General features: G+C 52.0%; 31 protein-coding genes. 23 read left to right on the top strand and 8 right to left on the bottom strand.

The features are described from left to right. From RDV48_29200 to RDV48_29180, 5 genes are all read left to right on the top strand, one after another. On the top strand, window positions 1–187 hold a 187-nt coding region (locus tag RDV48_29200; protein ID MDQ7826912.1), incomplete at its 5' end, for a hypothetical protein. A gap of 287 nt (window positions 188–474) precedes the next feature. Then, window positions 475–2,862 (top strand): HNH endonuclease signature motif containing protein, encoded by a 2,388-nt coding sequence (locus RDV48_29195; protein MDQ7826911.1) that lies wholly within the window; start codon window positions 475–477, stop codon window positions 2,860–2,862. A 96-nt stretch (window positions 2,863–2,958) separates the two neighbouring features. Then, window positions 2,959–3,117: a prepilin-type N-terminal cleavage/methylation domain-containing protein gene (locus tag RDV48_29190; protein ID MDQ7826910.1), complete on the top strand. Its 159-nt coding sequence runs from the start codon at window positions 2,959–2,961 to the stop codon at window positions 3,115–3,117. Between the two features lie 46 nt (window positions 3,118–3,163). After that, entirely contained in the window at window positions 3,164–4,429 is a 1,266-nt protein-coding gene (locus RDV48_29185) for a hypothetical protein (GenBank protein ID MDQ7826909.1), read from the top strand. A 509-nt stretch (window positions 4,430–4,938) separates the two neighbouring features. Beyond that, window positions 4,939–6,297 (top strand): radical SAM protein, encoded by a 1,359-nt coding sequence (locus RDV48_29180; GenBank protein ID MDQ7826908.1) that lies wholly within the window; start codon window positions 4,939–4,941, stop codon window positions 6,295–6,297. Between the two features lie 582 nt (window positions 6,298–6,879). Here the strand turns inward: RDV48_29180 and RDV48_29175 are convergent. Both RDV48_29175 and RDV48_29170 read right to left on the bottom strand, forming a co-directional pair. Beyond that, a complete protein-coding gene (locus tag RDV48_29175; protein MDQ7826907.1) occupies window positions 6,880–8,058 on the bottom strand; it encodes a hypothetical protein in 1,179 nt (392 codons plus the stop codon). A gap of 160 nt (window positions 8,059–8,218) precedes the next feature. Further along, window positions 8,219–8,383, bottom strand: a complete 165-nt coding sequence (locus RDV48_29170; protein ID MDQ7826906.1) for a hypothetical protein — start codon at window positions 8,381–8,383, stop codon at window positions 8,219–8,221. A gap of 115 nt (window positions 8,384–8,498) precedes the next feature. Between RDV48_29170 and RDV48_29165 the strand changes: the two genes are divergently transcribed. The 4 genes from RDV48_29165 to katG all read left to right on the top strand — a co-directional run bounded on the left by RDV48_29165 (window position 8,499) and on the right by katG (window position 14,271). Further along, window positions 8,499–9,995, top strand: a complete 1,497-nt coding sequence (locus RDV48_29165) for a zinc finger protein (protein ID MDQ7826905.1) — start codon at window positions 8,499–8,501, stop codon at window positions 9,993–9,995. A 97-nt stretch (window positions 9,996–10,092) separates the two neighbouring features. Then, a complete protein-coding gene (locus tag RDV48_29160) occupies window positions 10,093–10,857 on the top strand; it encodes a GIDE domain-containing protein (protein ID MDQ7826904.1) in 765 nt (254 codons plus the stop codon). Between the two features lie 71 nt (window positions 10,858–10,928). Beyond that, entirely contained in the window at window positions 10,929–11,315 is a 387-nt protein-coding gene (locus tag RDV48_29155; protein MDQ7826903.1) for a hypothetical protein, read from the top strand. A gap of 721 nt (window positions 11,316–12,036) precedes the next feature. Then, window positions 12,037–14,271, top strand: coding sequence for a catalase/peroxidase HPI (katG, locus tag RDV48_29150; protein ID MDQ7826902.1), 2,235 nt, complete (start codon window positions 12,037–12,039; stop codon window positions 14,269–14,271). Between the two features lie 145 nt (window positions 14,272–14,416). Here katG and RDV48_29145 read toward each other — a convergent pair whose 3' ends face one another. Further along, window positions 14,417–14,908, bottom strand: coding sequence for a hypothetical protein (locus tag RDV48_29145; protein MDQ7826901.1), 492 nt, complete (start codon window positions 14,906–14,908; stop codon window positions 14,417–14,419). A gap of 731 nt (window positions 14,909–15,639) precedes the next feature. On the opposite strand from RDV48_29145, the gene RDV48_29140 reads away from it, so the two are divergent. Both RDV48_29140 and RDV48_29135 read left to right on the top strand, forming a co-directional pair. Next, window positions 15,640–17,154, top strand: a complete 1,515-nt coding sequence (locus RDV48_29140) for an ankyrin repeat domain-containing protein (protein ID MDQ7826900.1) — start codon at window positions 15,640–15,642, stop codon at window positions 17,152–17,154. A 938-nt stretch (window positions 17,155–18,092) separates the two neighbouring features. Continuing rightward, a complete protein-coding gene (locus RDV48_29135) occupies window positions 18,093–19,364 on the top strand; it encodes an ankyrin repeat domain-containing protein (GenBank protein MDQ7826899.1) in 1,272 nt (423 codons plus the stop codon). Between the two features lie 278 nt (window positions 19,365–19,642). Here RDV48_29135 and RDV48_29130 read toward each other — a convergent pair whose 3' ends face one another. Beyond that, a complete protein-coding gene (locus tag RDV48_29130; GenBank protein MDQ7826898.1) occupies window positions 19,643–20,803 on the bottom strand; it encodes a hypothetical protein in 1,161 nt (386 codons plus the stop codon). Between the two features lie 133 nt (window positions 20,804–20,936). Between RDV48_29130 and RDV48_29125 the strand changes: the two genes are divergently transcribed. After that, entirely contained in the window at window positions 20,937–24,926 is a 3,990-nt protein-coding gene (locus RDV48_29125; GenBank protein MDQ7826897.1) for a serine/threonine-protein kinase, read from the top strand. 62 nt (window positions 24,927–24,988) lie between these two features. Here the strand turns inward: RDV48_29125 and RDV48_29120 are convergent, their stop codons facing one another. Both RDV48_29120 and RDV48_29115 read right to left on the bottom strand, forming a co-directional pair. Further along, window positions 24,989–25,360 carry a hypothetical protein gene (locus RDV48_29120; protein MDQ7826896.1) on the bottom strand — a complete coding sequence of 124 codons (372 nt, stop codon included), beginning with the start codon at window positions 25,358–25,360 and terminating at the stop codon, window positions 24,989–24,991. 227 nt (window positions 25,361–25,587) lie between these two features. After that, window positions 25,588–26,247: a hypothetical protein gene (locus tag RDV48_29115; protein ID MDQ7826895.1), complete on the bottom strand. Its 660-nt coding sequence runs from the start codon at window positions 26,245–26,247 to the stop codon at window positions 25,588–25,590. A 227-nt stretch (window positions 26,248–26,474) separates the two neighbouring features. Here RDV48_29115 and RDV48_29110 point away from each other — a divergent pair, with 227 nt between their 5' ends. From RDV48_29110 to RDV48_29080, 7 genes are all read left to right on the top strand, one after another. Beyond that, window positions 26,475–26,834 carry a hypothetical protein gene (locus RDV48_29110; protein ID MDQ7826894.1) on the top strand — a complete coding sequence of 120 codons (360 nt, stop codon included), beginning with the start codon at window positions 26,475–26,477 and terminating at the stop codon, window positions 26,832–26,834. 810 nt (window positions 26,835–27,644) lie between these two features. Continuing rightward, on the top strand, window positions 27,645–28,538 hold the full coding sequence (locus tag RDV48_29105) for a phospholipase D-like domain-containing protein (GenBank protein ID MDQ7826893.1): 894 nt from the start codon (window positions 27,645–27,647) through the stop codon (window positions 28,536–28,538). Beyond that, window positions 28,535–31,615: an SNF2-related protein gene (locus RDV48_29100; GenBank protein ID MDQ7826892.1), complete on the top strand. Its 3,081-nt coding sequence runs from the start codon at window positions 28,535–28,537 to the stop codon at window positions 31,613–31,615. Before RDV48_29105 ends, RDV48_29100 begins: the two co-directional genes overlap by 4 nt. 12 nt (window positions 31,616–31,627) lie before the next feature. After that, window positions 31,628–35,881: an N-6 DNA methylase gene (locus RDV48_29095; protein MDQ7826891.1), complete on the top strand. Its 4,254-nt coding sequence runs from the start codon at window positions 31,628–31,630 to the stop codon at window positions 35,879–35,881. 102 nt (window positions 35,882–35,983) lie between these two features. Next, window positions 35,984–41,815: an MIT C-terminal domain-containing protein gene (locus tag RDV48_29090; GenBank protein ID MDQ7826890.1), complete on the top strand. Its 5,832-nt coding sequence runs from the start codon at window positions 35,984–35,986 to the stop codon at window positions 41,813–41,815. Between the two features lie 32 nt (window positions 41,816–41,847). Next, a complete protein-coding gene (locus RDV48_29085) occupies window positions 41,848–42,039 on the top strand; it encodes a transposase (protein ID MDQ7826889.1) in 192 nt (63 codons plus the stop codon). Window positions 42,040–42,091: 52 nt separating this feature from the next. Beyond that, window positions 42,092–42,313, top strand: coding sequence for a hypothetical protein (locus RDV48_29080; GenBank protein MDQ7826888.1), 222 nt, complete (start codon window positions 42,092–42,094; stop codon window positions 42,311–42,313). A 37-nt stretch (window positions 42,314–42,350) separates the two neighbouring features. Here RDV48_29080 and RDV48_29075 read toward each other — a convergent pair whose 3' ends face one another. Further along, window positions 42,351–43,361, bottom strand: a complete 1,011-nt coding sequence (locus RDV48_29075; protein ID MDQ7826887.1) for an Rpn family recombination-promoting nuclease/putative transposase — start codon at window positions 43,359–43,361, stop codon at window positions 42,351–42,353. A 1,356-nt stretch (window positions 43,362–44,717) separates the two neighbouring features. Between RDV48_29075 and RDV48_29070 the strand changes: the two genes are divergently transcribed. From RDV48_29070 to RDV48_29055, 4 genes are all read left to right on the top strand, one after another. Then, a complete protein-coding gene (locus RDV48_29070; GenBank protein ID MDQ7826886.1) occupies window positions 44,718–45,017 on the top strand; it encodes a hypothetical protein in 300 nt (99 codons plus the stop codon). Between the two features lie 207 nt (window positions 45,018–45,224). Next, window positions 45,225–45,380: a type II toxin-antitoxin system HicB family antitoxin gene (locus RDV48_29065; protein MDQ7826885.1), complete on the top strand. Its 156-nt coding sequence runs from the start codon at window positions 45,225–45,227 to the stop codon at window positions 45,378–45,380. Next, window positions 45,355–45,639 (top strand): type II toxin-antitoxin system HicB family antitoxin, encoded by a 285-nt coding sequence (locus tag RDV48_29060; protein ID MDQ7826884.1) that lies wholly within the window; start codon window positions 45,355–45,357, stop codon window positions 45,637–45,639. Before RDV48_29065 ends, RDV48_29060 begins: the two co-directional genes overlap by 26 nt. Further along, window positions 45,636–45,863 carry a type II toxin-antitoxin system HicA family toxin gene (locus RDV48_29055; protein ID MDQ7826883.1) on the top strand — a complete coding sequence of 76 codons (228 nt, stop codon included), beginning with the start codon at window positions 45,636–45,638 and terminating at the stop codon, window positions 45,861–45,863. The genes RDV48_29060 and RDV48_29055 overlap by 4 nt, the downstream gene beginning before the upstream one ends. An 863-nt stretch (window positions 45,864–46,726) precedes the next feature. On the opposite strand, the gene RDV48_29050 is transcribed toward RDV48_29055, so the two are convergent. Then, window positions 46,727–47,887, bottom strand: a complete 1,161-nt coding sequence (locus RDV48_29050) for a transposase (GenBank protein MDQ7826882.1) — start codon at window positions 47,885–47,887, stop codon at window positions 46,727–46,729. Window positions 47,888–48,436: the final 549 nt, after the last annotated feature.

Here is a 48,436-nt window from a genome sequence, read left to right as displayed (position 1 = left end):
AGGCATGAAGGAAGGCATGAAGGAAGGCATGAAGGAAGGCATGAAGGAAGGCATGAAGGAAGGCATGCAGAAGGGCAGCAGTGAGCGGGCTCAAGAAATAGCCCTCAGAATGAAGAAGAACGGCTTCGACACAAAAACCGTCGCCGCATACACGGACCTCTGCGAAGAAGAAATAGAGAAGCTCTAAGACGCAGAGTTTTTTCTCCGGGGGGGAGGCGGAGACTTTGGATGCTGCTCATATTTTTTTATCCACAAAAACGTTCTGCCCGGCGGCAGGTCAGGCTTGAAGCGCCTGGAATCCGGCCCAGTCTTTCGCTGGCAGGTCTTTGATGGCCTTCAGAGTCATTTTTGACCTCCTCACCTCTTTCGGAGCCTCCGGAGGCCATCCTGCGATGCACTTCTATCCGCTCTGTGAAAGGGTTTTATGAGGACAGCCTGTTTGCATTTTCATCAAAAGTATGGTACCATGGAGATATGGATACACATGAGACCCAAACAATCTGTGATCTGTTTTTTCCCGATGAAGATGAGCTTCTTTACCTCGGTGATTCTTTTTCTTCCCAGGATTACGAGGATATGCTCCTCCTCCCGGAGCCTTATGAGCTTCCCGCGGAGGGGCCCTGCAGGCCTGAGCACCTCGTCAAAATCACCAGGGAAGGCCTCATCCCCGAAGCGGAAAGGCTCACCGGGGACATCACCTTCGGCTCAATCGACAGGGATGAGCGGGCAGCGCGCATTGATGTTCTGCTCTGCGAGGCAGTCCGCGGCCGCATGGCACTGGATCTTCTGCTCGGCGGCCTTCTCGTCACTCTTAAAGCGAAAGGGGTTGATCAGTTAGGATACCGCTCCATGGGAGTCTTCGCCACGGAGCATCTCTCGTTCTCGGGGCGCACCGCGTCGGAGCTGATGCACAACTATGAGCTCCTCAAGGCGCTCCCCCTCACCCGGGAGGCCTATCTGCAGGGCAGGATCGCAAAAAGCGCTCTGAGATTTCTCTCGAGGGTCATCACGCCTGAGAACGAGTCCTGGTGGCTCGCCGTTGCAGAGGAGCGCTCCCTCTGCGGCCTTGAGGGGGAAGTGAAGAAGGCCCTCGCTGAAGGGAAGGCCGATGAGGCCCCCTGCTCCAAGGAAAGCCCGTGTGCTGAAGGCAGGCCTGCGGATTTCACGGGCGGCGGGAAGTGCGATGAGCCCCATGGCGATGAGTCCGAGGGCACGATGATGTACTTCAGCGTGGCGCCCTCACTTGCCCTCACCTGGGACTTCGCCCTCTCCTTCTTCCGGGACAAAGAGCACTATGACGGACCGCTTTCGGGATTCATCGAGGCGCTCCTTGCGAACTTCCTGGCCTCAGGGAGAGTGGCTCCGGAGCTTCCGGCCATCGATGCCGACGGGAACCGCCCCATATTCTCCCGGGGGGGTCCCCTCCTGAAAAGGAGGATGAGAAACCGCCGCGTGAGCGCTCCCGGCGAGGTCAGCGGGCAGGCCGGCGAGGGAGAGGCCGGTGAGACTCCGTGGTCATCACCATGGAGCATCTTCTTCCCGTCGTGGCTTGAAGAGGCCCGGCCGGAAAAAGTTACCGGGGCCTCCGCGAGGGCAATTGCAGGCCGCCTGATCAGGGCCGCCTCGATCCGCCAGAGGCTCGACGTGGCCGCGGGGATGCTCCTGCGGGCGATGGATGCGCGGCAGCTCCACCGCCTTCTCGGCTTTGAGTTCATCGAGGACTATGCCGGGGAGCGCTGCGGCTTCTCGATGGCCCAGACCCGCCAGCTCATAAAGCTTGCCGAGGGCTTCCGCCGCCACTCCCTCACCGAGGATGCCTTCAGGAAAGGCGTCATCACCAGGGAGCAGGCCCGCTTTATTCTGCCTCTCGTGGACTCCAGGAATGAAGCTCAGTGGATTGCCTACGCCGCGAGCGTGCCCACGGCGGACCTTCGGGAAGAGGCAGGGCGCTGCGCGAGGATCCTGGAGTATGACTGCCTGGTCCCCCACAGTTATACTCTGCTTCCAGGCTTCCGCTACGTCACCGACGAGCGGTTCCACGGCCTGCAGAAGGAGGTGCAGGACAGTATACGTGATGGCTCGTGGTATCAAGGCCCCTCTCTCAATCCCTCATGGCCTCTCATATCAGACGACGAGGAGCTCATCGCTTCCCGCGACAGGCGCTTTGATGCGCCCTGGAGGTATTTCAGCGATGTCGATGAGATGCGCGCCGCCGAGGCCTCCATGGAAATTGAAAAAGATTCCAGGCTGTGTGCGCGTGAAAAAGCCAGGGAAGCCTGCACCATTCCCCACGGCGAGGGCCCCGAGGAGACCTTCCTGGTGGATATCCTCTCAAGCGGCAGTTTGTCAATGTCAGGGAGAGGCACTATGACAATCAAGTTCTTTCTCCCCCGGGAGCTTGAGAGGGTCTGGAACCTGGCAGCTCATGCCTTTCTCGGCCGCCTTGCCAAGGCGGAAGGCGCTGACAGCCTGGGCCAACCGGAAGAGAAATTCCTTGCGGCGCTCCTCGCAGACTATCTCAAGACCGAGGGCACCTTGAAAAAAGCGGCCCATCACCATAAGATCCTCAAGCGGGACCGGTTTCGCTGCCAGACCCCGGGCTGCCGCTGCAGGCGCAACCTGCATGTGCATCATATCATCAGGCGCTCCCAGGGCGGCACCGATGACCCATGGAACCTCATCGTGCTCTGCGAGGCCTGCCACCTCCACCTCCTCCATGGCCTCAGAACCCTCACCGTGAGGGGCAGGGCGCCCTTTGACCTCACTTTCACCTTCGGCTCCCTCTCAGAAGGCAAGCCCTTCCTGGTCTATGAAAAGGGAATGGTGATGCATGGGGGGGGACAGGTGCATGGGAAAATCTGATCCGACGGGCCGGTCGGCCCATCTTTCACCTCCCCCTTATTTATGCTATAATTCTCTTGTATGATGAGGGGCCGGGTGCCCCTCCCGGAGGTTGAAATGAAGCCGTTGAGATCGCTGACGCAAGGACATGCGGGAGGATTCTCTCTCGCAGAGGTGCTGATAGCCCTCCTCATCCTCTCGGCCCTCTCGGTGATCATCATAGGGGCCATTCCCCACGGGCTCCAGCCTCAAGGTGATGTACTGGCACCTCTATGACACCAGGCTCTGACAGAGGCCGCGCCAGGGAAAGAAGAGGTATCCCATGGACAGAATCACACCCGGCTCACCACGTTATGACACGCCGCAGGCGCCCGCGCAGAAGGGCGCCACGGCGGGAGGCTCACCAGCACCGGCAGACCGCGTGTCACTGTCACCGAAGAGCCGCCCCGCCAAGGGCGGCGCGAGAGGGAGCGGAAAGGCGTCGTCCCTCGAGCTCTTTTTCAGGGATGGGCCGGGCGCCGTCGGCTGCGCCCGCGAGGCCCCCTCGAAGGATCGTATGAAGGGAAAGTGGACCGTCACCCTGAAAAGGCCCTTCGGCGGCACGGGCACTCTGAGCCTTGACAACGGCGCGAGAGAGGGCGCTGTCGCTTTCCACGGCGCGCCGGGGGGCGCCGCCCCGGGCAGGATCATCCGCGCTGACGGCGGGTGGATCGGCGAGAGCGTCATTGAGTCCAACCTCCCCTATACGCTCATAAGCCGCTCAAAGATGATCATGTGGCTCGGCGATGACGGAGCCCGCGAGATGACCTTCGTGGAGCTCTGGAGGGACGGCGGCGGGGCCGTGTACGAGCTTGACGCCGAATCCTACTTCGCCGGCCGATGCTCGATGCCGCCCATGCTCAAGAGGCATTTCTTCGAGGAGGGCGAGACCCCGCCCGTCGCCTTTCATGCAAGCGCTCCCCGCAGAGAGCTCTCGAGCCTGGACTCCTTCTTCGGCGGGGGCACCGAGACCGCTCGTCCGCGGTGGACGGCTCCCTCGGCGGAGCACCCCGAAGGCGCGTGGAACGTCTCGATGAGAAGGCATTCGGGCCCGCCGAAAGAGATAACCCTCAAGCCCGGAAGCCCCGAAGGCGAGAGGCGGGACTGCAGGGGCTTCGACAGGGCGGCCCTGGACACCTGGGAGCGGGCGGGGAGCGGGTGGCAGTCGAGCGACACGGCAAAGGCGACGCCTGAAAACTTCGACACGGTGGAATCGGCGTCCCTCAAGACGGTGCTTGACGATGAAGGGTTCATCTCGATGATCCTTTACGAGAGCTATATGGACGGCGGTCACTGCGCGTTCGCCCTCGACGGCATGGAGCTCCTGAAAAATCCCTCCAAGGCACCGCCCGTCCTTGCGAAGCAATATTACGGCGCCGACCATCCCCTCGATGGGGCTGCCCTGAAGGACGAGGCCCTCAGGAAGAAATACGGGGGGGAGGGGCCCCAGGCCCCCGCGCCACCCCACGGGGGGATCTCCGAGGATGACGAGGGGCAGTGGATCCTCATCGACGGCCTCAGGATCCCGGTGAAGAACGGCGGGGAATGAAGGGTGCTCCAGGGGAGTGAGGAGCCCTGTAATGCTCACGGCCTTTCTTCTCCTGACGCTCACGGCGGCAGGAAGCGCTCAGACACCGCAGATCCACCATAAAGGGGCCTCACCTTCCAGGTCCCCCTGACCCTTTCAGCTCCCGTCAGGGCGGGTGTCGGCGCGACCTCCTTCGTGTTTCCTGAAAATGCCGCGCCGGGAAAAGAGAAGTTCGAGCTCCTGCTGGTCTTTCTCGATAAGGGGATGGCGGAATCACTGGAGAAGGAAGGCGGGGGCGCCATGGCGTACGTGAAATCCACTTACCTGGGCACCGCAAAAAAGGCTGAAAAGCAGCCTGAGGCAAAGATCCTGGGAAGGACGGTGCGAGGAGAATGGCAGAAAAGTAAGCCACATGCTGATGAGCGTCTGATACCGGGTTCCCCTGTTTCGCACAGCCTCCCCGCTTGCATGATCGCTGCCGTTCTGTTACTATAAGAGTCTGCCCCCCATTTTCATGCTGCAGGAATCATATGAAGATACTTCTTATCGCGCAGGACATTGACCACGGAACCTTTTTCAGCGAGATGGCGGTCCCGCTCGGTCTGTGCTATCTCGCCTCTTATGTGAGACACCACCTGAACGAAGAGCTCGCCTTTACCATTATAAACGGTGACGAGGCGTTCCGGCCCGGTGACTATGATCTCATCGGCATCTCATCCATGAGCTTTCATTTTCCCCGCGCCGCGGCAAAAGCGGAGCGGATCAGGAGAGAGGCCGGCGTTCCCGTGATACTCGGAGGCCCCCACATCTCGGCCCTTCCCCGTACGCTTCCCGGGTGTTTTGACGCCGGGGTGATCGGCGAAGGCGAGCAGACATTTCTCGAGCTGGTGAGCCTGGTTCTTCAGGAGGGGCGTTTCACTGCCGCGTCACTGGAAAAGATAAAGGGAATTGCGTACCACCATGAGGGCAGGGTCACGCTGACACCCCCCAGGCTTCTTATTGAGGACATGGGCACGATCCCCCGGCCTGATCGCCGCCTGTGGGACCTCAGCGGGAAAATGAAGCAGATCTTCAGTGGCAGGGGATGCCCCTGCCGATGCCGTTTCTGCGCGATGCCCGACAGCCACTACCGCAAGTTTCCTCTCGACTCTGTCATCTCGGAGCTTCTTTTCCTCAGGAGTGAGTATCAGACCGGGGCGGTGCTGTTCCAGGACGAGATCCTCTCCATGAAGAAGCAGTGGCTTTGCGACCTGCTCGGCAGGATGAAGGAGCACAATCTCCACAGGGAAATGGCCTATTTTGTCTCGAGCCGCGCCGATATCATCGATGAAGAGATGGCGGACATCTACCGCGAGATGAATGTGAAATGCGTTTTTATCGGCATAGAGTCAGGCTCCGAGAAGATCCTCCGGTATCTGAAAAGTGGAAACATGCCCATCAGAACTGTTCAGAGGGCGCTGGATCTGCTGGCCGCAAGAGATATCCAGGTTGAAGGCTCCTTTATCATCGGCTCGCCCGATGAAAGCCCCGGCGACATGAAGGAGACCTATGAGTTCATCTATGAGAATCACCGCAGCGGGAAGCTTGACATGGTGAGCGTCTTTGCCCTTGTCCCTTTCCCGGGCAGCGCCGTCTGGGATGAAGCGATGGAGAGGGGCATCGTGAGCGAGGATATGGACTGGTCACGCCTCACCTCGATGCCGATATTTCAGTTTGACCCTGAGAGGTATCTCTATCTGAACAGGAAGATGCCGAGAGAAGAGTTTACAGAGATTGTCTCCCTGTTCCGGCAGCTGATGGCGACGGTCTGCAGCAGGGGAATCGCGAGGTTCCGGAAAAACATACTCGACCCGATGGGCGTGAAGGATCTTGTCCCGGAACAGGGATGAGCCCGCGCTCCCATGGCTCTGAGTCGGGTGGCTCACTGTTGACCGCGGTGACATCGGAAACGAGGGCCTGCAGACGGAGAGCGCGCACCGTGAGGCCAGGGGATTTCTCCGGGCAAAACATCAACTGACGCACATTATGCCTGCCGGCAGAATGATGCGTCAGTGATGCTCTGTGAGTAGGAATTGTCTGTGGTGCGGTACACCTGGAGTGACAACTCCAAACGTTTGCCTGATTGGAGAATGGCCCCTGTCCTCTTGCACCCGGTGTCACTTTTCGCCGCGGGGGGGCAAAGAAATCCCGGGGCCTTCGGAAAAAGGGGGAGGAAGCGCTTCCCGGTCAGGAGACTTTGAGATCGGAGCCATTGCTCTCCGTAAAAGCCTGCGAAAGGCTAGAAGCTTGCTTTTCCGGCTCCCCACAAGTTTAAAAGAAAAAGCCATCAAGGCAAGAATTCCTTGCTGAATACCTCAAATTCAAGGTTTTTCTGAAAAAAATCATCATCTGGGCTGGATGTGCTCCTTTCCTTACACAGCAAAACAAGCCTGCCAGCGGTTGTGAATACCTCTCAAGAGGCAATATCATATTCACCGATAGTCTTCAAGGATTTGAACGGCTTTTTTCAATGAGCAGGCGGTAAGCTCCGGCCTTATGTCATATCCCAGGGCCTCGCTCAGGAGGATGATGGCACGCTCAGAGCTTCTTTCCTCTTCCGGGAGGCTGCCGAGCTTTTCGATTACGGTCTTGATGGGCCCGGTTCCTCTCTTTTTCACAAGGTCGGCGACAAAGGCGCAGCTTGCAAGATAATGGCAGGTGCTCCATCTCCCGTCGAGCATGTTCACTGTCTTGAGGCGGTCTTTCTCGTCCACGTTCCTGTACCTGGTGCGCAGGCCCTCCCTGGCCTGTTCGGGAAAAGAGCTCCTTGCATAGAGGTACGCCAGGTAATCTCCCACCCCCTCGGCAAGCCACTGCATTGAAAAACTGTTTTTCACCAGTTTCCCCGTGGAATGGTCCCCCAGTTCATGGGGAATCCAGTAATGGAGTGTATAGCTGTACTTCTCCAGGTCATTTTTGCCCTGCAAAGGGAGCGGGAAGGTGAAGACATTGCCTTTTATCAGACCGCGGTAGTTTTTAAAGGTAAGGGCTCCCTCGCTGCCTGGATTATATATCAGCACGTCAAAATTCTTATAGGCGGGAAAACCGAAACTCTCTCCGGCGAGGTTCTTCAGCTCCACAAGCTTTTTTCTCACCCCTTCCACCAGGGCCCCGTCGGTGTCCTCCCGGGAGAACAGCCTGAAATTCCCGCATTCGCTGGACTGAAAACCAAGGGCCTCTTCGCTCAGGTAGGTGAGATGGCCCCACTCCCTGCTGTTGGCATAGGGGTATAAGGCAATCTCCATGGTTGAAATATTTCCCTGCGCGTCGGAGACCTGGAAATAGAGCTCCCTGTTCCCGGAGGCATCGGGCCTTTTGATTGTCACGGTAAACTGCTCCCGCGGCGCGTCAAAAGCCCTGTCATCGGCGGCGATTGCACTTATCGAAGGCACATGCCCGTCGAGCACGCAGAGGTAGGCATCCTTTATGGCAGAGCGGGAGTCAGAAAAAAAGCCCTTGATGGTCCACCGGCCCTCGTTTTTATCCAGTGCAGTAAGCCTTATCACCGGCCCTCTGCGGTCAGGCTCCCCTTCGCCCGCCGCCGCCAGGGGTGGGAAGACCGCGGCGCCCAGGAGCACCAGCAGGGTGAGCATGAGGCTTGTTCTTTTCATCGCAGCACCTCTCTGCATCAAAAGTATACTTGAGATCTTCACGAAATGTCGAAATCTTCCTGGAATGTGAAAAAAGCGGTACTGGTGCTCCTGGCGGGGAGAGGAAAATGACGGAACCCATGGAAAGACTTGAGATAAAACCTGGAGCTTTCATGGCGATTTATCTCATTTCATAGGGCTCCTGGGAGATCGTGGCGTCTATTTCCCCTTCTTTCACCGCCTTCAGGCCGAATTCAGTGGCATCATACCCCACGATGAACAGCTCTCTCCCCTTGAAGGCGGAGAATGACCAGATGAGGTCCATCAGGGTGCTGGAAACGATCAAGGACGGCAGGATCATTTACAGGGCGCAGTGAAAAGGAAAATGGAAGTGGTCCGCCGGTTTCCCGGAAAAGATAGTTTTTGCGTAATGATGAGGAGAACTCCCAGGAAAAGATGCCATGGAGAAGAGAGCCGTCTGCCCGCAATGCGGGATGGTGAACCAATCAGGATATAAGCTCTGCGCTCGCTGCAGCAGCGGGTCTGCCGCTCAATGGAAGTGCCGCGAATGCGGCTTCAATGAAAATTCCCCGGCCGATCAGGCCTGCAGGAAGTGCAAGGTGCCGAGGTACACGGTGAGAGAAGGGGTCTGGGACTGCCTGTACTGCGGGAGAAGCCGCAACAGGGGCCATGATAAGCATTGCAGCGGCTGCGGTGTTCCCCGGGGAAAGGATGTGCAGTTCTATCTTGCCGAAGATGCCGAATATGTCACTGATGAAACGGAACTGGCCCGTGCCCATGGCGGACCCGACTGGAACTGCCCCCACTGCGGCGGCGACAACAGGGGAGGCAGCGAGTTCTGCTCCGGCTGCGGCGCCCCTGCGGAAGATGCGCCCAGGAGAAAGCAGATAATCTACCGTGACGATGTCGATAAGGAGGGGCGGCAACTCGATTATGTGCTCACCGCCGTTCCCGGCGGCTTTGAAGTGGAGGCCCTGGGAAGCACTTTCAGGGGAGCCACTGCCGGGGAGGCCTTTGAAAAGCTCTTTACCCGTCTGAGAAAAGAGAAGAAAAGCCCTGAGGCTCCGGGAACAGATGAGTGGGACACCCCGCAGGCGGCGGAGCTGACTGCTTCCCAGGCCGCCGGCAGGCGCTCCTTTTTCCAGCAGTCAGGCGCTCTTCTCAAGGAAAAAGAGAAACTGAAAAACCGGTCTGTGCTTGGGAAATCCGTTACCGCCCTCTCAATACTCTTCCTTGTCGTCTTTCTGGTAATCTCGGGCCACCTGATGTTCTCTCCGCGGATAAAGCCATTGACGGCGAGCGGAATGAGGTGGGAGCGCACCGCTGAAGTGAAGGTCTTTACCACGCTCTCCGAGTCAAAGTGGGCAGACCAGGTGCCTGCCGACGCCTTTCAAAAAAAGACGAGAACTGAGCTTTACGAGATAAAAAAAGTTCAGACCGGCGTCTCGACAAGGACGGAGACTTACACCGACAGGGTGCAGGTGGGCACTGAAAAGGTCAGGACAGGAACTCAGAACATGGGAAACGGATATTTCAAGGATGTCTACCGCTCTGTTCCCGTGTATAAGGACGTGCAGAAGACAAGGACGGTGCAGGTGCCTCACTATAAGGATGTGCCGGTATATAAGGAAAAGGTGACGTACCGCGTAAAAAGGTGGATTGTCACTGAGACCAGAAAGACTGAAGGGACCGATGATGCTCCTTTCTGGCCTGCCATTGCGGTGGGCCCGAAAGTGAAAGAAGGCGACAGGACGGAACGCTATATCGTGAGTTTCAGGGGGCCCAGAAACAAGGCTTACTGTTATCAAACATCACGTGAGGCCGAGTGGAAAAATTTCGAAAAAGGCAAGAGCTATATGGCAAGAATTCGACAGAACGGCACAATTGAGAGTTTTGAAAACGATGCGGCGCAGGGAGGTGTCAATAAGAACCCTTAGGCGCGGCACCGGGTGTTCTGTTGTCGGGAGCGGACAGAATGCCGGGATGACCGCAAGGCATTGAGCAGATGTCCCTTTGTCAAAGGAGATGAAAAGCATGTGGATATGGTGTGCAGGGTGCGGTCTTATCATACTGGCCGTCATTGTCATTGTTGTCCGCCACGCGGAGATCAACAAGCTCATCGCGATTGTGGAGACGGAAACCTCGCCCTGCAGCGGGCTGATGCATGCGCAGAACGGCTCTTTCGTGGAGATAAAGGGATTCATCGAGCCGATTCAGGTCCTCAGAAGTGACGTGGGCGGAAGGGAATGTGTCTGCTATAAAAGCACCATCACCCGTGAATATGAGGAGGAGCATCAGGAAACCGACGCAGCCGGAAGAGTCCATAGAAAAAGGCGGCGCGGAACGGAATCGATTGTGAGCCGCGAGGTGAGAACAAGGTTCTATGTAAGGGATGACTCCGGCAGGCTTCCCGTCGATCCCGAAGGCGCCCAGGTGGAGTTAATTGAGACGGTGAAAAAAGATGAGCCAGGCGTTCCCGCAGGAAAAGCGACTTTTGCAGAGGTGAATCTCGAAGGAAGCGGCAGGGGGCAGACGAAGGGCTTGAAATTCCGTGAGTGGGTTCTGCCCGTGGAAGTGCCGGTCTATATCTTCGGGCCTGTCCTGCAGACGGACAACGGCCCTGTCATCCAGAAGCCTGCCGTATTGAGCAGGGACTTCATAATCACGACCAAGTCCGAGGAAGCTCTCATGGGGGCTACCAAAGACTCGATCCAGGCACTGAATATAACTGGTGTGGTCCTGTCTCTTGCTGGTATTGCCCTGATTGTGTACAGTCTGTTCCTCACCGATGCATTGTAGAAGCGCTCAACTGCAATGAACAGAAAGCCTTTAAGCGGCAAAGAGCTCGGCCCCATCAAAAAATACCTGTAATGGAAGCCATCAAGGCCGACAGGAGCATTGCCGCGGTCAAGGGTAAGCGGATCGATGATACCTGTACCGGGAGGCTTACCGGCGGCAAAAATGCCGGATCCTCATGGAAGACGGTGGCAAATATTGCCAACAGCAAAAAAGGGGCAGTGAGCCATAGCTTCCCGTTCGACGCGAGTGCTCCAGGCTCTTCGTCAGCGTCCCAGAGCATTGAGAAGATGCATATCAACGAGGTGGAAAGCGACGGAAGCACTTACAGCAAAGGGGAGATGGAAGAGCTGATAAATGGCGAGCTTGCACTGACCCTCACGGCCTCAACGGGCGAGGATATCAACGAGTTCCTGAAGCCTGGAAGGACCCCGGCAGAGGCCCATGAGCACCGCGTTTGAATTATTGCCCTGTGCCGCTGCGGTGTCATACATCTCCTCCAGGCACATTCTGCGAGGCTTCTTTACCTTCAAAGGCAGTCCTCTTCACGGGAGCCATGAGAGGGAAACTGGTGCTATAATTAAATAAACAAGACATGTCAGGAGGGCTTTTATGGGAACCAAATTTTCCCAGGATATTGTGCCCCTTAGTGATTTGAAGGTGAATCCCGGAAGATTTCCTGTGATCTTCCCGGGATGACAGACCTCTTTCCGCTCTCCCAGCTCGATATGACCCCTCTGGAGACCTCCCTGTCGTTCAGCGCGGTGAATAACGCCGTGGTGCCGGCGAACCCTCCTGCACCTGGGTCCTCTCGGGGGAGACCAGCGTGGGATTCGCCTGGTGATCATACTCCGGCCTCTGGCTGTCGAGGATGGCGTGCCACCTTCATCATTCTTCCGAAGACTGCCGGGGGTGAGGGCGATGGGGAATTCAGGGTGTCATGCCGCAGACACCATTGGCAGATCCACCACGTTGATTGATAATATCACGTGAAAACCGGGTATTCCAATGAATTTCAAGTGAATCCATTTCAAAAACTCCGGAATCTTATGATTGAGCCTGTTGCAACACCACCGCCAGAAAGTACAGGATTTTTCAATGGGATGCCGAATTACTATGGATGGAACAAGATCTGGGAAGAGTGTGCACGGACTGAAAACCCCAACAAGGAGGATCGAGCTCATGAAAACGCGCAACCTGTTCATTGTGATGATGGCGGCCTTACTGGCCCTGTCATGCGTGGCCGTGGCGGCCGCGGAACCCGCGCCGGAAAAAGAAGGGGGGGCAAAATCGAACCGGTTCTGGTGGCCGGAGCAGCTGGACCTGAGCCCCCTTCGCGCCCATGATATCCGGTCCAACCCATACGGCGAAGCATTCAGTTATGCCAAAGAGTTCAAAAGCCTCGACCTTGACGCGGTGAAGAAAGATATCAATGCACTGCTGACGACCTCCCAGGACTGGTGGCCCGCCGACTACGGCAATTACGGGCCTTTCTTTATCCGCATGGCCTGGCACAGCGCAGGCACCTACCGCACGATAGACGGGCGCGGCGGTGCGGGGGGCGGTCAGCAGCGCTTTGACCCGCTCAACAGCTGGCCGGACAACGTGAACCTGGATAAAGCGCGGCGCCTGCTGTGGCCGGTCAAGCAGAAGTACGGCAGGAAGCTCTCATGGGCGGACCTGATGATCCTTACGGGCAATGTCGCCATGGAAAACATGGGTTTCAAGACCCTCGGTTTTGCGGGGGGCCGCGAGGATGACTGGGAGCCCGATGTGGTCTATTGGGGGTCTGAAAAGAAATGGCTCGAGGGGAATCGCCGCGACAAAGAGGGGAAATTGAAAGGGCCTCTCGCCGCGGTCCAGATGGGACTGATCTACGTGAATCCGGAGGGGCCGGACGGCAACCCGGACCCGCTTGCGGCGGCGAAGGATATCCGTGAGTCTTTTGGACGCATGGCGATGAACGACGAGGAGACCGTCGCGCTGATCGCGGGCGGCCACACCTTCGGTAAAGCGCACGGCGCTCATCCGGTGGCCGGCAATGTCGGGCCCGAGCCCGGCGCCGCGCCCATAGAGGAGCAGGGATTCGGATGGAAAAACAAAGAAGGCAAGGGGAATGCCGAAGATACCATCTCGAGCGGTCTGGAAGGGGCATGGACCTCGGATCCGGCCAGATTCACGATGATGTACCTGGACAACCTGTTCAAATTCGAATGGAAGAAAACGAAAAGCCCGGCGGGCGCGATACAGTGGATCCCGACCGACGAGTCCGCCGCGATCATGGTGCCCGATGCGCACGTCAAGGGGAAGTTCCATGCCCCGGTCATGTTCACGACGGATCTGGCCCTTAAAGAGGACCCGGAATACCGCAAGATCGCCAAGCGCTTCCAGGAAAAACCCGAAGAGTTCAAGGACGCCTTCGCCAGGGCATGGTTCAAGCTGACGCACCGCGATATGGGGCCGCGTTCGCGCTATGTCGGGAAGGATGTGCCGAATCTGGAACTGATCTGGCAGGATCCCCTGCCCGCGGCCGGCCGTGACGTGATCGGACAGGAAGACATCGCGAAGCTGAAACAGAAGATCCTTGCTTCGGGGCTTACGGTTCCCGAGCTTGTCCGGGCGGCCTGGGCCTCTGCCGCGAGTTTCCGCGCAAGCGATATGCGCGGCGGGGCGAACGGGGCGCGTGTGCGCCTGGAGCCGCAGAAAAACTGGGAAGCCAACGACCCGCAGGAACTGAAGAAAGTGCTCGCAGCGCTCGAAAAGATCCAGAAAGACTTCAATGACTCGCGCTCTGATAACACTAAAGTATCCCTGGCCGATCTGATCGTTCTGGGCGGCTCTGCAGCCGTCGAGAAGGCGGCCAAGGATGCGGGCTATGACATTAAAGTGCCTTTCATGCCGGGGCGCACCGACGCATCCCAGGAACACACGGACGTCGCGTCGTTCGCCGTGCTTGAGCCGGCCGCGGACGGATTCCGCAACTACTACAGCAAAAAGAGCTATGGGTCTCCCACCGATATGCTCGTCGATAAAGCCTCTCAGCTCGATCTGAGCGTTCCGGAGATGACGGTCCTGGTGGGAGGGTTGCGCGTGCTGGACGCCAATACCGGCCAATCGAAGAAGGGCGTCTTCACCACGCGGCCCGGGACCTTGAGCAATGACTTTTTTGTGAATCTGCTCAGCATGTCCACGCAGTGGAAAAAATCCGCCGAAGGCATCTATGAAGGCCATGACCGGAAGACCGGCCGGCCGAAATGGGCGGCGACCTCCGTGGATCTCATCTTCGGATCGAACTCCGAACTGCGGGCCGTCGCGGAAGTCTATGCCTCCGACGATTCCAAGGAAAAGTTCGTGCGCGATTTTGTCAACGCCTGGGTCAAGGTGATGAATCTCGACCGCTTTGATCTCCGTAAATAGATCCGCCGGGGCATCGCGCCGATGAGGGCCGTTCGGCTTTTTCGCCGAGCGGCCTTCTTCTTGTGCGCGAGTCCTCTGCTCCTGCAGAGAAACCCAGGATCAGCACCATCTTTGCCTTAAGATGTATTCCCCACTTTCAGGATTCTTATCGGAGCCAGGAGGGGATTATACCCCATTCATAGATGACATTGGCTCCCTTCGGGGATTTTTCGTAATCTGTCTCGTCGCTCTGGGTGGTTCCGCCGTCATCTTTATTGTCAAATCCGGCGCACCAGAGGCGGGGATGACCTCCCTCGAGACGATAGCCCGGGGGAGCCCCCGTAGCGGGATATGCCGGGACTTCAAGATGATACTCCTCGAAAGCTTTCCTGAGGGTGTCGGGACAGGCCCCATGGCGCCTGCGGTACGCCTGTGCCAGTGCAAAGGTCTGGAGAGCGATGCCCGCGGTGCTGCTCAGGTAAATGTTGGAGAAGGCCCGGGAATAGTTTGGCTCGTTGCATTCGGCAATCATGTATGCCGCGTAATTGGAGGTCACCTCGGGCCAGGCGATTCCCAGGATTGCATTTGACAGTATATAGGGCCATTTGAATTTATTCGTTGAGGCCTGGAAGTGGCTCGCCTTGTATGCATTTATCATCTGGAAATCCATTTTTTCAAAGAGGGGGAACGATGTGAGAGATGCAGATGCGCAGGAAGGGCTTTCCCCTCAGGGATTCTTCAGCCATTTGAAGAGGCCCTTCGGTGGAATCCGGAGCAGCCTGCGGAATTCATGGCAAGAGCAACAGGCTCACGACAGACCATTCATCGGAGTTCGGTTAAGCCCGACCATAGTTTAGCCTTAAAGTCCGATTACAATTAGGATCCTGGGACTCATGAACAAGGAACTTTTCAAGGTCATCCCACCTTCTGACACAATGTCTGCCGGAGGTAATCAGCCTCAAAATCTCCGTGGCAGCGTTCTGGAACACCCGAGCCCATCTCTGTTCAGGCGTTCTGTCAGTCGTGACCCCAAGATACATTCTCAGCCTGAGAAGCAGAGCTCTGCTCTCGATAAAGGTCAGGATAGCAGCATGGACAAGTGCCTCAACGACATATCGCTGACGGGAAGGGATGTAAGAGACTTGGTATATTGGCCATCTATCATGTCTTCACCTTGTAAAAAGCTCATGAAACAGAAGAGAATTTCCTTATCCGATCACCAATGAAGACTTTTTCAAAGGTGAAAGAGAGTATGGTCCTACTGCTATCCACTCTATGTCCATAGTCCAAACCTCACTTTTGCCAATCGGGACAGATTCCCGCAGGAGCGTCTAAAAAATCTGTGAAGAGGGAATAATGACGGCAGAATGCTTCCAGGAGGGACATGCCATGAAGAAGCGTCACATGCTCGTAATGGTACTGTATGCTATGGTGATAGTCATTGGCCTTCTGACTTACTCTGTACACCAGGCTCTCATGGGAGGGCCACGCTCCACCATGGCCACAAAGGTGGGTACGGAGATCTTCGTTGCAACAGCTCCCCTCTACGGAAACGGAATGGCAGGCGATGAGGTCAGGATGTCCCTTCTTATCGAAAGAAATGACCTTGCGGGTATGGAAGCCCTTCTCAACAAAAAACCAGGGCTGGTCAATCAGGCCGGCATGTCAGCATCCCCTCTTCACAGGGCAGTCTGGGAAAACAGGCTGGAAATGAGCGAGATGCTTATCGCGCACGGGGCCCCTGTCAATGCCAGGGATCATGAGGGCAGAACGGCCTTGCACTTCGCCTCTACAAAGAGAAATCAGGAAATAGCCCTGATGCTGATCAAGAGAGGCGCAGGACTCGAAGAGAAGGACAACGAGGGGAAAACACCGCTCTGTGACAGCTTCAGCTATGTCCGTCCCGGTGAGGTCCCCGCCGCGGCGGTTCTATTGATCAAGAATGGCGCCGATGTCAACGCACCGGACAAGAATGGCAACAGGCCCCTCCACAATGCGGCCTTTGGGTGCTCAAAAGAGGCAGTGTCATACCTCCTGGAGCATGGAGCAGAAGTTAACAGCGTGAACAACTATGGCAGAACGCCCCTTCACAAGGCGGCCATGGGCTATGAGCGCAAGACGAAAAAGAAAGTGATGGAGCTTCTTGTCGCAAGAGGCGCCAAGGTCAATGCCCGCGATAAGGCAGGGGCCACGCCGATTGCTTATTGCTTTGATTATGGTGAGAGGGACAGTGCGCTCTTTCTTTTCAACAATGGAGCTGAAGTCACTATTTTAGATGCCGTGAAGATGAATGATGAAGCCCTGGTCCGCCGCTGCATATTGAAAGATCCACAATCGGTGAATACTTGTGAAAAATGGCCCTCACTGCAGGAGCCGGGAGACCATCCCGGTGCCTTGGGCGAAAGCAGGAATATGACGCCGCTTCATTATGCCGTGACATACCGCTGCAGGAATGAAATTGTCGGGCTCCTGATTAAAAAAGGCGCGAATGTGAATTCAAGAAACGCCGAAGGGAAGACCCCCCTCATTCTTTCCGCCGAGTGCCATAATAACCTGGTGAGGCTCCTCCTGGACAGCGGGGCAGATGCGAGAATAGCCGATTCACATGGCACCACGCCCCTCCACATGGCAGCATGCCGCGGCTCGAGGGAGACTGCGGAGCTCCTCCTTAAGAAGGGAGCAGAGATAAATGCGGTGACCTCGGGTGGCGACACTCCTCTTCATTGCGCAGTGCAGGCCGGGCGAAAGAAAACAGCCTTATTCCTGCTTTCGGAAGGAGCCGATATAAACGCCCGTGACAGTCAAGGGGAAACACCCCTCCACATCGCTGAAAAGTCGAAAAACACAGAAATGATAGAAGCCCTCAAAGGGTCGCCTCTTATTAAGAAAAGCAGGAGAGGATGACAATTCACGGGCGGATATGTCTCAGGAGTGGTCTTTTATCTCATCAGCTTTGACCTTAAGCACATGTATTCAAGAACATTGCTCACTGCGGCATTGCGAATTCTCCAGGTGCGCACACGAGAAAGCCTGGTCCCGGCGCCCCCCGGCCTCCGGAAAAATTATACAAGAAATTTCGGGAAAAGTCTGGAAATTTTCCGGCGAAGGGTGGCGAAAAGGGGGCAAAGAGAGAAGAATTCCGGGAAGCGGTGTGTCGATGCGAGGAAAAAGGCGGAATAGCGAGCAGAAAACCCCGATCCTGTACGCGCAGAACCAGAGCCCTTACTGCCCCTTATATCTTCAGTTGCGTCCGAGAACCACGTCGAGGAAATAGTAATCGGCATAGGGGTCTTTGGTGCGCAGATGTACTGATGCCAAATCTGCGTGCAAATGCCCAATCTTTGATTGGTGCATTTGTAGTGCTCACATGAGTAGGATTTGTGCATCAGTGATGCCCCCCTGGGTACGCTCAGCTTGCTCATCTTCTGAATACGCGCTCATCCCGGGCGGCGGGCGCTCATTGCAGGGGATATGCCACAGGTTCAGATGGGTGAGGATTTTAATGAGAGGGACTGGCGTGGTGCTCTGGGCTCTGAAAAGCCTGGAAGTACGCTGAACCAGTCCTCTCTTAAGAATTATTCCTGCTTAATTCATGGGCATTGCCTTTAAAGTGTGGTAATTCAAGTGTCTGGATGAATAATTCCCTCTACTGAAAGGGATATTCATGGCACGGTAGGTGTTTGATTTGCCTAAGCTGAAATAATAGTGAAGCAGCCAGAGCAGGATTTCAAAAGGTATTTCCAGTAATAATGAATATCCAGGCTCATTAATGCCCGGATTATTGCAGCCACAATACATGGGACAGGCTCTCGTGAGTGGGACATTTTAGCAAAGGTTTTCAAATGGACAGGTTCAGCAGGTATAACAGGGGAGAAATTGACCGCCGCGCGCTTGGCTGCCTGGGAACCGCACTTGTATGCTCCTTTGCCTTCGACATAGTCTCCCGATTACCCGGCGTATCGAATTCCGGCACTCAGCAAGAGGGCTCCTGTTTTCTTTTTGTGCTGATTATCGTGGCATTTATTATCTATTTCGCCTATCGCCAGAATATCAGTGAATGGCTCAGCTCTCTGAAGGAGAAGATTTCCATGTCACCGCTGCACCGGGCTGCCTGGAATGGCGACAGGGAACGGCTGAAGGAGATGCTTCGCGATGAGAGGCAGAGGAGCAGAAAGACAATGAACGGCTGCACCGCGCTCCACTATGGAGTTCTCAGCGCTCATCCCGAAATTCTCCCCATGCTTGCAGATTTCATTGATGTCAATGCCCAGGACAAGGAGGGAAGGACGGCGTTGCATATGGCGTGTTCTATGGGCTCCATTGAGACGGTACGGCAGCTCCTCAAGCTAAAAGCAAGACATGATATAAAGGACGGAGAAGGGGCAGAAGCACTTTACCTGGCCGTGCAAGGGTCAAATAAGGAGATAGTGAGGCTCCTCATAGAGCAGGGTGGCGATGTCTGTGGCACTCGCGATGGCGATATGACCCCTCTTCATTGCGCAGTATGCTCCAAGGACCCGCGGGAGGCGAAGGAGCTCGAGACTGGTGATCACCTTGTCTTTCCGCCGAACTACAAGAGCGGCTCCAATCTCGACATCGCAGGGATGCTCATCGAGCATGGCGCCCCTGTCGATGCCACGACGGTCTTTCATGAGACACCCCTGTACTTGGCCGTCGATGAAGGAAACCTTCCCATGGTAAAGCTTCTTGTGGAGCACGGCGCCTCCCTGGAAATAGGAGACAAGAATGGCGAAACCCCGCTCTTTATCGCCATTGCAGATGACATATTCCCTGTCGTCAAATATCTCATCGAATCTGGTGCATCGCTGGAGACGGCCACTGATGAAGGAAAGACCCTCATGCACATTGCTGCAGAGACGGCACCAAAGTATGTGGAGCTTCTCATAAAGAAAAAAGCTGAGATCAACGTGAAAGACAAGTCAGGGAAGACTGCCCTTCACTACGCCGCGCAACATGACCTGAACACGGTAAAGACGCTCATCGCCCATGGCGCAGATCCTCGTGACGCTGATTACGACGGCAGGACACCCCTCGATCTTGCAGCTCAGAGCAAGGATAGGACAATCGCGGCGTACCTGAGGTCGTTGAAATGAACGCCTGCGATGGGCGCAGGTTCCCGCCGCACCTCAGTCATTTGCCTGAAATCGATTGCCAAAGTTACCGATGAATTGCCCGGTCTGCGCAGGAAGGATCTGAGGAAAAGCATCTATGGATGCATGGAATATCACCGCTCTCAGGAGATTGCCTCCTGACCGGTTGTAAAGCCAGGTAAAAACAATGACTCCCGGCAGGAATTCGACAAACCGCAGGGCGATTTGCACGGCATCAAATGGGTAGAACCCGGTAAAATACAGTATTTATTTATAGGAACTTAGATTTCGGCGCCCGAGGTTTTAAAATAGTGCTTCGAGCGTTTCCCCCATGTATCGGTGTAGGTCTCATTGGGATCAATGGTGAGCCTGATCCCTGAATAGGCGCTTCTTACGGGCCAGAGCCAGTGCCTCCCGCCGTCCCGTGAGACCACAATGCCCCCGGGGCCCTGGTCCCCGTCGGGGACGAAGAGGGGCTGCTCGTTGGACACGCCGGTGCCGCTCCCCGAGAGGCCGGCCCACAGCAGGTCAGGATTGTTGAAATCGGCAGCCATCCAGTACACCAGGGGGATTTTCCCGGCGTTCATTCCCCCTGGGAGAGGAAGGCGCTTCCATGAAGCCCCTCTGTCATTGGTCTCATATATCCAGCCGCGCCGGGTCCCGATCCTGACCCTGTCGCTCGAAAACGGATCGGTGAGCAGAAAGGTGATCTCCTCGTCCTTTCCCGTGAGCCCCTGGGAGCGCTTCTCCCAGCGGCCCTCATTGAGGAGGTACACGCCTCCCTCATGGATGGCTGCCCACAGCCTGTCTCTCCTGTCAAAGGCAAGCTGGCACACGGCGGGCCTTTCCGGCGAGCGGCGCGCTTTCATCGCCTCTCCATAAGGCTCCCAGGTCTCGCCGCTGTCCCTTGAGCGGTATACGGGAGAGACGGTCTCATGGGGGCTGCTCATCCCCAGGTAAAGGGCATCCTTCGCCGGGGCGATTGAGACCACTGCCGGCCATACCTTTACCTTGGAGCACGTGGCGGGGTGGTTGATCTCAAAGGAGGGGAGCCCTTTCACTTTCCTGCTCCAGGACGCTCCTCCGTCGTCGGATCGCCAGAAGCCCGTCATCGAGCTTCCCGCGAAGAGAGTCCTGTGGTTTTCAAGGGAAAAGGCGAAAGAGAGAAAGGTGCCCAGGGACATGTCGCTCTGGTAGAGTGGCTTCCAGCTGTCGCCCTCGTCATCGCTCCGGTGGATGCTGCCATGGCCGATGCAGTAAAGGCGGCCTGCCTTCCCGGGGTCCACGATGACCTGGAAGCGGTCTCCCCAGTAGGGGCCAATCTGGCGCCACCTGAGGGGCTCTTCCCCTGTTCCCGCCCGCGGCTGAATCGCTGCCGCCGCAAGGACCGCGAGAACCACAATAAGAATCAATCGGGGAAGGGCAGGGGAAGGCATCTTCATGGGAAACCTCCTGAAAAGAGCCATTGAATAGGGTCCTCTCATTGTTCGGAAAAAAACTGCCAGTCTCCTCTCCATGGCCGGCCTCTTCCCTTGCATGCTATAATGGAGTAAGTAATGTAATGAGAGGTATAAGGTGCTCCAGGAAGGCGAGGTAATAAACGGCCGCTATAAGGTGGCGGGGCTCATTGCGAAAGGCGGCCTCTCCTATGTCTACGAGGTTGAGGACCTCGTCCTTCCCAGGCGCCTGGCTCTCAAGGAGTTCAGCCCCCGGAACCTTGATGAATCGGAGATAGCCGCCGTGAGAGAGCAGTTCGCGAGAGAGGTGAAGATACTCTCGGCTCTCAGGCATCCCCGCCTCCCTGAAATCACCGACTCCTTCACCTTCAACGGCCGGGACTACATGGCGATGGAGCTTATAGAGGGGAAGACCCTCGAGGCGCTTCTGGGGGAGCGGAGCGATCCCTTTCCCGAGGAAGAGGTGAGGGGGTGGGCCCTTGAGATCCTGGATATCCTGGAATATCTCCACGGCCAGAGCCCGCCCGTCATATACCGTGACATAAAGCCGCAGAACATAATCATTGTGCCCGTGCGGGGCGTGAGGTTCGTGGATTTCGGAATCGCAAGGCTTTTCAACCCCGTGAAGGAGCAGGACACCATCTTCATGGGCACGCCGGGCTATGCGTCGCCGGAGCAGTTCCGCCAGCGCCAGAGCGACGTCCGCTCCGACCTCTACAGCCTTGGCGCCACCCTCCATTACCTCCTCACCCGCAGGGACCCCGGCCTGAATCCCTTTGACTTTGAGCCCGTCTCCCTTGTCAACGCCGGAGTGTCACCCCTCTTTGAAAAGGTTATCCAGAAGGCCCTTGAGATAAAAGCGGAGAACCGTTTCCAGAGCGCCGCCGAGATGAGGAAAGTGCTCACGGGCGAGCTCTCTCCCGATGAGGCCTTTGCCTCGTCCTTCGTCATCATAGAGCCCAGGGAGCTCATCTTCACCGACCTCGCTCCCGGCGCCGCTCATGAAAAGAGCCTCATGATAAAGAGCAGCAGCGGGAGCGACGTGAAAGGGATCGTGACGTCCTCGCATCCCGGCCTCGAAGTGGCGCCGGCGGAGCTCACCGCCCCCCGCACGTCCTTGAAGGTCAAGACCCTGCCGGGCTGCTTCCCCCGTGGTGAATCCGTCGTGACCTCCGTAACCGTCTCGACGGAAGCCTCAAAGATCACCGTGCCCGTCACCGTGCAGTACAGGCCCACGATCCTCAGGGGCCTGTCACCTGCCATCGCAAGCACCCTCTTCCTCATCATCCCCGTCATATCGGGCCTTGTCTGGATGGGCGGTTTTCTCAGGCTCCCGGGCGCTCCACAATGGTCTCTTATGGCGGCTCTTTTTCTCCCCGCACTGGCGCTGGCGCTCCTCATTCACCGGGAGCGCCTCAGAAAAGCGACTCTTCTCTTTTACAGCGGGCTCTTCGGCGGGCTTGTCCTCATGGGGAGCCGCCTGAATGCGGGGGCGGCTGCGGCGCCCTTCTTCGCCGGCACTGCCGCCGTCTTTGCCGCGTTCCTGTCTTTCACCGTCATCACTGACGCCCTGCTCTTCATTCTCTCGGCGGGGCTCTCGCGCTCCCAGAGGTCAGACATGCGCCTTGTCATCATGGCAAGCTTCTTTGCCTTTCCCACCCTTGTCTTTGTGGGCCCCCTCCTTAAACCTGCCGAAGGCTCCTTTATTTTCAGCAACAGGATAGCCTTCGTTGCTCTTTCGGCGGGCTTTTCGCTCTTCTTCTCACTTCTTTTCCTCCTGGGCTCCCTCCAGGAAGAGGCCGGCAGGCCGAAGGGCCCATGGTCGCCCCGCTTGCTGCATGGCGCAGGAACGGCAGGCCTTGCACTCCTCTTTACCATACTGTGGTTTAGCCTCTCTCTCCAGTATGATACCCTGAGAGGTCAGCTCACCGAGAGCTCTCTGCAGGCCACGGGTCCCCTCGCCAGCGTCATCTATTTTCCCCTCACGCTCCTTAAAGTGTTCGGCCCCCTTGCGGTGGGGTATAGTGGAGGAGCCATGGCGCTCATCGTAGCCCTTTTCTTCTTCTTCTTCCCCCGTTTCAAGATCTTTGTGAGGGCAGGCCTTGCGCTCTTTGCCTGCGCCGCCTTCATGAATCTCTCCCTCTCCTTTGAGGCGCTGAACGTTGCCTCGGCTGCAAAGCAAAGGGAAATGATCAGGAAGAATCCCATGAAAACCCTCATGGGATGGAGATCATCGGGGGTGCCCGTAGACGCCACCATGGAGAAGTTTTACGAGAGCCTTGATGCCGCCAGGAAAAAGGCCGAGATCAAGGACTACCACGGGATGGGAGCCAAGTACCTCATGGCCTCAAGGCTCCTTGGAGAGAAAACCTCCCTGGATGCCGAAAAACTCGCCTTCATGGCGGGCCAGGCACAGTTGCTTGAGCTGAGCGGAGACTTTGAGGCCATGAAGTTCCCCTCCTTCAGCGTCAGATTTTCACCTGACCCTTCTCTGTTCTCACCGTCGGTCATCAAGGCTTTCAAGTCCTCTCCCCGGGGGGGCGGCGCCGGGGACCCGGCAGGCTTCCTGATGGTCCCTGACGAGTTCCTTTTCCTGGCCCATGGCGGCCTGTGCATTCCCCTTTCATGCGATTACGAGGTCCTGGCGGCGTCCCTCTTTTACAGGGGATACTGCTGCGAGTGCCGGGGTGATCTTCCTGCCGCCCGCGGGTATTTCAGGGAGATGGGAGAGCTTCTCGGCGCCGTCAGTGATAAGCCCGCGGGGAAGGCGCTGCTCGGCGAGCTCAATGCCCGGGCCCCTCTTTTTGAGAAGCGGGACAAGGCGCGCTATTACCGGGATCTTCTCTCGTTCTACAGCGGGGGAGCCGGCTCAAAGCTCGCAATCCCCCTGGCCCTCTACCAGATCAAACACATGGCCTCATCTCTGGCTGACAGGGCATCCCTTGTTGACAGGCTTTACTCGATGAATGCCACGGAACAGGCCGACGCGCTTGTCGATCCCATCGTGAAGAAGGCTTCCCGGGAGATAAAGAAGGCGTACGCCGAGAAGGGAAGCAATGCCAATGTGGCAGAGCTTGCTTCTTCTCCAAGCGTGATCGAAGCCGGCCTCCTCCTTGGCATAAAGCATTATGCCCATGAGAGTTATGGCGACGCTTTCCGCTGCCTTGAGGCGGCCGGCATCGACCCCGTGACGGCAGGCAACGAGGTCTATATGAGGAAAATGAGGGACTGCGCGGCGGTGCTGCGGTACTGGGACAAGGTGGCGCAGCTCTCCGGGAAGCTCAGGGAAAAGAGCCCCGGCGCCCTCAAGGCCGATGAATGGCTCACGTGGGCCTGGAGCCTTGATATCACCGGGCGCTTCAGGGATGCAAAACCCCTTTACAAGGCTTACCTGGGTCGCCAGGCAAAAGAGGGGAGCGCCGGCGAGGCCCGGGCCGTCCTGGTCCGGAACCGCCTGGCGGGAGGGCCCCTTCCCACCTATCTCTTCATCGAGCAGCACAGTGAGATTCCCTCAAGGATGAGGGTCATCATCATGGGCGAGGGAATCCCCCCTGAGAGCCTCCCCAAGATATCGATCTATTACGGCCCGGGCCCTGAGCCCCCTGTCACGTGCTCGGACAATATCACTCTCGTGAACAGGTACGAGCGGAGGATCCTTCCCAAGTTCCAGTGGCTCTATTACCAGGTTCATTTCAAGGACCTCGAGAAGGAAAGGAAGGAGAGGAGATTCCGCTTCTCTCTCTCTTATGAGTATGAGTGGTCCGACGGCTATCCCATCGATCTGGAGCGTCTCGAGGGAACGATCATGAATGCGAAGTACGTCAAGGCCTGCCCCCCTGTGAATGCCCTCATACCGCAGGCATACAACAGGGGAGCTTACCTCCTCAAGTACGACAGTGACCAGTCCCTCGTGGTGATCCCCCGGTTCTTCTTTGACTGCCGGGGCGGCGAAGTCCCCCAGGGTCAGGTGGAGGTGGTGAATTACTACTACAACAGCGTCTTTCTGGAGGACATAAGGGCCCTCAGGTGGGAGGACCTTTTCAGCCTCTTCGCGAAGGAGCCGGGAAAACCTGAAAACCCCTATTTACAAGGGGACCCCCGTAAATAGGGCCCCCCGGGCTTCGCAGCGGCTCTCGCTCTGCCTGTGAATCCTGGCTCATGCCTGTGCCGCTATGCCTGCCGCCTTGCGCCGCTCTTTACGTCACTGAAGGATATCTTCCCCAGCCTCGCGAGCTGGTTCTCTATGGCCCCCCTTGTGCGCCGGTGCTCCCTGGCAATCTCGATAATGGAATAACCCTCGTCGAAGCGTCTTATGAGCGCTTCGGTCTCCCCGTCGTCCCAGGGCTTTCCCGCACGCTCCGGCAGGGCCTTCCTCTTTTCGCGCCATCTCGCCGTAAGAGCCAGCGCCTCCATGGCCCTGGCCAGGGCCCTTATGGTGTCGCCCCGCTGGTAAGGGCTCACGTCGGGAAAAACCTCCCCCGTCAAAGGATCGGTGCCGTCGGCAAGGGAGCCGATGATTTCAAGCGCTCTGTGGTCATCCATCGCAAGGTCCTCCTCGGTTGAATATGCTGTAGCACCTGCCACCCTTTCATGGTACCTCTTTCATGTAACGTTCTCATGGCAAGGATGTAACAAATTATGCGATCTCTGTTAACTTTTCCGGCAGGTGCTCGCCACCTTTGAGGATGGCTGAGGTGCCATGGGACCGGCAGGAGGTGAGTTTTGTAGATTTAAAGCCCGAGGCGGGCATTCAAGCGGCGGGGGCGCTTTCAGGGGCGCCTGCCGATGGAGCGGTAGCCCCGGCCTGAAGGTGAGAAGTAGGTCCTGAAGCCCTCTTCTTGAGGGAGCAAGGCTTCACAGAAGCACCAGTCTACGAGCACGAGGCGGTGAGCTCTGCAGAAATCCTCGAGAACCTGCCTGTCTTTTTCAAGCCCCGGTCCCCGCCCGAGGATCTCCAGGCAGAGCGTATGGAGCACATTGCCGGCATGGCGGCCGTAGACGAGAAGGCCCCCTCCGGTCCTCCAGGTGAATCCCCCCTCGACGATTCCCTCAAAGGCTTCATATCCCAGGAAGTGATAGTCGGTAGCGTCCTGAAAGTGCGTCCGGAGCGTATCGACCTTGATGGACTTCAGGCTCAGCGGGTCGGCGATTCTGTCGCGGACGAAAATCCTGCGGAAAGCTCCGCCGGGAGAGCGTTCCTTCTCATAAATATCGTAAATGCCCGCCAGCATTGCCTCGATATCATCGCAGTACTCGTAGGCAATCAATTCGACCTGCCGCCAGTCGTCCTCATGGAGGGCGAGGATCTCGCCGGAGTAAAGGATTCTCTCCGTGAGGGGGGGCATCCAGTCGCATATCGTGGGGAGCGAGAAGAGGAGATCACCGGGCGCGGCGAAGGTGGCGCCCTCCTTGTCATTTCTTCTGTCCATGGGGGTCTCCTCTCAATCTCATGGGGTGGCCCGGGAATATTCACCCTGAGCGGTGGGTTTGCCTGCCTGCCCAGGCACGAGAGAGGTCCATGCCCCCTGCCCGTTCGTTCCATTCCAGTTTCAAGGCTATGGGACATAAAAATTCAGAAAAATGTTACGATTTCGTAACATTTTGTTCATCACCGGATCGTACTATTAACATATCCCCCCTTGACAGGAGACCCCCCATGAGCAATGAAGGCAGCACCTCTGAATTTGACGGCCTTCTCAAGCTTGTGCGGAGAAAAGGAGCCGTGGTAAGGCTTCCAGGCGCCTCTGCCGTTCAGGCACCGGGATCAGCGCTGTTACCGCATGCTCATAATGACCAGGCAGTTTTCAGCTCCGGCGCCCGCTCACTGATCGGCAGGATGCAGACGCGTCTCATGACGGCCCTGACGGCATCCCCGGAGAGAGGGGCAGCCCGGACCATGGGGCTCATGGAATGGCTTCTCCTTCTCAGCATAAAAGCTCTGCAGTCAGTCTATGATTTCTTCTACACCGAGGAGGAGAATGCCGGGCCCGCCGGGGAAGGGGAGCTTCTTCCGTGATTTATAGGAACTTAGATTTCGGCGCCCCCCGGCCTCCGGAAAAATTATACAAGAAATTTCGGGAAAAGTCTGGAAATTTTCCGGCGAAGGGTGGCGAAAAGGGGGCAAAGAGAGAAGAATTCCGGGAAGCGGTGTGTCGATGCGAGGAAAAAGGCGGAATAGCGAGCAGAAAACCCCGATCCTGTACGCGCAGAACCAGAGCCCTTACTGCCCCTTATATCTTCAGTTGCGTCCGAGAACCACGTCGAGGAAATAGTAATCGGCATAGGGGTCTTTGGTGCGCAGATGTACTGATGCCAAATCTGCGATTTGTGCATCAGTGATGCCCCCCTGGGTACGCTCAGCTTGCTCATCTTCTGAATACGCGCTCATCCCGGGCGGCGGGCGCTCATTGCAGGGGATATGCCACAGGTTCAGATGGGTGAGGATTTTCTTGATCCTACTCACAGAGCATTACTGACGGCATCATCATACCTGGGGGTATGATGTGCGTCAGTAAACCGGAAAGTCGTCAATGAAGGAGATTATTTTCATCGAGCCTCCGCATGCCCTGCTGACAAGCGGGTCTGTTTCCCATATTTTTCTTATGAGGGCCGACCAGCGCCTGTAGAAATTCCAAATCTTTGATTTGTGAATTTCTTATGCCCGACTGGGTATGCGGCAGGCTTTTGAGGAAAGTGAAGGCTCCGCTACGGTGAACTCCTGGCCGGGAAGCGCTTCCTCCCTTTTTTTCCGCAGGCCCCTGGATTTCTTCGACCAATGCCCGTAATACAGTATTGAGCGAGAAAAGTTCAGGTTATTGAAGGATTTTTGAACATAATCAATAAATTAAAGACCGATAGGTATCTTCATCATAAACAGAATTATTCACCTACAATCCAAGTTCTGAATCCAATCAAATTTATGATCATAGAACGAATAGATATGATCCATTGTTCTGATGCGGATTTTCATGAATCTTTCATCAACGATCTAGCTCATTCTGAAAATCAGGTAATCATCCTATCTCCTTTTCTTTCGCAGCGCAGAGCAAGTAGATATTATTCGATATTCTCTTCTCTTTCCGCAAGGCAGGTCGAGATTCTTATCTTTGTAAAGCCAAAGGCGGAGCAACCTTTTGAAATTAGAAACCACTACGAAGGAGTTGAAAATTGTCTTACGAATGCCGGTGCTATCGTTCACGAGCGAGCAGGTATGCATGAAAAAATTGCATTTATTGATGAAAAGATCGTCTGGCATGGGAGTCTAAACATATTATCCCATAACGAAACAAAAGAATCCATGCTACGTGTCGAATGTCAAGATCTCGTGAAAGAATTGCTTTCCGATCTAAAGATCGAGGTATTTCATAAGGCATCATCAGATTTAAATGAAAATGACACGAATATCAAAACCCTGGCAGATCAAGAATGTCCTGAATGTGGCGCTGAAATGAAATTATATAGAAATATCGCCATGTGGCTATGCAAAAATAGCCCCTCATGTTCGGGATCATCATCTTACAAAGAGTCGACAGGTGGTTTGTCGGATGACCCAGATGATATATCACTGGATTTGTCTTGCCCTCTCTGCAATTCGGGAATGCAAATCCATAAAGGATTGAATCTAAGGATCATATGTTCTTCAGCGGAATGTGGTTTTTCATTGGACAGGAGACTGTCAGATGGGCTGATCAGGATGTTCAAAAGAAGGTGCAGTAAATGAACGCACCCTTTGATGTTGGGTGTAAAGTCCGATGTCGCAACATTGAGTGGGAAGTTCTGTCGGTTTCTAATAACAATGACGGGACATTCACGATCCGTCTCTATCCTGATTCTGGAGGCAGACCGCAGGGGTTTATTTATCCATATACAAATATGGAGCCAATACAGTCCGGTGTTAGCGCTGAACGGATAGGGCACATCGATCATTATCATCTATTCACTTATGCAACGCTATTGTCTCTGGTTTATGAATATGACAAATTGTTGAGTATAAGCAACTCAACTATGATTCCAGAGCCATACCAGCTCATAGCAGTAAAAAAGGTTATGGAATCGCTTCGACAGCGGTTCCTTATCGCCGATGACGTTGGTCTGGGCAAGACTATTGAAGCGGGCCTTATTATGCAGGAGTTGACTGCCCGAGGAAGGGGTGCCCGCATTCTTATTATATGTCCAGCATCCCTCCAGGATCAGTGGAAAAAGGAAATGAAGCGTCACTTCCACAGGAATTTCTTCATATATAATAGTCGCAAAATGGAAGGTATACAGGAGCTGGTTGATGAGAATCTGAATCCCTGGCTCGCAAAGGACTCGATAATAACATCAATTGACTGGATTAAGCCTCAATATGAAGGAAGCGGGTTGTCACAAAAAAATTCCAATAAGGTATTTGATAAACTAACAAGCACTGAAAAGCTCTGGGATTTGATGATTATTGACGAAGCCCATTATGTATCAACAGATTCAAATAGAGCGGATCTAGCCAAGGAGCTTCAGGACCGTTGTGAGAATCTCCTGCTGCTCACTGCGACGCCACATTCAGGTAACCCAGAGCACTTTTTCAATATCTTAAACCTCATCGACCCCTTTATGTTTGCCGAAGCAAGTGATCTTGATCGACAGGACGCGCGACAGAGGATTGATAAGGTGATGATCCGCAGAGGGAAAGAGACAATTTTCGAAATAAACCAGCAGGGCGAGCTTGTGAAGAAATTCAAAGATCGTGAGCCTCATCCACAGGCAATAGAATTCACTGACGATGAGAGGCAGTTGTACAATGAGGTTTCATCATTTACGGGTACAGAGTGGTCTCAACTGAGCCGGAAACAAAGCATCAGCAAGTCAGAATTGAATGCAGGCAGATTCCTTCTGACCCTCGTTCAAAAAAGAATGGTTTCCAGCCCAGCCGCCCTCAGGGAGACATTGAAGCGACGAATCGATAGCATTGTCGACGAAAGAACCGCGACGAAGACAAACGCTCCTGAAAAACAGGAAATCAAGAGGCTGCTTAAGAGTTATGAGCGCGGAGACTACCTGGAAGAAGAAGACCGAGAATTTGTCGAACGCTACATAGAAACCCGGCGCATTCAGGCAAGCCATGCTGAGAGAACAAAAGAGATTAAGACATTACGCGCTCTTCTGGAAAAAGTAGAGAAATTGATGCACTCCGGTGAGGACAGCAAGTACAAATGGCTCAGAGAATTTCTAAAGAAATTGTTTACAAGCAATCCCGCAGATAAAGTGATAATATTTACTGAATATCGAGACACGCTAAATTTTTTGAAAGCAAAACTTGAAAATGAGTTCTTTATGAATAAAGAAGCAATTGTGGTGATTCATGGAGGGATGCCGCTAGGTGAAGATGAAGATGAATTAGGTTCAAAGCTTTATGCAGAAAGGCGATTCAATGAGCCAGATACAAGGATTCTTCTTGCCACGGATGCAGCTTCTGAAGGCCTCAATTTGCAGCGATATTGCCATAATCTCATCAATTATGAGCTACCTTGGAATCCGAACAGGTTGGAGCAGAGAATCGGCCGCATCCATAGATACGGACAAAAATATATAGCACAAATATACAACCTGATGATCAGCGGCTCAAAAGAAGCACAGATTTTCACGCTTCTTCAGGAAAAGATCGAAACCATAAGAAGGCAATTGGGAAATATGGCTGAGGTTCTTGGTGTGCTGGAAAGAATCTCACTTGATGATCTAATCCTGCGAGTTCTAGATAAGAATATCGATGAAAAATCAGTCGGCATTATCGCCGAAAAAGAACTGAAGAAGATGGATGAGATTGCCCGCCAGATTCAGGAGACGCAGTTCTTATCTGGATGCCGAGAATTCTCCCGCGAAGATATTGGGATAATGAATGGCGCCATTGTGCAATCAGAAAAGGCAATTCCCGGCGCTAAAGATGTTCAGGAGTTTGTAAAATTATTCTTGCGGGTTTTTGGAGATGATGGAACAGGAGATAAAAACGGAAGAATTCTGCATCCAACGAATAATAGGGATATTTTCAGGCTTATCGTCCCCTCGGTCATAAGAGATGATAAGCTTCCCTCTTCATACCCACGTGTCACCTTTAGCAGGTTAATTGCGACGGAAGATTGGTCCAGGAATCAGCAGCCTGATTTCCTTGCTTTTGGCCACCCCTTATTGGAAAGAATGGTTCATTATTGTAGAAGGGTAAAAGCCAGTGAACTTTCTAGTCAGGTTGCCTGCCTGCGAGCTGACTATACGGGTCTACCGGGAATAATTTTTAATTTTCTTCTGCGTTTCGAAGATAAGAGAGGCAGAGTAATTCGAGAAGAACTGGAGCCAGTCTTCGTTGATATTGAGGGAACTGTGCAGAAAGAAATTGGGCGAAGACTATTTCTTGACAGAACGGCCCCACAAAAGGAAGCGCATTGCGAGACATTAAAAAATCTTATAGAAAAGAACAAAGAACTTCAGCTCCAGGCGGAAGCACATATAAGAAAACAGTATCTGGAGTATTATGAAAGGGTTGAGAAATCAAGAAACAAGGATATAGAGGTGTTGATCGAGGATATGGAGCGATTCAATAAAGGGCGCATCCAGTTCCTGGAAAATGCTCTTTTCCAGATAATAGGTTCGCAAATGTCATTGCCCGATCTTGAGACACCTGCGCAGAAAGGTCAAAGGACACGAATTGAAAATCAGATGAGGATGCATCAGCAGAGGATGAAGGAAAGGCGACAAGAGATAGAACAAATGAGGCTCGGGGCTTTCCCCGCGCCAGAATTGCTTAATATGGTTTTATTAATGCCATTATGAGGGGGGAACTAGATGTTAGTATATAAAGAAAAATTAAATTCTATAATGCGCCGGGAGCAAGAGGCAAGGAATTATCCTGCCTCGTGCAGGTGGTACAGCGGGCTACGAAAAGCAATAAATCACATAGATAATTCAAATAGAACACAAAACGAAGTTGAGGTTTTTCGATGCGCCTGGAGCGCCATTTATAACCTTTCTTTAAGTGCCCATGTAAAGGGCGATGATGAGAACAAGACATATTTCAAATTTGTTGGCCATCTTGAGGATTCGCCTTCAGTAAGAAAAATTGCCAAGAATATGCCTATGGAATTACTTAAAAGACTGCTTGAGGCTGAAAAGACCGTCCTTTACAATAATGAATTACAAAAATACCGTGATTCTAAACAATGCGCAGAAATATGGTTGAAGAAACCGGACCTTACACCTGAAAAAGCCTGCAATTATGTATTTACTATTGCGCGCGATCTACGTAATGTAATATCCCATCCCACTTATAATCCGTCAAGTATTCATATAAGACATGTTTTTGAACTAGCATCACCATATTTTATCATGCTTGCCGAAGCAGCTATTGAGACTATTATAAGCCATCCGATACAAGGAACGACTGGAAAGACGGAGCTCTATATTGCATATTTGTGGCCTTTCATGAACAATTCTGATAGTTTCTTTTCAGACTATTATATCGAAAACCTTCTTGAAGAAGCTCACTTGGGTTCATTTCCGGAGACGACATCTAAGGAGAAAATGAAGAAGATCTCACGAAGCTTCAAGGAGAATGAAGACTCATTGAAAGATGCAGATTATTCAAACACAGGCAGAATTTGGTGCGAGCCGTTCCTCTTCGAAGCCCTGGGTATAAAACCTATTTCTGGAATCAAAATTGCAACTGAGAAGACGATATTTACGCCGGCGTACATCGTTCATTGGAATGAAGGTGGTTCCAAGACCCAAAGCTTTTATGATGGGAAGAACACAGGGAAGCACATCGCTTGTCTTATTTGGTTACTTCCTTGGTCATCGACTCTCGATGCCGTATATAGAGGAGAAGACTATAAAGAAAGCTCATACATCGATGTCGTACACCAGGCTCTCATAGAATCAGATGTCCCATGGGCAATAATCACGAATGGAAGACAATTACGGCTTCTGAATAAGACTACAGGGCATAAACCCCGGTGTTTTTTCGAAATCGATCTTGAGGCGATAAAAGATTTCAAAGGAGATAATGATGCCCTTCTCGCCTTTCGCATAATGCTCTGCATTTTTTCAGGTTCTTCTTTCGATGAAAAAGATATGAACGGAAAAACGCGACTTGATAAGATTCTCGAAGAGAGCCAGCGTCACGGAAAAGAAATTGGCGATGAATTGAAGAGTAATGTCTATAAGGCGTTGGAGAGACTCGGTGACGGATTCTTGAATCACCTGCGGAGGCTAGATAAGCAAGAACTAGATAAATGGCGGAAACAATACTTGCCTGATATCGAAATGAGGCATTTACTCTCTTCGGATGAGCTACTGAACGCAGTTTATCAAGAATCGCTGGTGCTCATGTATCGATTATTATTTCTTTTTTATGCCGAAAGCCGTGATATGCTCCCAATGGATGATGAAGTATATAGAGTTTCTTACAGCTTAGAATCTATCAGAGATGAGATCATCAGCGTGATCGACAGCCCACAGTTCACACAATACTTCGGCGAAGGAAATTATTTATTATGGGAGCGTCTGAAAGAACTTTTCTCTCTTATCAACAACGGATTCTCATCATCCATTACTGCCTTTAATGGAGGTCTATTTGATCCCGCTCAACACGCTTTTATTGAACAATTTGCAATGAGCGACCGTTATCTTTCGCTCGCAATAGATCATTTGAGCAGAACTAGGGTTGGAGCCGGCCAGGTGCGAGGCCAAGGGCGCAAGAAATTCACCTATAGGGATCTTGATGTGCGTCATTTGGGCAGTATCTATGAGGGGATTCTGGAATATACTGCGTGCCTTACAAAGGAAGATCAAGTTTCTATAAAGCGGAGCTCTAAGAAGAATAGTTATGAAGAATTCAAGAATATTTCAGAACTTGATGAAAAAGAAAAACATGATTACCAGTTGTGGCTTGAAGCTTATAGCGATAATCATATATATCCACAACCACCAAAAAACTGTAAAGTCACTGATTTCAAGAAAAAAGACCAATATATTTTGGTATTTGGCGGCAAGGAATCAAAGAGAAAATCATCTGGTTCTTACTATACACCTGATTATATCGTTCAATATATGGTAGAAAATACTCTTGGGCCGCTTATTAAGGGAGAAAACAGGGAAAATAATTTGAGGGATGTGCCTCTCTCATCTGATGAGATTCTTGAGCTAAAAGTCCTCGATCCTGCAATGGGTTCAGGCCATTTTCTCGTAGCAGCCGTGGAATATCTTGCAAAAGCTTATGGCGAGGCTCTTATAAAGGAAGGCAAAGATGCCGATGGCGTCATAACAGATGAGGAATATACTCAATACAAGAGAAGGGTCGCTGAAAGATGTGTATATGGTGTCGATATTAATCCAATGGCTGTCGAATTGGCTAAGCTTTCTCTTTGGCTCATTACAATGGATTCTACACGCCCTCTTTCGTTCCTGAATCATCATCTTAAATGTGGTAATTCATTGATCGGTGCCTGGATAAAGGATCTCGGAGAACTGCCAGTTATTGATAAGAAATCGAAACGCAATTTAAAGCAGATGCCCAAAAATCAGATAAGCTTTTTTGAGAAGTCATTCAAAGAACGGTTGCCAAGCATGGTGGCGGATCTCATAAGTATATCAAGGCGAGAGACGGTCACCTCTGCTGATATCAATGTCAAAAAGGCTCTTGAAATCTCCGTTGAGGCAACTAAAATTCATTTCAAGAACATAGCCGACATCTGGACTGCCACTTATTTCGGTGAAAAATGCTTTGATTATGAGGGCATTATAATGGACTTAAAAACTGCAAAAGACAGACACTCAAAAGTGGCTCGAGTAAACCGGTTCTTCCATTGGGAAATAGAATTTCCGGAAGTATGGTACGATGAGCAAGGAGGGCGATTAAAGAACGGGGGATTTGATGCTGTAGTGGGGAATCCGCCATATCTCTATAGTGCAGGTCAGAAGAATGAAGATTATTTTCGTGAATATAAGCTGGGAGAGTATCAAACTGATTATTATGTTTACTTCATTGAGAGAGCACTTTCAATAATCAAGCACACAGGTATGATTAGCATTATCACCCCGGATTCATGGTTGGGAAATAAGTACTTCTTCGATCTTCGCGATCATATAACGGTCAATAGACTAATAAGAGAAATCACGATTTTTACAGAACCACCATTTAAAGATGCATCAATAGAGAATGCAATCCTAATAACAGATCATAATCAAATAAAAGATCATTTCTTAATAAAAACAATGAATGCAATTGGTGAGATAATTAAGCAGATCAATATCCCATATGAAGTGGTTGATTCGAATATCAAGAAAACCATACCCACGGTCTATTCCATTGATGCAGAGAGGATAATTCGGCAGATAGAAAAGAAATCTGATATTGTAATTAAAGAGCTGTTTTTCACCAACCGCGGAGTACATGCATATCGGACCGATGGTTATGGAAAATCAAAATTTGGCGATGGTCCCCAGACAACTAGAGATAAGAAGGAACGTTCATATCATTCAAAAAATAAACTAGATGACACATATCGTCCTTTTTTTAAAGGACAGGATATTGATATGTTATCGCATATTGAGTCATATGAATATATCTCTTATGGCGAGTGGTTGGCCGAATCTCGAACAAAGGATTTCTTTGATGGACCAAGGATTGTTTTGAGGAAGATAATTGGAAAGAGAATTATTGCAACTTTTTTCACCGACGATACTGTTTTTGATCAATCGCTATATATCGCTAAACCCAAGATGAAGGTCAAAGAATCCGAACTTTTCTTTTACTTGGGTCAACTTATATCAAATGTAATGGCATTCTATTTGAAAAACAAGCATCAAATATTCGATCAACTTTATCCGTGGTACACACATGAACAATTATATTCGATTCCTATAGTATCATATGACTTGGCATATTCCCAAAGAGATGCAATAGCGGCTCTAGTTAAGTCCCAACTCAATCAAAAAAATAAGAAGCATCTGGCAGAAAAATTATGTGAAATAGATGAGTTGGTGGCGGACATATTTAATCTAGACTCTCAACAGAGAAAGATTATTAATAGTATCGATTGAATTGGAATTGCTTAAAATAGCAGCGAGGCAAATATGCAACCTCTAGAAATCGTCGAGCGCGTAAAGGCAAATTACAAGAACTATATCAAGACAGCATTCCCCGTGGCAGATGTTAAGCTACGCGAAGATCTGCATTCACTTATCGATCAGGAAAATCTTCTCTGGCGCGGTCCCTATTTATCGTTACAGCGGCCCTATGAGCTCGCCGGTGAAAGCTTAGCCAAACAGCAGAAGAAACTCGACCTCAATAAGAAGCTCCTTGAGGCAAGCTCATATGTTGATGAGAAAGGCGAGAAATACCCTCCATTTGGTGAATGGGTGCTCTACTCACATCAACAGACCGCCATAGAACAGATATTGGCAGGAAACAATACTATAATTTCCAGCGGTACAGGCTCAGGAAAGACAGAAGCATTTTTCCTTCCCATACTGAATTATTGCCTGCAGAATCCAGGCCCTGGCATCAAAGCTTTGATCCTCTACCCCATGAATGCACTTGCAAATGATCAATACGAACGCTTTACACGATATCTTGCTGGCACTCAAGTGACACTCGCCCGCTATACAGGCGACACACCGGAAGACGAATCTGATGCCGATAGGCACAATAAAGAAAGACGACCCCAGGGATTGTGCGAAGAGGCGATATGGTATCGCAAGGATATAAGGAATGCGAAGACACTACCCAACATTCTGATGACGAACTACTCGATGCTGGAATATTTGCTACTGAGGAAATTAGACAGGGTGCTCTTTGATGAGAGACTACGCTTTCTTGTTCTCGATGAAATCCACACTTACCAGGGGGCCAGGGGTATTGAAGTGGCCTGTCTCATACGCAGGCTTAAAGAGCATGTAAATAAAATTGAAGGAAAGCTGCTGTGCATCGGCACAAGCGCAACAGTAAAAGGCAAAGATTCTCAACCAGTGGCAGATTTTGCATCAGAATTGTTTGGCGAATTGTTCTTGCCGGGACATATATGTATCGAACAATACCAGGCACTTCAGCAACCAACTCAGCCATATATGCCGCCCGCACCGGCAATAGAAGAAGAGGATATTCGCAAGCTTCGCGATCTTTCAAATATCGATCTAGTATATGACTTTTGCATGGACTATATCGCACCTGATTCAGTCGTACTGACCGCCATGGAGACAACCGACAAGAAAGGCATTGATGCGCCGGCTGAATTTCTGGGAAGAATACTCGCAGATAATATGCTCTTTCATTCAATTCAAGAACTGCTCAATGAACCACGCTCTCTCGATGAAGTGACAAGATTTCTTGGCACCGGAGGGAACATTGATAAAGGATATCAACAGGAAAAAAGATTTGCAGACGATGCAATGAGAGCTGGCAATGACGAAACCTATCTCAGGAGAGAAGTCGAAGCATATCTGCTGCTGGGCGCAAAAGCAAAATTTAATGGCCAACCTCTTATCAGACCCAAAGTTCATATTTTCTGGAGAGGAATCCAGGGAATATATCGTTGCACCAATGATGAATGTGCAATGCTTCACACTGAATATGTAGATAGCTGTTCAAACTGTGGTGCCCGTTGTCTCCCCCTTGAAGTCTGCAGGAACTGTGGTCAGGACTTTTATCGCGCCTTTCCTGGAGAAGAGCTGGTCGAGGATCAGGAACCCACAAGAAAAGGCAGAAAATCGAAAAAATCAAATGTAATCCCGTTATGGGTGAAATTAGTTGATGAACAGCAAAAAGATAGCAAGCCCATTCATTTAACCTATCATCTCTATGAAAGAAAAGAGACTGGAGAAGATGAAGGTGATAACCAGGCTGATGAAGATACCTCAGAGTTCACAGCACACTATTGTCCCTGCTGTGGAACGCTCTATGTGAAAGGCCCTGTAGCATGTGATTGCAGGAATAACAATGCCGTCGCAGAAAGCGCGCGGGTAATTAGGAAACCCAAAGCCTATTTTGGCCCAATACATAAGTGCCCCGCATGCGAAGGCATATATGGCGGGGGAATGGAAGTTGTGACACCACTTCGTTCTGCAACAATGGTTGGTATCAACATTTTGGTGGAGGGTATATTTCAACATCTCACTTCTGAACAGCGAAAATTATTGATCTTCTGCGATAATCGACAGGATACGGCCTTTCAAGCTGCATATCTCAATCTCAAGCATTCTCATTTTACCGGCCGGCAACTTATATACCAGGTATTGCGCAATGAATTGGACGCTCACAATGGAGATCCTGTAAGCTTCGAGCGCTTGCAGCAACTGCTTTATAAACGAAGGCTCCAATATCAAATCTATTGTCCCAAGCCCACGCGAGAAGAAGGGGGGCAGCTCAGCTATAACATTCGCAAACCTGAAAATCCGGATGATGTGGCTGTTGAACATGCCGATATTCAAATGGTCATGCTTTCCGAAATCGCAAAACCCGGCTCTCGAAGGACCAGTCTTGAGGGTATTGGCTTAATCGCTGTCCTCTACTATAAAGAGAAAGAGATGTTGAAGGAATTAGCCCACATCGCGGAAGATCTACAAAGAAAATGGAAACTTAATGGTGTAGAGCTCCATAATCTCCTTGCCTTGATATTGGATGAAATGCGTTTCAAAAGAGCTCTTTCACATCCAATGTTGCTAAGACCCATGGAAAACGAAAGAAATCTTTTCGGCCGATCAAATCTGCCAGTAGGTTATTGCAATCATAAAATAAGCAGTGAAAAACAACCTTATAGAGTATTTGGATTTCTCTCAATTACAGGAGGAGAGACAGCGCTTCTCAATCTTGCGGCTAAGGTAGTTGGCAAGGAGCGCTCACCTGAAGCACTTCAAGATTGGCTCGAGTTCCTTTATAATCAGGGTTTTATCATTAAAGTTGAGATTGGAAACGAAAAATCAACTCGTCAGGTTACCATGGTCAATCATCAGAGGATAATGCTTACGATTCCAGATGAGCTTTTTAGATGCAATAACTGCAGTTCCGTGACAAGTCATTCTGTTCGTGGTATCTGTCCGCGCTGGCGTTGTTCAGGAAGGCTGGAGAATTACCAACCAGATCCCCTTATGAATTATTATGTTGATGTATATATGCATAAAGAGCCTTTCCGGATGATATCGAATGAGCACTCTGCGCAGCTCTCTGGTACACGTAGAATTCAGATAGAACGATCTTTTAAAAGTGGCGCATCAGATATCCTTGTCTGCACACCAACAATGGAGATGGGTGTGGATATAGGCGATCTGCCAAGTGTTTTTATGCGAAATGTTCCCCCTGGTCCCGCAAATTATGCTCAGCGAAGCGGGAGAGCAGGCCGAAAAGAGCGCATTTCTCTGATAAATACCTATGCCCTCGATAGGGCTCACGATACATATTTTTTTGAAAGACCATCAGATATGATATCGGGAGAAATTGATCCCCCAGAGTTTACAATAGAGAATGAGCGCATTGTCAAGCGGCAAATTAATTCTCTCATTCTTGAAAAACTTGATTTTCAATTCAAGGATACACTCGGTCAGCTTCTCTCAGAAAGCGAGAAAGATTTCGCATTTCCGGAGATTGAAAAAGAAGTTCAAATTCGAAGAAAAGAAATTATTGATGCTGTTATGAAGGCTTTTGAAAAAGATAGAAAGGAAAAGGGCATCCAATGGATTGATGCCAAAGAAATAGGTGCCTTGGTTGATGATTTTTACTCACATCTCATTGAGGCATTTAGCCCCTGGATTCTGGAGAGGGAGGCGTTATTTTCGGATGTACTTGAGCTGAGCACTGAAAAGGTAAGAATCAGTCGAACAAATCCGAAGCGAGCGGCAGAGCTTTCTGAGCGGGAGGCACATCTCTACAAGTTGCTCGATCAGATTGACGGGAATTATCCCCTTTCATACCTATCAAACACAGGCTTTCTGCCCAGCTATGCATTCCCCTCAGATTCAGGACGGCTCGTTGCCAAAGATGAGGTCAAGAAACCTATTTTTCGCAGCCTCGAGATGGCTATCTATGAATACGCCCCCGGGAATACGATCTATATGGATGGAAAGAAATACCAGGTTATCGGGCTCGACTTTCATCGTGCCCCAGTCCCCGATCTCAATAAAGTATATCGAAAATGTGAAACATGCGATTTTCTTTCTTTCGATCTCTCAAAAACTGTCTGCCCTTTCTGCAAAGAAGCTCTTTTACCCAGGGATTTTCCAATTCTTTTTGCCACTTCATTTATGGCAGAGAGAGCAGAAGCCATCGGTTCAGATGAAGAATATCGAAAGAGAGCCTTTTATGTTTCGAATACTTATCTTGCAGGTACTTCCGAGGATATGCAGAAATTCCAAGCTGAGGGCGTTGAATTTGAGTATATGAGAAAAGGAGAAATCCTTATTGTCAACAACGGCCTTTCTGAGGAAGGGGGAAGCGGTTTTATGTTATGCCGATCCTGCGGACACTGGCATGCGCCTACCAACAAATCCTCCTTTGAAGAACACAGAATTCTCCATAATAGAAGGCAAAGCTGTGGTGGTAACTCGACCAGATTTCACCTCGGGCATCAATTTCAGACAGATGTTCTTTTGATAAATCTTCCAGGTTGTGAGATAAAAGCACCTGAGTTTTTCACAAGCCTTAAGGCGGCATTGATTGAAGCCGCTCAGGCAGTAGTTGGCGCTGAATCGGGTGAGCTCAGTGGTTTCGTAAGAAGTATCAAAATAGACGGAATTGTGAATTTTCAAATTGTTCTTTATGATAATGTCCCTGGTGGAGCTGGATATGTGCGTAAAATAGCGGCACAAGCTCTAAATATACTTACAACAGCGCGGAGCATTCTCGATGGTTGTCAATGCGAGAAATCCTGTTATAAGTGCCTCCGCTCTTATGAAAATCAATCAGAGCATATCATGCTCGATAAAAGGCTCATACAACCCTATCTTGATCACCTCATAATCCTCAATAGCGCACAGGAAAAAGGCCTGCTTGTTGAATACGAAAAAGGTACATCTAGGTTTTGCGGAGCACACAATACAGAGTGGCTTCAAAGAAAGCTCCGAAATTCCCAAAGGATAATTGCGATAGCAGGTACATGCGATAATGACGAGGTCCCCCATGGTATACCATGGGCGAGATTCCTTGCTGAACTCAAAAAAGAAAGAATGGCCGGAATCAAAATTGAAATAGGAATCAGCCAGATTCCCGAACTCTCCGAGATAAATGAGCATAATCTATTATCCGTGAAGGGTCTTCTCGATCTCATTGAATCAGGAGTCAAGCTCCACAAAATATCGCAAGCGCCCTCAACTGGATGGCAACTGGCAATCGATAAAGGTGGGGATGATAAAATGTCAATAGCTTCAATAGGCGAGCCTCTTGTCTTATCATCTGCCCTGGAATCAAAGCGTCTTGTTTATAATCTTGATTCAGTCGTCGTAAAAAGAGCTATTGAGCTTATAGAGAAATGCATGAGCGGAGCTAAGCCAATATCAGCCTCATCCTTTGCCGCTTCGAAAAGGGAAGGCTTTAATATAACTGATATTGAGGACAGCCAAGCCGATATCACTTATCTAAAGCTGTTTGGCCCTATTCTCAATAATGAAAAGTGGATAAAGATCTTGGATCCCTATATCAGACTGGATTATCAAGTAAGAAATCTCGAGGATCTGCTCAGCTCAGTCAAACTACCACACAATGCTATGGTGGAATTAATTACGACCTATGAATCACAGGAGCCCTATGGTCTTTCACAAGAAAAGGAATCGCGAAAACGGCTCTCAGAGTTGAAGAAAAAGCTGAAGGATAGAGGAATAGAATTGTCCTTTACTTTTGAGCAGACTCTGCATGATCGCTCGATTGAAACGGAAAAATGGCAAGTCATTCTTGGAAGGGGACTCGATATGTTTTACCCGCCAGAACCTGGCAAATCAAGCAAAACCAGGCTGGCAAAGAAATGCCGTGTAATATATGTGCCGAAGAAATGAATTGAATCATCAAATTGAGCAGATGTTATATTGTGTACGTTATCTATTACTCAGAGCTTGTTGAGCATATACCCAATGTCAACCTGATTGGATGCTGGGCCCATGCTCGCCGTAAATTTGACGAGGCAGTCAAGGCAGAGGAGAGGAACTCAGATCCCGGCGCCCCCCGGCCTCCGAAGATAGTATACAGTAAATTTCCGGAAAGTCCAAATAGTTCCTGGTGAAGAGCAGTGAAGGAGGCCGAAAATCTACAAAATTCCAGTAAGCGGTGCGTCGGTGCGAGGAAAAAGGCGGGAGCGGGAGCGAAATACCCCTGTCCTCTGCGACCCCCAGGCCTTCGAGCAGGTCTTCTCGAACCTCTTCCACAACTCCCTCAGCCACGCCCTGCCGGGCGTGAAGCCTCTGATCCAGGTGGGATGCGCCGAGAGCGGCGGCACCGGCGCCGCCTTCATCATCACGCTGCCCCAGGGGGGGAGTGAGAAGGCCGGGGGGAGATGAAAGCGCCCGGGGGGAGTGAAAGCGCCCGGGGGGAGATCTAAGAGGAGCTAGGCAATTTCTCTATCTGTTCCCTTGAGAGGCCGGTAATTTCTGAGATGGTCTCACTGTCGAACCCTTTTTGCTTCATCATCCTCGCGTCTTCGAGCTTGCCTTTCAGCAACCCTTCGCGCAAGCCTTCAAGTTTGCCTTCACGCATGCCTTCGCGCATGCCTTCACGCATGCCTTCGCGCATGCCTTCACGCATGCCTTCGCGCTTTCCCTTCCTGAGCAGCTTCTTCTCATACTTCTCCAGGGTTTCCTCAAGCATGGGGCTCACCGACCTTTCTTCCAGCGCAGCGGTATCCAAAGTGATATTTTTCGCGCGAAGCATTCTTCTCAGCCATATCCCGAAGTCCCTCTGCAGCTCCGGGTTTACCTCTCTCCTGAATACTATTATAGCATCTCTTATGATTTTCGCCAATTCTCTTTCGCCTGCCGTCTCAATCAGAAATAACTGGGAGACTATGGTGTCAAGCTCCCTGAGGCTTTCCCTGGAGAACTCATTCTCCGCAATCTTGTAATAGGAAAAGACCGGCGTATAAGGGCTCATGGTTCCAAAGGGCCTCTCAATCAGCTCTCTTATGTTCAAAGGGGCATTCCACGCCCTTCCTCCACTATAGAGCAGCACCGGAAAAACTGACGGCAGCATGCCCCGCTTCACTTTCCTTGCCCTTATGAGGTCCTGATAGAACAGCAGAATGTAAGTGAGAATCCTAAGCGCCATAAATCTATGGACTGTTGACTGGAACTCGATCAGAATATAGAAATAGGCCGGGCTCCCCTTGACGGTCACTTCCCAGATGATATCGGTCTGCCTTTCCAGGAGCTCTTCCGACACATAGGAGGCATTCACTTTCTTGAGAGTGGTGAAATCTATTTCTTTGACGAAATCTTCTTTTACAAAGGACCTGATGAGGTCCTCCACCATCGCGGGATGGGAGAAGAGCATTTTGTAGCCCCTGTCTCTTAGTTTTTTCCTGGATGGTTCATGGTGCCTGCCCTTCTTCATGGAACAAGCATAGCACTTTCATGCTGACAGATTATGACAAGAGTATGAAGAAATTACGGATTCCTGTTAAATATATATGACCGCCCGGGCCTTCGGATCCAGGCTTATTACCTGCCCGCCTGTGCCGGCTGCATATTCACTGATGCTCATGCCCCATGCCTGACTGAACGCCCTCTCTCTTAACAGGCGCCCTTTCAGGAATCTGATCTGAAAAATTCGCGCCACAGGCATTGAGGATTATCGTCAATACCGGCGCGATCCGCCACGACAACCTTTGAGGAGCGCTTCGGGGCAGATCTTGCCGGCGCTTCGAATGCGTTCCTCGACTGCTTCAGTGCGGGCCTTGCGAGGACAGGAAGCGAGCTCGCGGCAGGAACTTTGGAGGGCGGGAGAAAAAGCTATAGTGCAGAGCATATTCCACAGGAGGGATACCGGGACGCTGCCAGATGAACAGAGAAGAGATAAAGGCGAACCTCAAGGCCACCGCGCTGATATCCCCCCTCGGGAGCGAAGCACTCGACGAGCTTGCGGGAGGGAGCAGAGTGGTTTATTTATAGGAACTTAGATTTCGGCGCCCCCCGGCCTCCGGAAAAATTATACAAGAAATTTCGGGAAAAGTCTGGAAATTTTCCGGCGAAGGGTGGCGAAAAGGGGGCAAAGAGAGAAGAATTCCGGGAAGCGGTGTGTCGATGCGAGGAAAAAGGCGGAATAGCGAGCAGAAAACCCCGATCCTGTACGCGCAGAACCAGAGCCCTTACTGCCCCTTATATCTTCAGTTGATGAGAATGGGGCGGCCATCGGCATGGTGGAGTACACCGAAAACCTGGATCACTGGGATGGCAGGAATCACACTTGCGGCAGCGCAGGGAGACACCTCGGAATGGGGAAGCTCAAGGATGGGCGTTTCTATGTCAGGAGAGCCATCCTCGTGAGTGCTTTGACGGTGTCCGCGCTGCGCTTATAGCTGCGTGGGCACGTAACCCTGAGGGCCGGGCACTGGTCCATTATAAGGCTGGCCATTAGGCATTATGGCACCGCTCAGGTTCGCGTAGCTCAGGATCGCATATTGCAGGTTCGCACCGCTCAGGTCCGCATCGGCCAGGTCCGCATTGGACAGGTTCGCACTGGTCAGGCTCACATATTGCAGGGTCGCACGGGTCAGGATCGCACCGCTCAGGTCCGCATAGGTCAGGTCTTCACCATGTGTGCCATGGAACTCAGTGGCAGGGGGAGAGGGATCATGCTGAGGTGATCGATGCCGATGAGGCGAAGAGGCTCTGCCTCGAGCATAACCCCGATGTCTATGAGGAGCTCTTCGGTGAGCCCGTGCCGGTGCTGTCGGAATAGGAGGGAACCATGCAGGCCATTGAGGAGATTAAGAAACAAGATGCACTGAATGAACTTATTGAGCACTCACTTTCGGAATTCTATGAGCATGGCGAGGAACAAAGGAGGCTCTACCTTGCCCCTATTGAGAAGATGAAACGTGAAGAGATGACCAATGAGAGGGACACTCTCCAGGGGCTCTGCCACAGGGCAACGATGAACCTGGAGGAGCAGGAACAATTCTTCATTTACCGCGCAGGCTTCCTTGCAGGTATGGAGCACGCCAGGCGGCAGGACTGGAAGGAAAGCCTGAAAAGCCCTCCCCAGTAATAAGCCTTGGGGTGATCTCTCATCGGCAACAGAGGGGCGGCAGTGACCGCTCCTTTTCTTTTGTGATATAATCAAGGCAGGACAATGCAGTGCCATCATGGAAGTGATCGGCACTCGGCAGAGCTTGCCAGGGCCTCTTCCCTGGCAAATACCGGGGAAGCCATCATGGGGTATATTGAAGCGGCACAGAAAGAGGGGGGTTACACAATGGCCTATAAGGTGAGTGTGGTAATAGAGAAAGATTCTCATGGGTATTATACTTATTGCCCAGAACTGAAGGGGTGTCAAACCCAGGGGGACAGCATTGAAGAAGCCCTGGTGAATATCGGGGAAGCCATTGAGCTGTACCTTGAGACATTGTGATGATACTGCAAGCTGGGAGGGGCATGTCATGTTAAAGCACTTCAATGTTCTGCTTGAATGGGATGAAGAGGATAAGGTTTTCATCTCCTATGTTCCGGCACTCAATAATATCTCAACTTATGGGGACACCAGGGAAGAAGCTCTGGCGAATACAAGGGAAGCCATCATGGGGTATATTGAAGCGGCACAGAAAGAGGGAATCCCGGTCAAAGAAGATCAGGGCTCCCTTGAGTGGGTTAACCTGGAGATTGCAGTATGAGCAGACTCCCGAGAATAAGCGGGGAGGATACAAAGAATGCTCTGCTTAGAGGAGGGTTTCGGCTTTCTCATGTCCGAGGGAGCCATCATTACTTTCTTCATCCCGCTGGGGGCTCCATTGTATGTATCCCGGTGCACGGAAGCAGAATCCTTCCTCTCAAGACACTGCTATCTATAATCAGGCAGGCAAAGTTGACCGTTGAAGAATTCATAACACTGCTGTAAAGCAAAGGAGTAAGCAATAGCACGTAACAGGAGCGGCAGGTCCGCTCCTCTTTGTTTCCCCAGCAGGAGTGAGCATGGCCCCCATGGAAGAGATAATCACCTGTAGAGATTGCAGAGAGGGGAGAATATTATGAAACCCATTAAGATAAAGAAACCCAGCAGCGCGGGCAAGCCTTCTTCCAAAAAAGACAAAGAAAAGAAGCCGAGGCCAAGCTCCCCCACTCCTGGCATTCGCCTTGAGCCCACTTTAAGGGACTGGCTGAAACAACAGGCGGAAGTTAACCACACCAATGAATCAGTGTATGTTAGAGATTTAATTGAACATGCCCGCCTTTCCATTTTCACCTCAGTTTTCGGGGTGTTACGTGAGATTTATAGGAACTTAGATTTCGGCGCCCCCCGGCCTCCGAAGAAATTATACAAGAAATTTCGGGAAAAGTCTAGAAATTTTCCGGCGGAGGGTGGCGAAAAGGGGGCAAAGAGAGAAGAATTCCGGGAAGCGGTGTGTCGATGCGAGGAAAAAGGCGGAATAGCGAGCAGAAAACCCCGATCCTGTACGCGCAGAACCAGAGCCCTTACTGCCCCTTATATCTTCAGTTGCGTCCGAGAACCACGTCGAGGAAATAGTAATCGGCATAGGGGTCTTTGGTGCGCAGATGTACTGATGCCAAATCTGCGATTTGTGCATCAGTGATGCCCCCCTGGGTACGCTCAGCTTGCTCATCTTCTGAATACGCGCTCATCCCGGGCGGCGGGCGCTCATTGCAGGGGATATGCCACAGGTTCAGATGGGTGAGGATTTTCTTGATCCTACTCACAGAGCATTACTGACGGCATCATCATACCTGGGGGTATGATGTGCGTCAGTAAACCGGAAAGTCGTCAATGAAGGAGATTATTTTCATCGAGCCTCCGCAGGCTCGGCAGATAAGAGGGTCTGTTTCCCATATTTTTCTTATGAGCGCAGCCCAGCGCCTGCGGCAGATTCTTGAGGAGAGCGAAGGCTCCGCTACAGTGAGCTCTTTGGCGGATAACTCTTCCTCCCTCTTTTTACGAAGGCCCCGGGATTTCTTCGACCAATAGCCGTAGTAGAGAATACGATTTTCGAACCTGTCCGGGATATGAGAAGATACAAGTGCCAGGAAGTCCAGGGCTTCGAATACTCTCTTCTCACCGCCCTGATTTCCATAGACGACCTTCCCTTCGTCACGCTTATAGCTCATTTTGCTCAAGGATATGGGCGCACGAACCAGGTATCGTGCCGCTTTCTCCCTGTTCTCCCGGTCATCAGGATAAAGCACATCGCTGAAATGCACGTTAAACCCTGAGTTATGCCAGCTCATAAGGTTCTCGATGACTGATTCGTTGATTTTGTCTTCTACTAAAAGCATCTTGAAGACCTTGTGCATGAAGAGCTTTTCCGACTTCTTTTCGTCAAAAGCATCAGGGAGTGGGTGGAAATTGCCTTCTTTATCATAGCAGCCCTGGCAGAGCATGCCGTGGAGGTGCGGGTGAGTGTTGACGAAACTTCCCCAGGTGTGGATGCCGATGACCATTCCCGGAACCACATCCTCACGGCCGAGAGCTGCCTGGAAAAGCTCTTTTACCGTCTCGAAGGCGCATTGGCAGAGCCTGGGGTAGAGCTTATGGTCAAACATGAAATAAATGCGCAGCATCTTGGGAATAGTAAACGTGCTGGTTCTTATCGGCACTTGAGCATCTATGATTTCTTCTGTAAGGGATTCTCCAAGCTCGAGGGCTCGCCGCTGACTGCACGACGGGCAGAAGCACCTGCATTTGCAGGAGTATGGCAAGAGATACTCATCGCCGCAGTCCTCACAGCGGATTCGGGCAAAGCCGCCATGGAGGCAGCCGCAGTCCAGATATCTCAGGAACACATCTTTTACGACAGGCCTCCAGAAGCCGTATTTCCCCTGATAGCGCTCGTCATAGCAGCCTTCGAAGGCTTCATAATGGTCTTCTACGAGCTGATACAGGGGAGATGCTCTGAGATTGCGGGGCACATATGCCCCTTTTATGGACCCTTCCACATCATCCGCTCCAGGAAAGAAAGTCTTTTATGGAGCTATCGTAACGGAAGAATGTTGTCGGGTTATTGCCGGGGAGTTAAGAGAAGGCAGCGGGTGTTACTTTTTTGTAAACCAGCAGGGCTTGGCGAAGAGGTGAAAGGCGGTCCTTTCGGCGCCCGGCCCTGTCGCTGTCGAGGGGTACGCCGATACGGCGCGAATGTCGCCACAACATCCCATGTTTGGCGACCCGCAGGGTTTGCGAATGCAAACATTCGCCGCATCGATACACCGGCGGGCTTGCATTCGCCGTGCTCCCAGCCACCGCCCAGGAGGTCAACGTGAGGGGGCGGTCGCGCCAGGCGCCCGGTTCGAAGAAAAGGGGGAAAGTGCGTCTGGTCTGGCGCCCCCGGGGGGAGGCACCAGACCAGCGTCTTAAGCCTCAAAAACTATGCATAAAATCCCGGAGAATGCCAGGCGATCAACCCTGAAGGCGCCGCCCGGGTAAGGCTTAGTGTACACGGCTGACGAGCCTGCCCCCGGCAG

The sequence above is a fragment of the Candidatus Eremiobacterota bacterium genome (genome assembly GCA_031082125.1).
GTDB lineage: Bacteria > Vulcanimicrobiota > CADAWZ01 > CADAWZ01 > Ess09-12 > Ess09-12.
This window is presented reverse-complemented; position numbering and strand designations above follow the sequence as displayed.

Excerpts from the sequence above, each read along its gene's own strand:
- RDV48_29140 (MDQ7826900.1), top strand. The coding sequence starts at position 15,640 with ATGAAGAAGCGTCACATGCTCGTAATGGTACTGTATGCTATGGTGATA.
- RDV48_29130 (MDQ7826898.1), bottom strand. The coding sequence starts at position 20,803 with ATGAAGATGCCTTCCCCTGCCCTTCCCCGATTGATTCTTATTGTGGTT.
- RDV48_29195 (MDQ7826911.1), top strand. The coding sequence starts at position 475 with ATGGATACACATGAGACCCAAACAATCTGTGATCTGTTTTTTCCCGAT.
- RDV48_29120 (MDQ7826896.1), bottom strand. The coding sequence starts at position 25,360 with ATGGATGACCACAGAGCGCTTGAAATCATCGGCTCCCTTGCCGACGGC.
- RDV48_29185 (MDQ7826909.1), top strand. The coding sequence starts at position 3,164 with ATGGACAGAATCACACCCGGCTCACCACGTTATGACACGCCGCAGGCG.
- RDV48_29065 (MDQ7826885.1), top strand. The coding sequence starts at position 45,225 with ATGGCCTATAAGGTGAGTGTGGTAATAGAGAAAGATTCTCATGGGTAT.
- RDV48_29180 (MDQ7826908.1), top strand. The coding sequence starts at position 4,939 with ATGAAGATACTTCTTATCGCGCAGGACATTGACCACGGAACCTTTTTC.
- katG (MDQ7826902.1), top strand. The coding sequence starts at position 12,037 with ATGAAAACGCGCAACCTGTTCATTGTGATGATGGCGGCCTTACTGGCC.
- RDV48_29070 (MDQ7826886.1), top strand. The coding sequence starts at position 44,718 with ATGCAGGCCATTGAGGAGATTAAGAAACAAGATGCACTGAATGAACTT.
- RDV48_29145 (MDQ7826901.1), bottom strand. The coding sequence starts at position 14,908 with ATGATAAATGCATACAAGGCGAGCCACTTCCAGGCCTCAACGAATAAA.
- RDV48_29075 (MDQ7826887.1), bottom strand. The coding sequence starts at position 43,361 with ATGAAGAAGGGCAGGCACCATGAACCATCCAGGAAAAAACTAAGAGAC.
- RDV48_29095 (MDQ7826891.1), top strand. The coding sequence starts at position 31,628 with ATGTTAGTATATAAAGAAAAATTAAATTCTATAATGCGCCGGGAGCAA.
- RDV48_29100 (MDQ7826892.1), top strand. The coding sequence starts at position 28,535 with ATGAACGCACCCTTTGATGTTGGGTGTAAAGTCCGATGTCGCAACATT.
- RDV48_29175 (MDQ7826907.1), bottom strand. The coding sequence starts at position 8,058 with ATGAAAAGAACAAGCCTCATGCTCACCCTGCTGGTGCTCCTGGGCGCC.
- RDV48_29135 (MDQ7826899.1), top strand. The coding sequence starts at position 18,093 with ATGGACAGGTTCAGCAGGTATAACAGGGGAGAAATTGACCGCCGCGCG.
- RDV48_29110 (MDQ7826894.1), top strand. The coding sequence starts at position 26,475 with ATGAGCAATGAAGGCAGCACCTCTGAATTTGACGGCCTTCTCAAGCTT.
- RDV48_29155 (MDQ7826903.1), top strand. The coding sequence starts at position 10,929 with ATGGAAGCCATCAAGGCCGACAGGAGCATTGCCGCGGTCAAGGGTAAG.
- RDV48_29165 (MDQ7826905.1), top strand. The coding sequence starts at position 8,499 with ATGGAGAAGAGAGCCGTCTGCCCGCAATGCGGGATGGTGAACCAATCA.
- RDV48_29115 (MDQ7826895.1), bottom strand. The coding sequence starts at position 26,247 with ATGGACAGAAGAAATGACAAGGAGGGCGCCACCTTCGCCGCGCCCGGT.
- RDV48_29055 (MDQ7826883.1), top strand. The coding sequence starts at position 45,636 with ATGAGCAGACTCCCGAGAATAAGCGGGGAGGATACAAAGAATGCTCTG.
- RDV48_29190 (MDQ7826910.1), top strand. The coding sequence starts at position 2,959 with ATGAAGCCGTTGAGATCGCTGACGCAAGGACATGCGGGAGGATTCTCT.
- RDV48_29160 (MDQ7826904.1), top strand. The coding sequence starts at position 10,093 with ATGTGGATATGGTGTGCAGGGTGCGGTCTTATCATACTGGCCGTCATT.